Raw genomic sequence first — 57671 nt, 5'->3', positions numbered from 1 at the left:
GTCACAGCCCCTGCTTTTTTGATACTTCTCACACCCTGACATCCTTTCACTTTTTTTTAACACAGAAATCGCTAAAGTTAACTCATCAGACCACTTCCCTGAGCGTGATGATGACTGAGCGCAACGCAGCTTACCCGGCATTATTTACCCCGCTAGATTTGGGTTTCACCCGGCTGAAAAATCGTTTCCTGATGGGCTCAATGCATACCGGACTGGAAGAACACACTGACGGGGCGGATCGGTTGACCACGTTTTACGCCGAGCGTGCACGCGAAGGCGTAGCACTGATTGTGACCGGGGGTGTTTCTCCTAACGCGCAAGGTGTGGCGATGGCACATGGCGCAATGCTTACTCATGAAAATCAATGCGGCTGGCACCGTCAAATCACCGAGGCCGTGCACCAACATGACGGCAAAATCGCGTTACAAATATTGCATACGGGCCGCTACAGCTATCAAAACGATCTGGTTGCGCCCTCCGCTCTTCAGGCGCCTGTTAATCCTTTTCCCCCCAAAGCGATGAGTGAGGCAGAAATTGAGCAGACCATCGCTGATTTCGCGCGTTGCGCCCGACTAGCTCAGCAAGCGGGTTACGATGGTGTTGAGATCATGGGATCGGAAGGCTATCTGATAAATCAGTTTCTGGTTAAGCACACTAACCAGCGAGACGATCGCTGGGGCGGCGATTTCAGTCAGCGTATGCAATTTGCGCTGGCTGTTACTCGTGCGGTTCGTGCCTCGACAGGCGCAAAATTTATTATTATTTTTCGCTTATCCATGCTCGACTTGATCAACCAGGGCAGCACCCTGCAAGAGACGCTAACCCTGGCGCGCGAGCTGGAACAGTGTGGCGTAACGCTATTCAATACCGGCATTGGCTGGCATGAGGCCCGCATTCCTACTATCGCCACCTGCGTGCCGCGCGCGGCTTTTGCCTGGGTTACGAAGCGTCTGCGCGCGCATGTTTCTGTGCCGGTCATTGCCACAAACCGGATCAACCATCCTGACGTAGCGGAACGGCTGTTACAGGAAGGCTACGCGGATATGGTTTCTATGGCGCGTCCTTTTCTCGCCGACGCGGCTTTTGTCAGCAAAGCACAGCGCGGCGCGCCTGAACGTATCAATACCTGTATCGCCTGTAATCAGGCCTGTCTTGACCAGATTTTTGTCGGCAAAGTGACGTCCTGCCTGGTAAATCCACGAGCCTGTCATGAGACGCTGATGCCGATAACGACCAGTACGACGCCTAAAAACCTGGCGGTGGTGGGCGCAGGCCCGGCAGGAATGGCGTTCGCCTTACAAGCAGCGCAACGGGGTCACCAGGTTACGCTTTACGAAGCTGCGCCTGATATTGGCGGGCAGTTCACTATCGCCTGCCAGATTCCTGGCAAAGCCGAATTCAGCGAAACGTTACGTTACTACCGCCATCAGCTGGCCGCAGCGGGTGTGACGATAAAAACGGCCTGTCGGGTAAAGGCTGATCAATTAGACGAGGCTGATGAAGTGATCCTGGCGACCGGTATTCAACCGCGCATCCCTACTATTCCGGGCATTGAGCATCCAAAAGTGCTTAGCTATCTCGATGTGCTACGTGATAAAAAGCCGGTCGGCGAGCGCGTTGCAATCATTGGCGCAGGCGGCGTTGGTTTTGATACCGCTGCGTATTTATCGCAACCGCTGCATGAAGAGACGCTGGACACCTTTTATGCTGAATGGGGAATTGATTACAGCCTGACGCAACGTGGCGGATTGACCCGCTCGCAACCGCCTCAGTCCGCCCGGCGCATTTGGTTGCTACAGCGTAAAGCAGGCAAGCCCGGCGCCACGCTGGCAAAAACTACCGGCTGGATTCATCGTACCACTCTGCAAGCACGCGGCGTGCAGCTGTGGGGCGGCATTGAATATTTGTTAATTGACGATAAAGGACTGCATATCCGACGAGAAGGCGACATTTTAGTGTTGCCGGTGGATAACGTGATTATCTGTGTCGGTCAAGAGCCGCAACGCGAGCTGGCCGCTGCGCTGCGTGAAAGCGGAAAAACAGTCCGGTTAATTGGCGGTGCCGACGTCGCGCTGGAATTAGATGCTCGTCGTGCTATCGCGCAGGCAACACAGCTGGCGCTGACGGTATAATGCTTAACGCATTTTCACCGCACGCAATATGACAAATTTTTGATTTGACGCCACCAGCGTGCAGTTTCCAAATAATTTTTTCAGCTTGTGGTGATAATCGAGATGACGATTGCCAACAATGCGCAGCTCGCCGCCATATTGCAGGCAGCGCTTAGCGTCACGGAGCATCTGCCACGCCAGATGATCGGTGATGGCATGCTGCTGATGAAACGGCGGATTACACAGCACCGCATGCAATCGGTCAGAAGGATAGCCGCTCAACACGTTGTTCACGCGAAACTGGCAGCGCGTCAGATCCTCTGGACGGTTGATCTCGACATTCAGACGACTGGATTCCACCGCCATGTAGGACTCATCAAGAAAATGCACTTCAGCCAGGGGATTACGCGCCAGCGCCATCAGGCCAATAACGCCATTTCCGCAGCCCAGATCGATAATCTCGCCTTCAATGTTTTCTGGCAAATGCTGCATAAACAAACGAGCGCCAATATCCAGTGCAGATCGGGAAAAGACGTTGGCATGATTATGAATTTGATAAGAGGTGCCATCCAGCGGCCAGACGAGAGTGGGTGACTGCTCAGGCAGAACCGGTTGGGTAAACTGGCTGTAAATCAGTCGTGCTTTTTTCCAGGCCAGCGAGGTTTTGGTTTCGCCAATGATTTGCCCGAACAGTTGCAGCGTCGAATTGTGGATTTCTTTGGCACGCGCAGCGGCCAGTATTACCGTTTCCGGTGTGATCGCCTGTCGAATTGAACGCAGCTGCTGCTCCAGCAACGCCAGCGTTTTCGGCACCTTAATCAGCACGGCGGCGGGCGCAGCCGGTAATGCCGCCAGACTGTCGAGGAAATGTACCTCGCCATCATCAAGCGCATTGAGGCGAAGATTTTGACGCGTAGCCTGCTGGCTCAGCCATGAATCGCTGATATGCCAAACCGGGCGTGGATTTAACGCACAGGTCAACGCACCAAAGCTGTCGTTAAATACCCATACCGGCCCTTCAGGCAGCGCCTGTTGTAACAGATATTCATCAGCCGCATCCCAGGCTTGTAATGGACTTTCGTCACGCATCTGCGGAAAACGATGCAGGATCAGTGTGCGATCGTTCAGTTCAAGTTGGCTCATGGTTTCTCCGGCATGGTACACTTTGGTTGGTTTTCGCCCCAAAAAGGGGCGCAGTATACTGTCTTTCACCGGGAATCCCTAATGTCCTCACTTATCTATCTTCAGGGTTATCCTGAGCCTATTCTTGAGCAGGTAAACACGTTGATCGAGCATCAGCGTTTGGGGGCATTTTTACAGGAACGGTATCCCGACACGCATAACGTCATCAGCGATAAAGCGCTGTATGACTTCACGCAGGGGCTAAAAAACCGCTTTATGCGTAACGCGCCACCTGTCAGCAAAGTTATTTGGGATAACAAAATCAAAGTGATGAAGCACGCACTGGGTTTACATACGGCGGTGTCTCGCGTGCAGGGTGGTAATTTAAAAGCCAAGGCCGAAATCCGTATTTCCACCTTCTTTCGCCTGGCGCCAGAGCCGTTTTTACGTATGATCGTGGTTCACGAACTGGCGCATCTTAAAGAAAAAGAACACGACAAAGCGTTCTATCAGCTTTGCTGTCATATGGAGCCGGATTACCACCAGCTCGAATTTGACGCACGCCTGTGGATGACCGATCAGGCGATGCGCGGTAATGCCGCTTAAAGAAACTCTTGTGCTTTTTGAATCAGGCTGGTTTTGGTTAATGCGCCGAGAAAATGGCGATCCTGCGGGTTATTCAATACCGGCAGGCGTTCCAGCGTAACCATTGCGAACGCTTCCCAGCCTTCCCGCATACTTTGATACTGGTAAACGCAGGGGAAATTATTATCCATCACCAGCTGCACTGGCGAATCCAGGGTGATCTCCTGCGCCAGTACTTTGCGTGCGATGTCGTGTATCGATACGACTCCCAGAAACGCGCCTTGATTATTAATGACATAGACGTAGCGTTCGCGCTTAAGTGAACTCACCGCCAATGCCTGGCCCACCGACTCTTCTGGTTTCAGGGCCGCGCCGGGAATGATCAGTTCCGCTACCCGCATATTATCGAAATCATATTTCGCTTCTGAGCGATTAAAGTGATTACTCACCACCGGATAAGTGCTGGCGGATTGCAGGCGATACACCACCACTGATGCCAGCACCGCCGCAATCATCAGCGGGAACAGCAGGCTGCTATTGAGCGTCATTTCCAGCACCATCAAAATTGCCATTAGCGGTGCCTGGCTGACTGCCGCTAACACCGCCGCCATGCCAATTGCCGCATACAGCAAAATATGGCTAAGCGGCAAATGAAGCGCTGTACCGCCCATCGCCAGCACTACCCCTAACAGCGCGCCAATTAACAGCGATGGCGTAAATAAACCACCGACAGCATTCGATCCCACCGACAGACTGGTTGCCAGCGTTTTCAGTAACAGCAGCAATAACAATCCCGGCAACAGGTAATGCCCTGCCATGATTTTTACGATGACTTCGTAACCGTTGCCTAAAATATCGGTTGAAATCAGCGCCAGTAACCCTACCGCAAAGCCGCCTGCTCCCAGTCGCAGCGGCAGCGAGCGCACCCGGCTAAACAGCATCCTGCTACGTGCAATCAGTTTGATCAGTAACCAACCTGCCAGCCCGGCGCATAAGCCAATGATCACCGTCATCAATAAGCTGCTGACATTCATCTGGAAATTCGTTTCGGCCAGCGGATAAAGCACACTGCGAAAGCCAAAAGACCACATTGTCATGACCGCCACGGCAGAAGCGATGATGAGCGGGATCAAACGCTGTAGCGCCGAAATGCCAAAGGCAATTTCAGCGACAAAAATCGCGGAGGCCAGCGGTGCATGATAAACAGAAGAGAGCCCGGCTGCGGCGGCCATCGCTACCACATCACTGTTTTTAAGCTTAAGGGAAGCGGGAAGAAACTTGCCCATCAGGCTGCCGCACAAGGCAGAAAGCTGCACCATCGGCCCCTCTTTACCAATCGATGCACCGCTGCCAATACTGGCAATAGAAGACAGTGCGCGGAATAGCGAGGTTTTGGTTGGCACTTCATCAAGCCGGGCATTAATAACTTCGAGATAATCGTTTTTACCCGTTTGCTGTTGTTCAATGGTAACGGCATACCGCAAAAAATATCCCGCCAGTAAACCGCCCGCGCCAACCAGCACTGGCCAGAGAAACCACGGCCAGATGTGCATCGCCTCGGTTATTTCATTGCTACTCCTAAACAGCAGATGATTGATCAGTTCAATAACGCCGCGAAAAGCCAGTGTAACCAGCGATGCAACGAAACCAACCGGAATAGCAATTAACAACGTGGTCCAGTTCAGTGCGTGTTTACTTCCTTTCACCTGCGCTCCTTCTTTCTGCCAAATGCCGTTGCGTCATCATAATATTGGAATGCGGATCGCAGGATCAAATTCGCCTTTAGCGCCTGCGTTGCGCGTGACGTTGGACATGCTACTCTGCCGTTTTAAAAAGCAGGAGTAACGTCGTGATTCGTTTTGCCATTGTGGGAACCAACTGGATTACCTGCCAGTTCATTGATGCTGCGCACGAGACTGGCAACATGAAACTGAGCGCGGTCTATTCGCGTAGCCAGCAACAGGCAGATACATTCATCAAAGAGTATCCCTGCAATCAAGTATTTACCTCACTAGAGGCGCTGGCCAGTTGTGCAGAGATTGACGCGGTATATATCGCCAGCCCAAATGCGCTGCACTGCGAACAGGCGCTGATGTTTTTGTCGCACGGCAAACACGTCATTTGCGAAAAACCGCTGGCCTCTCATCTCAAAGAGGTTGAAGCCATGATTGCCTGCGCGCGTGAACATCAGGTGGTTTTGTTTGAAGCCTTTAAAACTGCCAGCTTACCTAACTTCTTACGGCTGCAACAGGCGTTGCCGCAGGTGGGTAAACTGCGCAAAGCCGTGTTTAACTATTGTCAGTATTCATCGCGCTATCCACGCTATCTCAACGGAGAAAATCCCAATACCTTTAATCCACGCTGGTCTAACGGTTCCATTATGGACATTGGCTATTACTGTTTAGCCAGCGCCGTCATGCTGTGGGGCGAGCCGCAAAAAGTTCAGGCGCAGGCAACATTGCTGGATTCCGGCGTTGACGCACACGGGACAGTCGTGCTGGGTTACGGTGACTTTGATGTGGCGATTTTGCATTCCAAAGTCAGCGATTCCACGCTTCCCAGTGAAATCCAGGGTGAAGCGGGTGCGCTGGTGATACAAAAAATCCCGGAATGTCAGCAAGTCAGCTTTATTCCACGCGGCGGAGATAAACAAGACCTCAGCCAACCGCAGCACATTAATACCATGCTGTATGAAGCTGAAACTTTCGTGCGTTTGGTTGAGCAGCGTCAGATTGATCATCCCGCGCTGGAGGTTTCACGCATTACCGCCAGGCTACTTACGGAGATACGCCGTCAAACTGGCGTCATATTTCCTGCCGATCAACGTTAAGTGTAAATATTTCTAAATATTACTGACAGCGATTGCTTCCTGGTTACGAAGCCCGTAATTTACCCACCTGCAAAGGGGAGTAACTTATAAGCTGATCGATCGTCATTACGATGCATTCGCATCCGGTCATCAGGCAACCTGGACCTGTTTCTGTGTTGTAAGTGAGACCTTGCCGGAAGGCGAGGCTTGCTTACAACAAAATAAGCGGCTGACGTTTTCTGACTTCAGCCGCTTATTTATTTCAGACAGGACAAAATCATGCAAACTGTAGGAACGCCATTACTTTGGGGCAGTTTTGCGGTGGTAGTACTTATCATGCTGGCGATCGACCTTTTTCTACAGGGGCGGCGCGGCGCGCAAACCATGTCATTCAAACAAGCCGCCGTCTGGTCGCTAATCTGGATTTCCGTCTCGCTGCTGTTTAGTGCTGCTTTTTGGTGGTATCTCGACAACCATGCAAGCCGTGAGGTCGCCACTGCTCAAACGCTCTCTTTTCTGACCGGTTATGTGCTTGAAAAAGCGCTAGCGGTAGACAATGTTTTCGTCTGGCTGATGCTGTTCAGCTACTTCTCCATTCCGGCTAATTTACAACGGCGCGTACTCATTTATGGCGTATTAGGCGCCATTATCCTGCGTACTCTCATGATTTTTGCAGGCAGCTGGCTGGTTACTCAATTCAGCTGGATTCTTTACGTATTTGGCGCATTTTTGCTGTTTACTGGCTTGAAAATGGCGTTTGCTAAAGAGGACGACGAGAAGGCTGTCGGGGAAAAACCGCTGGTGCGCTGGTTGCGTAACCATCTGCGCATAACCGATTTTCTAGAAGGCGAAAAATTTTTCACTCGCAAAAATGGCGTCCTGTTTGCCACACCGTTGCTGCTGGTACTGATCATGGTGGAACTGAGCGACGTCATTTTTGCAGTTGACAGTATTCCGGCCATTTTCGCCGTGACCACCGATCCTTTTATCGTATTAACCTCAAACCTGTTTGCGATTCTTGGTTTGCGCGCCATGTATTTCCTGCTGGCAAACGTAGCAGAACGCTTTTCGATGCTGAAATATGGTCTGGCGATCGTGCTGGTATTCATAGGCGGTAAGATGCTGATTGCTCATCTTTACCCTATTCCCGTGGGGGCCTCGCTGGGCGTGGTCGGTACGATTCTTGCCTCAACCCTGCTGATTAATGCCTGGGTTAACCACAGAAATGACCAGAAGAATATCTCATAATAATTCTCTACAGGGGCAGCATCTGCCCCTGCTTTATTTTGTATCAGCCGCTTCAGTCATTTATTATCTCTGTTATCGTCCCGTTATCCAGCATAATAAAAATTCGATATTAGCCGCCTTAACAGAATTATCTCTTTTCTCGTCCATTCTTTTCCTTATACTCCGCTGGGCAAACCGCTTTGGCTGTGTGATTTATCGCAACCAATGCTACATCCCGCTAAAAATACAGAAAAATCTATGCTTAAAAATGTCTCCGCACGTCTGGGTACCCTGTTCGCAGGAAGCCTGGTGAAACAAATTATGATCGGGCTGGTCGCTGGCATTATGCTAGCCTGGCTGTCTCGCGATGCGGCGCTAGCCGTAGGACTGTTAGGTGAACTGTTTGTCAACGCGTTAAAAGCCGTGGCGCCATTACTGGTTCTGGTGTTGGTCATTTCCTCTATCGCTAATCATCAGCAAGGCCAGAAAAGCAATATCAGGCCGATCGTTATGCTTTATCTGCTCAGCACTTTCTTTGCCGCCGTTGTGGCGGTGATTTTTAGTTACCTGACGCCACAAGCCTTGACACTAACGGTAGGCGCCACTGAAATAACGCCGCCATCCGGCATTACCGAAGTGCTGCGCGGTTTGCTGATGAGTATGGTTGCTAACCCGATTACTGCGTTAATGAACGCTAACTACATCGGTATTCTGGTGTGGGCGATTGGATTAGGGCTGGCGTTTCGGCACAGCCAACCGAGTACCCGCGCGTTTCTGACTGACGCATCAAACGCAGCGACCTGGCTGGTGCGCTGTGTCATTCGCTGTGCGCCCATAGGTATTTTTGGCTTAGTTGCGTCTATTCTGGCCTCGACCGGTTTTGGTGCTCTGTGGCAATATGCTCACCTACTGTCGTTACTGATCGGTTGTATGGCGCTGATGGCGCTGGTTGTCAATCCGCTGTTGGTTTTCAGTAAAATCCGCCGTAACCCTTATCCGCTGGTGTTTACCTGCCTGCGAGAAAGCGGTATGACCGCCTTCTTTACCCGCAGCTCTGCCGCTAACATTCCGGTGAATATGGCGATTGCAAAACGTCTAAATCTGGATGAAGACACCTATTCAATATCCATCCCGCTGGGTGCGACTATCAGTATGGCGGGCGCCCCGATCACCCTTACTGTGCTGACGCTGGCGGCAGTACATACTTTAGGCATTAGTGTGGATCTGCCCACTGCTATTTTACTCAGCCTGGTCGCATCATTATGTGCCTGTGGCGCATCGGGCGTGGCGGGGGGTTCGCTGCTGCTGATCCCGGTGGCATGTAATATGTTCGGCATTCCCAATGATTTGGCAATGCAGGTGGTCGCCGTAGGTTTTATCATCGGCGTGCTGCAGGATTCGGCTGAAACGGCGTTGAATTCCTCAACGGATATTTTATTCACCGCAGCCGTTTGTCAGGCTGAAGCGGACCGCATACCGAGCCGCATTTAAAAAATTATGGCGACCAACGGAGGTCGCCATTTTTTTTGATAATTACAGGGTTACGCCGCTTTTGAAAATTGCCAGCTCCCGGAAATCATTCTTTTCGTTATTTGTCGCCCGGCCATTTGCAATCGCGACGATGGTATCGACGAAATCGGCCAGCATATCGTCCATGCTCATGCCATGAATCAACCGTCCGGCGTCGAAATCAATCCAGTGTGGTTTTTTCTCCGCCAGCGGCGTATTGGTCGCCAGTTTCACCGTCGGTACAAATCCGCCATAAGGCGTACCGCGACCGGTGCTAAACAGCACCATATGGCAGCCCGCACCCGCCAGCGCGCTGGTGGCGACCGCATCGTTACCCGGTGCGCTCAGTAAATTCAGGCCTGGCGTTTTTAACCGCTCGCCATATTTCAATACGTCCACGACCTGACTTTGTCCAGCTTTCTGTGTGCAGCCAAGCGACTTCTCTTCCAGCGTGGTGATACCACCCGCTTTGTTGCCCGGCGAGGGATTTTCGTAAATCGGTTGCTGATGATCGATAAAGTACTGTTTGAAGTCATTTATCATTGCCACGGTTTTATCAAAGGTCGCTTCATCACGGCAGCGGCTCATCAAAATACGCTCAGCGCCAAACATTTCTGGCACTTCGGTCAAGACGGTCGTGCCGCCATTAGCAATCATCTGGTCGGAGAAACGGCCCAGCAGAGGATTCGCGGTAATACCTGAAAAACCGTCCGAACCGCCGCATTCCAGCCCGAACTTCAGCTCGCTGAGTTTGCCCGGTACGCGTTGATCGTGGCGCATCTTTTCATACAGTGCATGTAGGCGAACTAAACCTGCTTCAACTTCATCGTCATGCTGCTGGCAAACCATAAACTCTACACGGTCGCTCTCAAACATGCCCAACGTTTCGCGGAAAGCATCAACCTGATTGTTCTCACAGCCAAGGCCAATCACCAGCACCGCGCCCGCATTTGGATGACGTACCATGTTTTGCAGCATGGTTCGCGTATTGTCATGATCCTGCCCCAGCTGCGAACAGCCAAAGGTGTGACTAAACAGAAACGCTCCATCGGTTCCGGCGGCATCCTGCGTTTCTTTCAAAAAACGTTGTAGGATCTGACGGGCAATGCCATTCACGCAGCCTACCGTAGGCAATATCCAGAGTTCGTTACGAATGCCCACTTCGCCATTTGCACGCCGATAAATTTGTACTTCGCGATCGCCCGGCTGCGGCGGCACAGTCATAAGTTCGGGCTGATAGGTATACTCATCCAGATCGCTAAGGTTAGTGCGCGAATTCTGAGAATGAATAACCTCACCCTGGGCAATTGGCTGAGTGGCGTGACCAATCGGCAGGCCATATTTGATCACCAGTTCGCCTTGCGCGATGGATTGCAGCGCAAACTTATGGCCACCTCCTACGTCCTGTTGCAGTTTCACTCCCTGCCCCGACAGCTCAACGGTGGCACCGGCGGCTAAGTCGCGCAACGCTACGGCAACGTTGTCGCGAGAATGTATTTTAATGGCGTCTTGCATAGCGTTATCTCAGTTGACTCAGCGCCTTACGCATTCCGTGGGCGATGATGTTTTGCAGGTGATGAGTAACCGCTGCCACTAATCCCGGTTGCAGGGTTAAATCTTCTCCCCAGTGTTGCGCGTCGCTTAACACGCTACTTACCAGCTGTTCGGGAGTAATCTGGCCAGCTTTCAATGCCGACCAGCCTTCGGCGTAGCGCTGTAACCATTGCGCTTCATCTTGCAGCGGCCAGCTTTTTTTATCTGACTCGCCACGATAAAAAGCGATTAAGGCGGCAAAGGCGAAGGTCAGGCGCTGCGGCCATTTGCCGGACTGCTGATGCGATGCCAGCAGCGGCGCGAGTAACCGCGTGCGAAACTTGGTCATGCCATTCAGGGCGATCGACAATAAGGCGTGATGGATAAAAGGATTACGGAAGCGGCGCTGTACCGCATCGGCAAAGGCATGGAGCTCATGACGCGGCAGATCCAGCGTTGGGATCACCTCTTGACGCAACAAATCATCAATAAAGCCAGCAATCGCTGTATCATCCATCGCTTCGCCCACGCTTTCCAGCCCGGCAAGACAGGCCACCGGAACCATCGCGGTATGCGCACCATTCAGGATCGCAACTTTCTGTGCTTTATAGGGCGTGATGTCTTCCACCATTCGCACCTGGGGAGCCAGTGCATCCAGTCTGAGTTCATCAGCCAGAATGGCTGGCCCCTGGATCACAAACTGGTAATAAACTTCACCCGCTACCAGATAGCGATCTTCGTAGCCCAGCTGCGCTGCAAGCTGCGCGCTTTCCGGGGGAAAGCCAGTCACAATGCGATCCACCAGCGTGTTGTAGAACGCGCAATGCTGGTTGACCCACGCTTTAAATTCCTGCGTAAGCTGCCAGCGATCCGCATACCGCAGTACCATTTCGCGCAGCGTATCACCATTATGATCGATCAATTCACACGGCAGGATCAGCCAGCCTTTATCGCTTGCGCCCTTAAAATGGTTGAAGCGCGCCCACAGCAGTTGCGTCAGCTTGCCAGGAAAGCTGGCGGCGGGTTGATCGGCTAATGTGTCCGTTTCGACCAAAGCGATACCGGCTTCGGTCGTATTGGAAAATACGAAACGTATCTGTGCATTTCTGGCAAGCGCCAGAAAATCATCGAACTGTTTATAAGGCTGAATTTCACGGTTCAGACTGCGGATCAACCGCTTTTCACTGACCTGCTCGCCCTGGTCATTGAGTCCCCGAATCAGCGTGGTGTACAGGCCATCCTGCTGATTCAGGCTGTCGCTGACTTCACGATTACGCGGCCGCACGACCACAATCCCGGCATCAATACCCTGGTGTTCATTTAGCCAGTCGATTTGCCAGTCGATAAACGCACGTAAAAAGTTACCTTCACCGAACTGAATGACGCGTTCGCTATAATGGGCGCCGGGAAAGTCGTGACGATTTAGCCGCTGCATGATCAGACTCCCAGCTCAATGCCGAAGTAATCGCGGGCGTTATTGAAGCAGATGTTCTGTACCATCTGACCCAACAAGGCTTCGTCAGCGGGCGCTTCGCCTCGTTCAACCCAGTGTCCCATCATCTGACACAACAGCCGACGAAAATATTCATGGCGCGTATAAGACAGAAAACTGCGGCTGTCGGTCAGCATACCAACGAAGCGGCTTAGCAAACCAATCTGCGCCAGTTGCGTCATCTGTCGCTGCATACCATCGAGCTGATCGTTAAACCACCAGGCCGAACCAAACTGCATTTTCCCCGCTTCGCCTTCGCCCTGAAAATTGCCCGCCATGGTAGCAATCACTTCGTTGTCACGCGGATTCAGGCAATAAAGAATGGTTTTTGGCAATGCGTTATGCAGATTCTGTGCGCCAAGTAAACGTGCCAGCGGTTCCGCTACCGGCTGATCGTTGATGGAGTCAAAGCCGACATCCGGGCCGAGCAATTCATATTGACGGCGGTTGGTATTACGCAACGCACCAATATGATATTGCTGAACCCAGCCGCGACGGGCATATTCGCTACCCAGCCAGACCAGAACGGCGGTTTTAAACTGTGCAGTTTCCTGTGGATTCGGTGCCGTACCGCCCAGGCGACGCGACAGAATAGCATCAAGCGTGGCGTTATCCGCCTCGGCGTAACACACCACATCCAGCGCGTGATCGGACACTTTACAGCCATGCGCTGCGAAGTAATCCAGACGTTGACTCAACGCTCGCAGCAAGTCATCGAAGCGCTGCACGCTGATGTCAGCAATACGCTCCAGGTTCTGGACCCACGGTAAAAAGGTTTCGGCTTCAATATTGAAGGCTTTATCCGGACGCCAGCTCGGCAGCACTTTGACATCAAAATGGGTGTCATCCGCCAGTGCGCGATGATGTGACAGATCGTCGAGCGGATCGTCAGTAGTGCCCACCATTTTTACGTTCATCTGCTTCATGATGCCGCGCGTCGTAAATTCATCCTGCGCCAGCAGATCATTACAGCGATCCCAGATGTTATCGGCGGTTTTTTCAGACAACAGCGTGTCGGAGATGCCGAAAGGACGGCGCAGTTCGAGATGCGTCCAGTGATAAAGTGGGTTGCCAATGGTATGCGGCACCGTGCGCGCCCAGGCGTTAAATTTTTCCCGATCGCTGGCATCACCTGTACAAAATGCTTCCGGCACACCGTTGGCACGCATTGCACGCCATTTGTAGTGATCGCCTTTCAGCCAAATGTCATAAAGATTGGCGAAACGATAATTTTCGGCAATCTGCTGCGGTGGCAGATGGCAGTGATAATCGAAAATCGGCTGATCTTTCGCGTAGTCGTGATAAAGACGACGGGAAAACTCGGTATCCAGCAAAAAATCTTCGGTCATAAAACGCGGCATGCTCACTTCCTCTCAGGCTGAACCTCTAGATCCAAAGTTATCATACCAATTTTAGCCAGCAGAAGAATTCTTTGCGATCTCGCTCACATAATGCGCAGTAAAACTTTACGTTTATGGACACTTTTGCCGCCTGCTGAGGGCTAAATGGCTGTCGTAACATGGGATTAAAGTATCCCATAAGGCAGTGAGGGTTTTTGTGATGGCTCTCAACTTTTAAAGTTGTATAACAAGTTAGGCTCTCGCTCCATCGTGTGCATCGTAAAGGCACACCTAAAGACAAGGTAAAAAAAGGTCGCTTTACAGGACCTGCGGGCGTGAGCAGAGCTATATCACGAGTTGTCCCGCTCCAGATAACAACAGCGGCAAGTCCGCATACAGAACTGGAAGAGGTAGAGGATGCGTAAGATCAAAGGGCTACGATGGTATATGATCGGCCTGGTCACACTCGGCACAGTGCTGGGGTATCTGACAAGAAACACCATCGCGGTGGCAGCACCCACGTTGCAAACAGAGCTGCATATCACCACGCAGCAATATTCCTACATCATCGCCGCCTATTCGGCCTGTTATACCCTGATGCAGCCAGTCGCCGGTTATGTGCTGGACCTGCTTGGAACCAAAATTGGCTACGCCGTTTTCGCTGTACTGTGGGCCCTGTTCTGCGCCGCGACTGCGATGGCAGGCAGCTGGGGAGGATTTGCCTTAGCGCGTGGCGCGGTAGGCGCAGCCGAAGCCGCTATGATCCCGGCTGGTCTGAAGGCCAGCAGCGAATGGTTCCCTGCCAAAGAGCGTTCAGTAGCGGTAGGCTATTTCAACGTGGGTTCATCAATTGGCGCCATGCTGGCACCGCCTTTAGTCGTCTGGGCGATAATGGCGCACAGCTGGCAAATGGCCTTTATCATCACGGGTGTGTTAAGCATGGTCTGGGCACTGTGCTGGCTGGTTTTCTATAAACATCCTAAACAACAAACCAAACTGAGCGAAGAAGAGCGCCACTATATCCTTGCCGGTCAGGAGGCGCAGCATCAAACCGGCAATACGCGCAAAATGTCGGTCCGACAGATCCTGCGGAATCGACAGTTCTGGGGCATTGCACTGCCGCGCTTTCTCGCCGAACCGGCATGGGGAACCTTTAACGCGTGGATTCCGCTGTTTATGTTTAAGGTTTATGGTTTTAATCTGAAGGAAATCGCCCTGTTCGCCTGGATGCCGATGCTGTTTGCCGATATTGGCTGCATATTGGGTGGATATTTGCCTCCGCTGTTTCAGCGCTGGTTTGGCGTAAATCTGATCGTGTCACGTAAACTGGTGGTCACAATAGGTGCGGTGCTGATGATTGGTCCTGGCACCATCGGATTGTTCACCAGTCCTTATGTGGCTATCGCTCTGCTGTGTGTCGGCGGTTTCGCGCATCAGGCATTATCCGGCGCGCTAATCACCCTCTCTTCCGACGTGTTTGGTCGCAATGAAGTCGCTACCGCGAACGGTTTAACCGGCATGGCAGCCTGGACCGCCAGCACCCTGTTTGCACTGGTCGTGGGTGCGTTAGCTGATACGCTTGGCTTTAGCCCGCTGTTTGCCGCACTGGCCGTGTTTGACTTACTGGGCGCGATTGTTATCTGGACCGTTTTGAAAAACAAACCGATCTCTGAACTGGAGCAGGAAGTGCAGGCACCGCAAGGCGCAGCTATTAGCAGTTAATCTATCGGGCTGGTTGCTGCCAGCCCTTTTCCTCTCTCACTGCAAGGTGGTATAACAACTTACCCGTTTGCCATTCTGGATCGCGCCATGGAAATCACCGAACCCCGTCGACTTTATCAACAGCTGGCTAGCGCATTAAAAAGCCGCATTGAGAGTGGCGGTTATTCCATTGGCGATAAGTTACCGGCTGAACGGTTGATTGCTGAAGAGATGGAAGTGAGCCGTACCGTGGTGCGTGAAGCCATCATTATGCTGGAAGTGGAAGGCTACGTTGAGGTGCGTAAAGGCTCAGGTATTCACGTCATCGCCAGTCAGCAACAAAATCGTGTTGCAACATTCAACCAGTTAGAATTCGCCTCTTTTGGTCCCTTTGAGCTGCTTCAGGCACGGCAGCTTATCGAAAGTAATGTCGCCGAGTTTGCGGCCACGCAAGTCACCCGCCAGGACATCATCGAATTAATGGCAATCCAGGAGAAAGCCCGCCAGGAAGACCATTTTCGCGATTCAGAATGGGACATGCAGTTCCATGTACGTATTGCGCAGTCCACACAAAACAGCGCATTAGCCGCCATTGTCGAAAAAATGTGGCTGCATCGCCTGCATAATCCTTACTGGATTAAACTCCACGAACATATCGACCAGCGCAGCATTCTGAGCTGGTGCGACGATCACGATCAAATCCTGAAAGCACTGATGCGCAAAGATCCCGCCGCCAGTAAACTGGCGATGTGGCATCATTTGGAAAATACTAAGCAGATGCTGTTTAACGCCACTGCCGATGATTTTGAATTTAATGTGGACCGTTACATGTTTGGTGAGAATCCGGTCATCCTGCCAGATGGTTCGAATACGCCACGTTGATCCCGTTGAAAATGCGCCCTTTCTGGTCAGTTAAACTGCAATAGTGTCAGGTCATGTAAAGCTCCTTTTTACATGCCGGCTCACAGGGTAAAACTCCCCTTCGCCGGGCAGTTTCCCCTGTCTCGATCGCATGATTTTTGTTACAGTTATCGCCCTTTCCTTACCCTTTGCGACAGGGCTTTATAAAGTCGCTGATTTAACAATCAATTTCGGATGGATCCGGAAAAATCTGCTCAGGCTGCGCTCCTAAAATCGATAACCAAATGTCGGCCTGCGCTTAAGTCCCTCGGGACATGTTTAACAATGATGTTCAGGAATGATTGATGGATATTTTGCAAGCGTTGCTGCATGCCTTGTGGCAACAGGATTATGAAACTCTTTCCGATCCAACGCTGGTATGGGCAATTTACGATGTATTGTTCATGATTTTGTTCCTGGAAAACGGTTTATTACCCGCTGCTTTCCTGCCTGGTGATAGTCTGCTGATTTTAGTAGGCGTGCTAATTGCCAAAGGAACCATGAGTTTTCCGCTGACTATCTTAGTTCTCACTACTGGCGCAAGTCTGGGCTGCTGGGTAAGTTACATTCAGGGCCGCTGGCTGGGTAATACGCCCACAGTACAAAAATGGTTGTCTCATCTTCCCGCCCAGTATCACCAACGCGCGCACAGTCTGTTTCATCGCCACGGCTTATCAGCCCTGCTAATTGGCCGCTTTATTGCTTTTGTGCGCACCTTGCTGCCTACCATTGCTGGCCTTTCCGGCTTGAATACCGCCCGCTTTCAATTTTTCAACTGGGTAAGCGCCTTCTTATGGGTCGTCATTCTTACAGTGCTGGGCTTCGCGTTAGGCAAAACGCCAATTTTCCGCCGCTATGAAGATGAACTGATGTTCTTTCTGATGATGCTGCCGCTGGTGCTGTTGGTGATTGGTTTGGTGGGTTCTTTAATTGTGTTGTGGCGTAAACGTCAGGCCAGCCAAAACGGGAAAGCTGAGTAATGTTCATGCTGAAAGGTTTTCAAAAGCGTTGGCTACCCTGGATAACTGGCGGCGTGTTCGTGCTGATCGCACTGAGTCTGGCACCCACGTTGATGCGTCATGAAACGGTGGTACAAATCCGTGTTTCGCATGCTGGTACGCCCTTACCTGATGGTTTCTATCTTTACCAACAGCTCACCGCACAGGGTATTCGTATCAAAAGCATTACGCCTTCTGGTAATGCGCTGGTGATCCATTTCGACAGCGAAGAGCAAAGTCTGGCGGCACAAAAAGTCCTACGCCGCCTGCTGCCGCAAGGTTTTATTGTGGCGCAACACGATCAAGCTGACCGCCTGTCACTGGCGTAGCCACTTCTTTTTCCTCGTAAGGATCCCGGCTACAGCGCACAAAGCGTTGTGGCCTGGAACTTTCTGTATCTCCTCGTGTTCTTTGAACTTTTACCTGCTGGTGTCTATGCTTTAGGAATAAGTAAAGTAAAGGCTCATCCGGATTACACTTTATCCGGTCAGTCACAGGTTAAGTCACAATGGAAGGTAATCAGCCTGATGAAACATAAATTATTGCTGGGATTCACACTCTTTTCTCTTTCAGGCTCGCTGATGGCAGGAGAGTCGCTCTGTCAGCAAAAAGAAGAGAATATTATGCAAGAAATTGACATGGCGCAGAAGCATAACAATCAGCGCCGCGTTAACGGTTTGGAGCGCGCCTTAACCGAAGTTCGCGCCAACTGTACCGATAAAAAACTTGAAGCGGCGCATCTGGAAAGAATCAATACGCAGAAACAGAAAGTTGCCGAGCGCGAACGCGAACTTAAAGCAGAGCGCCAGGACGGTAAAGACAAGGATAAGATTGCTAAACGTGAACAAAAACTGGAAGAAGCACGCCGCGAACTGAAAAAGTTACAGGCGGAGCCTTATTAATCGTATCCAATCTACTGAGGTTAAAGGAGTAATTCATGTCTAAAGATGCATCGTCTGAACATCTGCGTGCTGAGCTAAAAAATCTGGCTGATACCCTGGAAGAGGTGTTAAGCAGCAGTACAGACAAATCAAAAGGTGAACTGGACAAACTGCGCAACAAAGCGCGCGTGGCGTTAGAGAGTTCGCGTGAGCGTCTGGGTGAGTCAGGCGAACGCCTGGCAGCGACCACCCGTGAAGCCGCACAGAAAGCCGAAGGCTACGTGCGTGAAAACCCCTGGCATGGTGTTGGTATCGGTGCAGCCATTGGCGTCGCGCTGGGTATCCTCATCTCGCGGCGCTAATTATGGCTGAATCACAACAGAACCAGGGCCCGGGCAAAGGGGTCATTAATATTGGCCAGCGTATCGTTACTACGCTGGTTGGCATGGTTGAAACGCGTGTACGTCTGGCCGTCGCGGAGCTGGAAGAAGAAAAAGCGAATCTGATTCAGTTATTAATCATGGTTGGCTTGACGATGTTATTCACCGCATTTGGTTTGATGAGCCTGATGGTGCTGATTATCTGGGCGGTGGATGCGCAATATCGTTTGATGGCGATTGGCATCACGACCGCTGTTCTGTTCGCGCTGGCGTTGATCCTCGGACTCTGGACGTTACATAAGACACGTCAATCTACGCTGCTACGTCATACGCGAAAAGAACTGGAAACCGATCGTGCATTGCTTGAAGAGGAACGCTAATGAGTCGCCGCGAACGTGAAGAACGCATCCATGAGCTGCTTAACCAGGTGCAGCAACAGCGACTGGACTTAAGCGCCGCGCGCCGTGACTGGCTTTATGGCACAGCGCATTACGATCGTGGCTGGCTGACTTTTCTCAGCATACGACGTTATCTGGCTATTGGTAGTAGCGCCCTGGCTATCTGGTCCGTCCGCAGCCCGAATAAGCTGATGCGATGGGCAAAACGCGGCTTTGGTCTGTGGAGCACCTGGCGTATGTTTAAAGCCGCACTTCCTCAGCGTTAACCTCCTGTTAAAGCTGGCCCCTACTGGGCTGGCTTTCTACTGTCAGTTTTTCTGAAAAAGTTCGACAATATATCTCGCTTACAACCTTTTCAGCACGCGACTATCATCTCCAGCTATCAACCCAATGACTGGCAAAGCTGCTATCAATGGGGTTAACCGGCACGGTCTCTTTGTCCTGCCAGACTTTTAGTCCTGGAGATAATGATGAAAAAATTCGAAGATGCTGGGTTGTTACTGGCTCGTATCCTGATGCCAGTCCTGTTTATTACCGCTGGCTGGGGCAAAATCACCGGCTATGCTGGGACGCAGCAATATATGGAAGTGATGGGCGTGCCGGGCTTTATGCTGCCTCTGGTGATACTGCTGGAACTGGGTGGTGGTTTGGCTATTCTGTTCGGTTTTCTGACCCGTTTTACTGCCCTGTTTACTGCCGGTTTCACTATTCTGACAGCGTTGCTGTTTCACAGTAACTTTGCAGAAGGCGTCAACCAGTTGATGTTTATAAAGAATCTGACGATTGCCGGTGGTTTTCTGATATTAGGTCTGGTAGGGCCAGGCGCTTACAGTATTGATCGGCTGATCAGCAAAAAGCCCCAGGCTGCGTTAGCGCACTAATCTCTCATCAGACAAAAAGCTACATATACTTAGCAGGGCGGGGACTTTTCCTCGCCCTGTTGACATTGGAGGCGTTATGGGCCAATTAATTGAAGGTGTCTGGCATGATACCTGGTACGATACAAAATCAACCGGTGGACGCTTTAAACGTTCAGAATCGGCGTGGCGTAACTGGATCACGGCAGATGGCAGCGCTGGCCCCAGCGGGAAGGCTGGCTTCATCGCTGAACGCGATCGTTATCATCTGTATGTTTCTCTGGCCTGTCCGTGGGCGCATCGCACGCTGCTGATGCGTAAGCTCAAAGGGCTGGAAAGCATGATTGATGTCTCAGTGGTGCACCCGTTGATGCTGGAAAATGGCTGGACCTTTGATGACGACTTCCCTGCGACAACCGGCGACAGCCTGTACCAAAACGAATTTCTCTATCAGCTCTATTTGCATGCCGATTCTCATTATACCGGTCGTGTCACTGTTCCGGTGCTGTGGGATAAGCAGCAAAACACCATTGTCAGTAACGAATCTGCCGATATTGTCCGCATGTTTAACAGCGCCTTCGACGCAGTTGGCGCTCGGGCAGGCGACTATTATCCGCCTGCATTGCGGGAACAGATTGATGAGCTGAATGGCTGGATATACGACACGGTTAATAATGGTGTCTATAAAACGGGCTTCTCGACAACCCAGCAAGCCTATGATGAAGCAGTCACCGCGCTGTTCCATTCACTGTCGCGTCTTGAACAGATTTTGGGCCAACATCGCTATTTAACTGGCAACCAGTTAACAGAAGCGGACCTGCGCTTGTGGACTACATTAGTACGATTTGATCCGGTTTATGTCACGCATTTTAAGTGCGATCGCCACCGTATTAGTGATTATCTTAATCTGAGCGGTTTTTTACGGGATATTTACCAAATGCCGGGCATTGCCGAAACGGTCAATCTGCCGCATATTCGCCATCACTATTATTGCAGTCATAAAACCATCAATCCGAACGGGGTGATCTCTCTGGGTCCTGCATTTAACTGGGATGAGCCGCACGGGCGGGGATAATTCACAAAACAAAACGCCCCGCAATTTTTATCATGCGGAGCGTTGTCTGAATAAGCCGAAGCTGACCGATAAGCCGCTTTCTTTTCATGGAGAGCGTCGTGGACACTCCATCGCCGCACAAAACAAAACGCCCCGCTGATCATGCGGGGCGTTGTCTGAATAAGTTGAAGCTGACCGTTAAGCCGGGTTCTGTCGTGGACAGTCATTCATCTAGGCCAGTAATCGCTCACTGGCTCAAGCAGCCTACCCGGGTTCAGTACGGGCCGTACCTTGTGAACCCCTATTTGGCCTTGCTCCGGGTGGAGTTTACCGTGCCACGAACTGTTGCCAGCCGCGCGGTGCGCTCTTACCGCACCCTTTCACCCTTACCTGATCCCAATTCTGGGCCATCGGCGGTTTGCTCTCTGTTGCACTGGTCGTAGGCTTGCGCCTCCCAGGCGTTACCTGGCACCCTGCCCTATGGAGCCCGGACTTTCCTCCCCTTCGCCCGTCTCCCCACAAGTGAGGACGACGACAAAGCGGCGACTGTCTGGTCAGCTTCGGCGGCGGATGATAGGGCATTCGCCCGCATTTGTCACGCTTCCTGATGCTCCAGAGCGTACTTATAAAGTGCGTTTTTCTTCACGCCATGAATCTCAGCGGTCAATGCCGCCGCTTTCTTTAACGGTAACTCTTTTTGCAATAGTGTTAAGGTGCGCAGCGCATCAGCCGGCAACGCCTCTTCATCCGCTTTATGCCCTTCCACAATCAATACCATTTCGCCTTTGCGACGATTCTCGTCCTCTTTTACCCACGCCAGTAATTCTCCCACTGGCGCACCGTAAATAGACTCCCAGGTTTTAGTCAGTTCCCGCGCCAGCACCACGTAGCGATCTGCACCGAATTCGGTAACCATATCCTGCAAACTATCCAGCAAGCGATGCGTCGATTCATAGAAAATCAGGGTTCGCGGCTCCTGGAGCACGGACCGCAGAGCATCGCAGCGCCCTTTAGATTTGGCAGGCAGAAACCCTTCGTAACAGAAACGATCGGACGGTAATCCCGCGGCGCTTAATGCTGCTATTGCGGCGCAAGCCCCTGGCAATGGCACAATGCGAATTCCCGCTTCGCGACAGCGGCGCACCAGATGATAGCCGGGATCGTTGATCAATGGCGTACCGGCATCAGAGACCAGTGCTATGCTTTGCCCTTCCTGCAGCTTCGTCAGCAACAGCTCCGCTTTTTGCTGCTCGTTGTGATCGTGAAGTGCGAAGAGCCGCGCATTGATGGCGAAATGTTGTAGCAACAGTCCGGTATGACGTGTATCTTCCGCAGCGACCAGATCGACGCTCGAAAGCACCGTCAGCGCCCGCTGGGTGATGTCACCCAAATTACCAATCGGGGTTGGAACGATGTAGAGCGTGCTGGCAGAAATATCTGCCCGATCGTGTTGTTTCATTGTTTCATCCGAATTGCCGATTTAATATTGAGCATCTTGAAAAAAACATCACTGGATACAGTATGCTTCCTTCAAAAGTCGTTCGTCATAAAGCAGGACGCTTTGTGCCTGTCCTTCTTGCAGCGCTGATTTTAGCCGCATGTAGCGGTCAAGGGCCGCAAACCCCAACCGTCAATGTTCAGGGTCCCGCTACGGGTGGATCTGCTTACTACCTACAGCAAGTGCAGCAAAGCAGCGATGATAGCAAGACCGACTGGCAATTACTTGCAATCCGCGCCTTGTTGAAGGAAGGAAAATACCCGCAAGCTAATCAACAGCTCAATCAGCTGCCTGCCCAACTTTCTGAGATACAGCAACAAGAGATGCTGCTGCTGAAAGCGCAATATCAGATCGCGCAACAGCACATGAATGACGCACTCTCGCTGCTGGGTCAGGTGAAAACCGGTTCATTATCAAAAGATGAGCTGGCACGCTATTACGGCTTGCAGATTGCCGCTTCACAGGGTCGCCCTTCACTTTCGCTGTTGCGTAATTATATTGCGCAAGAACCGCTGCTGTCGGGAGCCGATCATCAAGGCAATATTGATGCAACCTGGCAGGCACTGACGCAGATGCCACCGCAGCAGGTTAATAATCTGGTTATCAATGCAGACGAAAACGTTCTGCAGGGGTGGCTTGATTTGCTGGCTGTCTGGCGGGCTAATGCACAAGATGCCGAGATGCTAAAAGCGGGTATCAAAGACTGGCAGACACGCTATCCGCAAAATCCAGGCGCGAAAACCCTGCCGACACAGCTCAGTCAGGCACAAAACTTTTCCAGTGCTTCCACCAGCATTATTGCGCTGCTACTGCCGCTGAACGGCCAGGCGCAAATTTTTGCCAACGCGATTCAGAAAGGGTTTAACGATGCGAAGAATGGCGTCCTGACCCCATCACCGCAGCCGACGCCAGCGCAACCGGCACCAGACGATCCCAATACCGCTACCCAGCCTGCAACCGACCCAAATGCTGTCGTCAGCCCGGCTGCGGCTGAAGTAACGCCTCCTGAACAACCGCAAACGGCGGCAACGCAGCCCGCCGTGGCCTCTGCTCCTCCCACTGAGCCTGCCAGTAATGCGCAAGTAAAAGTGTATGACACCAGCAGCCAGCCGATTCAGCAGGTGATGCAGCAAGCGCAGCAGGAGGGAGCCACCATTGTGGTCGGCCCGCTGCTGAAAAGTAATGTTGAAGCGGTCGCCAACAGTCAAACACCTTTAAACGTGCTGGCGCTTAACGAGCCTGAACAGATCCAGAACCATCCGAATATCTGTTATTTTGCGCTTTCTCCTGAAGACGAAGCACGTGATGCCGCGCACCATATATGGAATCAAGGTAAACGTCAGCCGTTGCTTCTGGCGCCGCGTAATAGTTTTGGCGATCGCGTCACCAAAGCCTTTGCGCAAGAGTGGCAATCGCTGGGAGGTAACACCGCGTTGCAACAGCGTTTCGGCTCAACTTCCGAGTTGAAACAGGGCATTAACAGCGGTGCTGGCATCGCCTTAAGCGGAACGCCGATAAATGTGACGCCTGAGCAGCCACAAGGGGTGGCTATCGCGGGTTTAACCATTCCGGCCCCTCAGTCTGGCTCGCCGGATGTCGCCAGTGCCAGCGCTGGCGGCAATATTGATTCGGTGTACATCGTCTCAACTCAGGATGAATTGCAGCTGATTAAGCCAATGATTTCCATGCGCACCGGCAGCCGCAGTAACGTCGCTCTGTATGCCAGCTCGCGTAGCTTCCAGGCAGGGGCTGGACCGGATTTCCGTCTTGAAATGGATGGCTTACAGTTCAGCGATATTCCGCTGCTTTCTGGCGTCAACCCGGCCCTGATGCAGCAGACGGCGAAATCGTTTAATAACGATTATTCGCTGGTTCGCCTTTATGCAATGGGAATTGATGCCTGGAAACTGGCCAATCACTTTAACCAAATGCGTCAGGTGCCAGGCTTTTCCCTGATGGGCAATACCGGCGAACTCAGCGCCGACACGGATTGTGTGATCAACAGGAAGTTGTCATGGAACCAGTATCGTCAGGGCGAAATCAGACCGGTCAATTAAACCGCCGACAGATTGGTGCCGAGCATGAACAGCGCGCCCGTCATCATCTTGAGCGTGCTGGCCTGAAATGGGTAGCCAGCAATGTTTACAGTCGCGGCGGTGAACTTGATCTGATAATGCGCGACGGGCATTGCTGGGTATTTGTCGAGGTGCGCTATCGACGCGATGCGCGTTTTGGTGGCGCGCTTGCCAGCGTTACCCGACAGAAACAACATAAGCTGCTGCGTGCTGCTGCATTTTGGCTGGCACAACGCGGCGGCAGTTTTGAAACAGTGAATTGCCGTTTCGACATCATTGCCATTACCGGCACGGCGCTTGAATGGTTGCCCAATGCCTTTAATACCGACGTTTAGAGCCAGGTGGTCGTGTGCAGGACAGAATAAAAGCATGTTTTACAGAGAGTATCCAAACCCAGATTGCCGCAGCGGAAGCGCTGCCTGATGCAATTTCCCGTGCGGCAATGACGTTGGTGCAGTCATTGCTGACCGGCACAAAAATCCTCAGCTGTGGTAATGGCGCATCCGCCGCTAACGCGCAGCATTTCGCAGCCAGCATGATCAATCGCTTTGAAGCCGAGCGTCCCAGCCTGCCTGTGCTGGCGTTAAGTGCGGATAACGTTATGCTGACGGCAATCGCTAACGATCGACTTCACGATGAAATTTATGCCAAGCAGGTTCGTGCGCTAGGCCAGGCGGGCGACGTCCTGTTAGCCATCTCGACTCGCGGTAACACCCGTGACATTGTTAAAGCGGTAGAAGCAGCCGTAACGCGCGATATGACTATCGTTGCGCTTACCGGTTATGATGGCGGTGAACTCGCTGGATTGCTGGGACCGCATGACGTGGAAATTCGTATTCCCTCACACCGTAGCGCACGCATCCAGGAGATGCATATGTTGACGCTCAACTGCTTGTGCGATCTTATCGACAATACTCTGTTCCCACACCAGGAATGACTGAAGGAGCAATAATGAAAGCATTGAATGCTGTAGCCATTCTTTTAACCGCCATGATGTTACAGGGCTGTGTCGCTGTGGTTGCCGGCAGCGCCGCCGTTGCGACTAAAACCGCGACCGATCCACGCTCGGTAGGCACACAGGTTGATGACGGGACCCTGGAATTACGCGTATCTAATGCACTGGCAAAAGATCAGCAAATCAAAACGGATGCACGCGTAATTGCGACGGCTTATCAGGGCAAAGTCCTGCTGACTGGCCAGGCTCCTACGCAGGAGATCGCCAATCGCGCCAGGCAAATCACTCTGGGCGTAGACGGTGCAACTGAAGTCTATAACGAGATCCGTATTGGACAGAAAGTGAGTCTCGGCACTTCATCATCCGATACCTGGATCACGACAAAAATCCGCTCGCAGCTGTTAGGCAGCGATCAGGTGAAATCATCCAATGTGAAAGTGACAACAGAAAACGGCGAAGTGTTCTTATTAGGTCTGGTGACACCTCAGGAAGGCCAGGCTGCAGCCGATGTTGCCAGCCGCGTAAGTGGTGTGAAACACGTGACCACCGCTTTCACTATGCTGAAATAAGTCAGGGCCGCACGAAAGCCCGAAAGGTAGAGCGTCCCACCGCCATGGACGGCGTGGGTTAAGTAGTCATCCAGGCCGGACGTCCGGCCTGGATGACTTGCGTTGACGAGCTGTTACTCTCTTCAGGACAAGCTGACTGTCTGTTTTATACCGGAATATCAACCACTAATAGCCGGGTTGGCGTTTTCGCCATCAGCCTGATTTGCCGTTCTTCCTGTAAGAAAGCCCCATCACCACAACCCAAATTTTCCTGTTGATCTGCGCCCGCGAAAGCAGCCAGCGAGCCATGAATCGATTGCAGATAAGCGCGTGGACCGTGCAGCAGCAACAGATGCTCTTCGCCCGGCGCAAGCGCGACCTGATGGATCCATACCCGCTGTCGTAGCTGCAGGCTGCCTTCCGTACCGTCTGGCGATGCCAGTAGCTGTGAAGTCTGACCTTCTGGTAACTCTATTCTTTGCATCCGCGGATTTTCATGTTCCGGACACGCTGCGAGCCATAACTGCATCCGCGTTAATGGCCGCTCTTTACTGAGATTGATTTCGCTGTAGCTGACGCCCTGCTGCGTAGAAAACAACGCAGCTTCACCTTCATTCACGATAATGTGGTTGCCTTCACTGTCGCGATATTCTGCTTCGCCCTGCAACACAATATTCAACACATCAACCTGCGGGTAGGTACGCGGCTGGAACGAAGCGCCAGGAGCCAGCACTTCCTGATTCAATACGCGTAGCGAGGCATAACCCATTAATTTGGGATCGAAATAGTGACCAAAAGAGAAACTGTAGCGCGCCTGCAACCAACCGAAATCGGCTTGTCCACAAGCGGACGCACTGCGTGTCGTAATCATTGTTTGCCTCCCACGCCCGGCGGCAAAAGGCTGCCGCGGACTCTATACGCTTATGGTAAAAGGCTGGACGCCGGATTGTTAGCCAGTTAATCTGCCGGGAATGTTCAAATTTCCTGAAAGAGACCGGGATGGCTAAAGACCGCGCGTTAACCCTTGAAGCTTTACGTGTGATGGATGCAATTGATCGGCGGGGAAGTTTTGCTGCAGCAGCGGATGAACTGGGTCGCGTTCCCTCTGCCCTCAGCTATACCATGCAAAAGCTGGAAGAGGAGCTGGATGTCGTCTTGTTCGACCGTTCCGGCCACCGTACTAAGTTCACCAATGTCGGAAGAATGCTGCTTGAGCGGGGTCGTGTGTTATTAGAAGCCGCCGACAAGCTGACAACGGATGCGGAAGCATTAGCACGCGGCTGGGAAACCCATTTAACTATCGTCACAGAAGCCCTGGTGCCAACAGAGGCGCTCTTTCCGCTGGTGACCCGGCTGGCAGACAAAGCTAACACGCAGATCGCGTTAATCACAGAAGTGTTGGCAGGTGCATGGGAAAGACTGGAACAAGGCCGTGCCGATATTGTCGTTGCACCAGATATGCACTTTCGCGCCTCGACCGAAATCAACACCCGCAAGCTGTACACGATGATGAGCGTTTACGTCGCCAGCGCAGATCATCCGATTCACCGCGAGCCCGAGCCCCTGTCAGAAGTGACGCGCGTAAAATATCGCGGCATTGCAGTAGCAGACACCGCACGCGAGCGTCCGGTATTGACCGTACAACTGCTGGATAAACAACAGCGTCTGACGGTAAGCAGCATGGACGATAAACGCCGCGCGTTACTGGCAGGACTCGGCGTCGCCACCATGCCCTATTCGCTGATAGAACAGGATATTGCTGAAGGTCGTCTACGCGTAGTCAGCCCGGAATATACCCGCGAAGTGGATATTATTATGGCATGGCGTCGCGGCAGCATGGGTGAAGCCAAGGCATGGTGTTTACGCGAGATCCCGCGACTGTTGGCCAGGAAAAATAGTGCTTCATAGGCATATTCCGCGTTTTTCTACAACCGGCTCAGGCAATCTATGGCCACCGCTTTGAAACTGGAAAAATCACTGCTGTCACGCAATCTTGTCATTGCTCGCTCGCGCATAAAGGTCACGAATAAATCATAAATTGCCATTGCCTCTTCATATTCGCTTTTGCTGATCGCCAGCAAGAAAATGACATAGGCCGTATCATCGCCCCAGGCAATACCCTGCGGAGCCAGCACGGTATAGACCACCGTTTTCTTCGCCAGCAATCCCAGCGAGTGCGGCAAGGCAATACCTTCGCCCAGCATAGTGCTGACAATGGCTTCACGCTCTACTACCGACTGATAAAATGCACCATCAACGCATCCTTCTGTTTCAAGCTGCTCGCAAAGCTGACTGAAAAGTTGCAACTGCGTTATCGGGCGATCGACAATCAGAAAATGCTGAGCATCAAAAAATTTCTCCAGCATATAAGGCCGCGTGTGATCCACCAGCACCAGCTTGCCAATCTGCTCTAACTGAAAACCGGTAGGAAATGGCGACATCACTACCACTGGTTTTTCCTTTTCAGAGAGGCGGATAGTAGAGATGACAAAATCCTCATCAATGCGGTTGCGCGCTTCGTATTCACGCTGCGACAAACGTGCCGTGACTTGTAACTGCGGATATTTACGCATCAGCATCGCTTCGATCATGCGCAGCGTTGAATTGCCGCTATCGCACACCAGCAGCACGCGCGGGTGGCGCTGATAGCCAACGTCGTAATGACGCTCAAGCCCCACGCCAACATGCAGCACCAGAAAGCCGATTTCATTTTCGCTGATAACATAAGGCGTGTATTTCCCCCAGCTGGTTACCGCTGCCAGCGTCACGTCATATGCCATCGGATAATGCTGTTTGATATTGCTTAACAATGGGTTAGGTATGTCAATTTGATAGCGCACCCGCGTGATCATGGTTTTAATATGAGTGAGCAAGTCGGCGCGCAGCTGTTCATCGTTTTGCAGATTGAAATTGTAATGGGCGTTAATATAGCTGAGCAGGTAATCCACCAGCGCATCGGCGTCGTCGGCATTAATGGCGCTGGGTGCCACATCCTGAATGCGCCGTGCCGCGATATTAACGCGCAGCCAGTTCTCTTCTGCCAGCGAAATCGGTTTACTGACTAAGGGACGCATTTGATTAATCAGATTGTGCGCCGCTTCACGCACTTCATCACCGATGTCTTCCGCGCCGGGATCGTTCAGCGGATAGCCTTCACTGATGCGGCGCACCGCTACCGCGCAGTAAATCCGCAAGTAACGTTCACCTTCATCGCTAAGACGAATATTGTGGCAGGCAAAACAGAGCTGCAACATGGGCTGCAACGTTTCCAGCATACCGCTGTTTAACGCTTCAATCGTCATCAGCGGACTGTCCGGTTGTTCCTGATCGATTTGCCACAGCAGATCAGTTAAACAGGTGCGGATCGCGACTTCACTGCCAAACAGCTTCATACCGTAATGTGGCTTACTTTCGATAGTGAGATGATACCGGCCCAGCCATTCACGCACTTCGGCCATATCATTCTGTAGCGTAGCGCGGCTGACAAACCACTCTTCTGCCAGATCTTCCAGCTTGAGCGAATAGGCTGCGGTAAGAAATCGGGTAAGCAAATAGCGAGTGCGTTCCGCCGAGGTACGCGGCACACGCAACGGCGAGCGGGTTTGTTGCTGAAGATGAAGGAAGCGCTGGGCGTCCTCGACCTTGAGTTGATACCCCGCTCCCCGGTTCAGTACAAACTGCGCACCGTGCTGCTCCAGCAGCGCATTAAGTGCGGTGATGTCAGTACGCACCGTGCGGGTAGACACGGCGAAACGCCGGGCCAGTTCATCCTGTGGCAGCGTTTCGTTTTGCAATGCGTCAAACAGTTGCGCAAGACGTTGATTGGGAAATCTCACCATGTCCTACCTGTAGCAGCAGTTGGAAGAAGCCTGCCAAAACGTCAGACTACGAAGTTCCTCGTCCAACGTCCATTAGTACATATTCCCGGCGCACCATCCTGTGCGCGAGGACGTAAGATCGCTTATCAGGCCAGCAGTTTTTTACATATCTTCAGAAGCTGGCGCACATCTTTCACGCGAGTTTCTCCGCTGTCTTTATCAATGATCGAACTGTAAACATGTGGGATCACTTTGCTCACGCCAGCATCCAGCGCAATGCGTACGATCTCTTCGACGTTGTTCAGATCGATGCCACCGGTCGGCTCCAGCCAAAAATCTTGTCTGGTGCAGGCTTCCGCCACCGCACGATACTCATTGATCGCTTGCAGGCCACCCATTGGAAAATATTTCACTGAGCTGCCACCCATATCTTTCAACAGCGCAATGGCTGTTTCGATTGGCACAATACCATCGCTACGTTGCGAACTCAGCGGCCCGGTAGATATTTTCACTTTACCCGGCGTGCCGGTCGGTGAAATCAGGCCATTCACCACAGTTTGCGTTTGTCCCAGCAGTGCGCGACTCATGCCAACGCCGGTAAAAACCTGGTTGATATGCTGTGGTTGTAGCACCGTTGAGATCTCACTCACCATTTTGGATTGATTTGGATCGCCGGCCCCCAGACCAACCGACAGTGCATTGTCGATCAGTGCCGCATACTCGCGCATATCGGCAATCGCCGCCTCATTACTGGCATAGTTTTTGGATAGCACGCCAACCAACACATGCCCTTCAGCAGCCTGCCAAATGGCGCGTGCGTTCTCTTTTGAGCCTGCCAGCACATTCAGGCATAAGCGATCCTGATAAAAATTTGCCGTCAGCGTCATGCGTTTTTTGCTCCGTTTAACAATGCCTGGATTGAGGTGAAGATAATATGAAGTTGATCGGCACTTACGCTGCGGACATCCGCTTCGATAATGCCTTCGTTCGCTTTATAGCCACGGAAGTAAATCGCAATATCGCCATTTTTCAGGGTCTGAACCAGATCGCCCGTGCGTAGATTAATCACCGCTTCATCAAATTTGATTTCAGCGCGGGCAATGTCACGTCCAGCTGCGTCCCAAACCACGCGCGCTGTTACACCGCTTAACGTGTTGAGGTTTTCAATAAATGGCGTCATTTTCTCGACCATCTGCGCACCGCTGGTTTTCTCGTGCGTCAGATAGTTTTCAATCGCCTGAGTCAGACCAAGAATGCCCTCTTTGCCCACTTTCATTGCCCGGCCAATACCGTTGCTCTGGCGTTTTACCCACTCAACGTAACGCTGCTTGCCAGTCACCAGCCCACTGGTGGGGCCTTCGATAGCTTTTGCGCCGCTGTAAATCACCAGGTCTGCACCTGACTGGTAGTAACACTGCAAATCTTCTTCAGCCGCCGCATCGACAATTAACGACACGCCATGTTTGCGCGCAACCACCGCTGCCTGCTCAACGCTCAGGTGACTTTTCTGCACGCAATGATGAGATTTCACGTAAAGGATCGCTGCCGTCTGCGGAGTAATCGCTGCAGCCAGCTGCTCTGGTGAACATTCGTTACTGTATCCTGCCTCGACCAAATGACCGCCGCCAAGCGCGACCATCGTCCCCACCGGCGCGCCGAAGTTCACGTTATGCCCCTTTGGCATCACAATCTCGTGCGGCACGGTAAGCGGCGCGGTATGCAGATTATCCAGCAACCAGTCATTATCTTTGACAATCACCGCCGCCACGCTTTGGGCAATACCCGCTGACGCGCAGGACACCACAACGGCATCTTCAACGCCCAGCAAACCGGCAATATACGCACCCGTTTTATTGATCAGATCTTTTACTTCGAAGTAGTGATCGAGACCATATTTCACCGTGTCGATCACATCTGCTGATGGCGTAGATACGCCCAGGATCGTCATACGGCCGGAAGCGTTAATAACCTGCTTCAGGCCATATTTTTCATAAATTGAAGACATTGGCTTTTCCTTCTTCAGTCACGATCCACTCTCCAGCCACCACAGCCGCTAGCGGAACCAGATGTTTCTCGCCCTCAACCCGCTCGCCTTCAGAATCAACGAACGGGCAAGCTTCCTCTTTCACTGTAAAAATGGTCAGGTCAGCGTCGTAGCCCACCTCAAGGCGTCCTTTATGCGCCAGGCGTAAACCATCCGCCGCTTTCCGCGTTACGCGGTCGATCACCTGCGGCAGCGTCATGCCAACGCTGAAAAATTTCGACATCACGTGTGCCAGGTTATGCACCGGGCCATTCAGGCGGTTGCGACAGTAAATGTCGGAGCTGATGCTGTCAGGCAGAATACCCTGTGCAATGGCGACGCGTGCAACTTCAAAACTGAAGCTGGCGCTACCGTGCCCGACGTCCAGGCGCACGCCGCGCGCGATAGCATTTTTCACCGCCGTTTTGAGTTCGCCCTGCGGGGATAAAATGCGGTTGGGTTTGCCGTTATAGCAATGAGTAATGATGTCGCCGGAACTGAGCAAATCGGCAATATCGTCGAGGTTAGGGGGATTGTTGCCGATGTGCACCATCAGTGGCAGATTACCCACTGCCTTCTGAATCGCTTTGGCTTTTATCAACGGCTGAATGCCGTTTTCGCCCACCACGCTGCTGCTCATACGCGCTTTGAGTCCGACAATAAAATCTGGCAGGCGTGCAACGGCTTGCTCAACCGCAGCGCCATCAATCTGCGCCATATCAGCCAGCTCATTCTGGGTAACAATGCCGGTACGGGCAATGTTAATCAGTGCATACACCTGGGTTAGCGCCGCCCGCGTCAGTTGATAGAAATCGTCAATGTGTTGCGCGCCCGTGCTGCCCGCGTCAATAACCGTAGTCACCCCCTGACTGACGCCAATCGCATCGGCTTCATCATGATAAATCGGGGATTTCGGATAGCAGTGAACGTGAGAATCGATCCACCCGGCGCTGAGATAATAGCGTCCCGCCAGGTTGCGTTCGCTTTTCGCTTCGCCCTGGACACTACCGATGACGGCAATTTTGCCATCCTGCACGGCAACATCGACCAGTCGTTCATCGCTCAGTCGTGCATCACGAATAATCAAGTCGAACATGGTTACTCCTTAACGGCAGCCCACTGATGAGCTGCCTGCCCTGTCAAAGTGCAATCGGGAAAATGGCACCCAGAATCATCGCGCCCAAAATTGCACCGCCCGTAATCGGTTTGTTCCAGAGATAGAACAGCAGCGCTCCCAGCAGCGAGCCGAGGCCAATTGGAATCGAGGCGGCCATCGCCGACAAAATGATTAGCGGCCCCAGAAAGCGACCCGAAGCATTACCGGCGCCCATCATCACATCCGCGCCATAAGTAGAGTCGCTTTTATTGATGGTGAATTTGCGCGCCAGAATAATGACGTAACCAATCGCCACACCAATCACCAGGCCGGTTGCCAGCGAGGCGGCAAAATTCGCCACCGGAAACACAATTCCTGCGCCTAAGAGCAGTGCGGGAACCCCAAGGCCAATACCGGTTTGAATCGCGCCGCCGATGTCGAGAATGCCCACCAGCGATCCTTCAATGATGCGCGCAAACAAGAAGCTGGCACCAAACGCCGCCACCGCCCCGTTCCATACCAGAACGCAACATCGAGACAAATGCCACTTCGTTAAAGGCGCCAATACCGTACAGGTAGTACATGTGCGTACCGGCGAACACGCCAGAGGAAAGCAGGCCAACAAAAATCGGGAACGACCAGTCGGCGTACCAGAAACCTTTATTTTCGTTCATGGAGATCGCCTCTTATTTTCCGCTCATCGAGTTGTGGATCATATCGAGCCAGCCGGGGATACCCAGCTGGAAAGACTGCAACAGCTTCATATCGAAGCCACGGAAAAAGCCGCTGAGTACAAACAACAAAATAATGACCAACATCATTACTTTGGTGACCTTGTTCCAGCCACTCTCCTCAACGCCTTTACCAATCAGGATACCTAATACCAGCCCTGGCACCGCGTTCCCCATGATCAGCTGCGCCAGGCCGCCAAAAATGGTCGCCCAGAAGCCAGATTTCTTACCCGCATCGATAGCTGCAAGCCAGAAAATTACCGGTATCACGGTGTTCACCAGTAAGTTCGCGGCTGGCACCAGGACTTTCACTGCCGTAACCTGCAACGCCGCTGGCACCGCTGAAGCCGTTGAATTGAGAAACGCCACCACAACCATGCCAATAATGCCGCAGGCGATAGCCATTTTTTTCGGATCGTGCAGCGTTTCTGCCACGTTACGGTTTTTCCCCATCAGCGCGGCTGCGCCCCAGTTAGGAATGATGCGATGATCGACATCCTGCGTGAAGGAACCCGCCGCAACGGATGAAGCCCAGGCGTTAAAGAAAAAACCGAGACCAAAGGAAAAATGGGACGCTGGATCGCCCTCGCACGAGTTCAACTCGCCAAGGGTACGAAAAGCGCCCATGCCTTGTGTGGTGGGCGCATGGAACATACGCGCCGCACCTGCACCGACGCCTACCCCAACCAGCCCGCCGATGATCAACGATTTAAACAAAATGATTAAAAACATAAAGTTGTACCTTTTTTTTCGTTTTTGTTTGCCCTAAACAATCCGCATAGCAGAAGAGTAATAAGCTTGTGCGTACCCGGAAGCTTACTGAGTAAGTGGCGGGGCCGGACACACGCAACCACCGCATCTGCAGCCTGAAGTGTGACGGGTAGTTAGGGCGTCGCCGTAAACGCAACCTGTTCGGTATCGATTACGGTAACGCTGACGGTAATCTCCAGCTCAACGCTGTAACTCCGCCGCTGGCGCGCCAAAAAGAAAAAGAGAAACTTTTCGGTTTTGACGCTCTCCTGCGCGCGTAGCACCTGCACATCTTCGGGTTCTATGCGCAACAGCATTTTTTGCGTGGCGCGCAAAACCTGGTTTTGCACGCGACTCAGCGCATCGGCGAACGCTTTTGCTTTGGTGTCGCCCTTGCCCTGCACCGCCACCTGAGTAACGTAATGTTCTTTCATGGTTAGCTGCCGTGCTTCTTGTTCCACGCCTGCACCAGACGCTCTCCTAACTCTTCTTTATCCATAAAGCCAAACCCTAAAACGGTAGCGCCGTCGTTGATGGCGGTGACACCTTCGTCGATTGAGCGCATGCCATGCCTGGCTTTGTAACCATATTTATTCTGTGCCGTGATGGCGCCCGCGCCGCCGCTGCCGCAGAACGAAATGCCAAAGTCGGCATTTTCTGCTTTCATCACGTCGCCAAGCTTCATGTCTGCCGCAACGCCAGGCACCACTACCGCGCGACCGCCAGCTTTCTCAATACCCGCCGCCACTTTCTGTCCTTTACCTAAACGATCGCCAATCACTACTGTTACCATGTTGAACTCCTGAAATGTTTATGGATTTTTACGCTTCATCGCGGCTTCACCGACAGCAGCGAAGCCTGTCCGATGATGGTCAGCACGCAGAAACCGGCGCGCACTGAAGGACATATGAATCCCGATGACTCCCCGACAATCCAGTGGCGAGTCAGCCAGATAAATTAATGCGATCGCGCGACTTCGATATGCACTGACAACAGCCACGCCTCTTCAACCGGTAAATTGCCAAACAGATCCACCACCTGCTGCGCCAGCTGCATGGTTTCTGGTGAAATATCCTCGAACAGTTCAGCTTCTACTTCCGGTAGTGGCTCGCCGCCCAATGAACGCGATGCCATGGCGCGAACGTGTGACACCAGCATTTGCTGCTGAACCGCATTGGGCTGGATACCGTGCTGCTCATATATCACGGCAATTTGCTGCATTATCTTGTCCGCTAACTGCTGGACTCTCTCCGGGGGCGCGTCTTGCACCGGAACGCCGTCATGACTCACCTTACTACTCCTGTTAAAACTGGATAATTCGCATTGAAAATAAATTACGTGAACACTCGCCAGCTGTGGAGACGCAACTTTTCCAGATGAAAGTGGAAATCAACGTGAGTACCGTGCGTCAGATCGCAGGATGCAGGGTTAGTGAGATCGCAGTCGCGTTATGCGTAATATGAAGAGAAAGTGTCAGCGCTATGCGTAAATCATGCGGTGAATAATGAAAGCAGCTTTTTGCCGCGCTGAGAGATAAGCAAAAACGATGATGAAAAAACGCCGGTCAGCTGACCGGCGCAGGCCTTACCGGAATTTTTTATGGTTAGCGGTGCGAATATCATCAAGCTTTTTGGCTTCCGCTTTGGCGCCATCAATATTACTGGATTTTGCCAGCTCATTCACGACGTCAATCTGAGCAATGAGGGAATCCAGTCCGGCGCGGAAATCTTTCATCTGCGCGCTGTCGGCTGGCTGGCCTTCCAGTGACTCCGGCGTCGATTTTTTTGCATCCTGTGCCGCCGAGCGCATTTCATTTAACGCTTTTTGCATCTCCCGCGCATCGTCGGTTTTCTTCACGATTTTCAGGTTGGCATTCAGCGTATCCATATCCTGTTCCAGATCGGCTGCGTACAGACTGGCACTGGTAAACAACAGGGAGAGAGACAGCATTGCAATCACATGCTTACGCATCGTTTGTTCCTTTTTATTGTGGTGAAAAAAAAGCAGCCAGTTGGCTGCTCACAAAAAGCGATGTTTTTATTGTCCGGCGATTTTCATCTCAGGCAGCAAGACCGAGCCGCACTGAATATTGCTACGCGTCTCGGTATCATTGCCGATGGTAACAATATTGCGCCACATCTCTCTAAGGTTACCGGCAATGGTTACCTCACTAACCGGGTATTGAATCTCGCCATTCTCTACCCAGAAACCGGCAGCGCCGCGTGAGTAATCGCCCGTAATGGCGCTCACACCCTGTCCCATCAGTTCAGTGACCACTAAACCGGTGCCCATTTGTCTGAGCAGGTCATCAAAGCTGTGGCCTTGCCCGGCGATACGCCAGTTGTGAATGCCGCCCGCGTGGCCGGTACTGGTCAAACCGAGTTTGCGCGCAGAATAGCTGGTCAACAGCCAGGTTTGGAGAACGCCGTCTTTAATAATGTCACGCGCCTGAGTGCGTACGCCTTCGCTGTCAAATGGCGTAGACGCCAGCCCTTTTTGCAGATGCGGCTGCTCATGAATGTTAAGCCATTCAGGCAGAATTTGCTGGCCCAGCGAATCTAATAAAAAAGTGGATTTGCGATAAACGCTGCTACCACTAATCGCGCCAACCAGATGACCAAACAGACCCGTTGCCACTTCCGGGGCAAAAATCACCGGCGCTTTCATGGTTGACAGCTTACGGGGAGCCAGACGCGACAGCGTGCGGCGCGCGCACTCGGCGCCTACCCATGCCGGGCTTTTCAGATCGTCAAAGGCACGGCCAATGGTATAAGCATAATCGCGTTCCATATTGCCATTTTGCTCAGCAATTACGCAGCTGGAAAGCGAATGGCGGCTTGAGCAATAACTCTGCAACATGCCGTGGCTGTTACCAAACACCTTGATGCCAACGTGACTGTTAAAGCTGCCGCCTTCGGTATTCGTAATGCGTTTGTCAGCCTGTAAAGAGGCTTGTTCTGCCTGCGCCGCCAGGTCAATCGCGCGATCGGCATCGATTTCCCACGGATGATAAAGATCGAGATCCGGCGCGTCGTAGGCCAGCAGATCGGCATCTGCCGGACCAGCAAAGGGATCGGGCGAGGTGTAGCGCGCAATATCAATGGCCGCCTGCACGGTACGCTTGATGGCGTCCGGGCTAAGGTCGGTAGATGAAGCGCTTCCCTTACGATTTTGATGATAAACGGTGATGCCAAGCGCGCCGTCGCTGTTGAATTCGACATTTTCCACTTCGCCGTAGCGGGTACTGACACCGATGCCGGTCGTTTTACTTACCGCCACTTCTGCGCTGTCAGTACTTGCTTTAGCCAGTTCGAGCGCCTGCGCAATCGCCTGTTCCAACACTTTTCGCTGTTCTGCAACCTGAGTAGATACGTTCATCGATCTGCCGTCTAATCTTATGTATGAATATTTTGAGTCTATCAGAGTCAGAGAACAATTTCGCAGTCACCCGATAAACTGGTAGGATTAGCCTCTTTTTTTTGGGAGCCCAGAAATGACCAAACAGCCCGATGAGTGGCTCGACGATGTGCCAGATAATCACGAAGAAGAAGATGAAGAGATTATTTGGGTCAGTAAGAGCGAAATTAAACGCGATGCTGAAGAGCTAAAACGCCTGGGTGCCGAACTGGTCGATCTGGGCAAAAATGCCCTTGATAAGATTCCGTTGGATGAGCGTTTACGTAACGAGATCGAACTGGCACAGCGCATTAAAAAGGAAGGCCGTCGCCGCCAGTTACAGCTGATCGGAAAGATCATGCGCAGCATGGATGTGGAGCCGATTCGTCAGGCGCTGGATAAGCTGAAAAACCGCCACAACCAGCAGGTTGCGCTGTTTCATAAGCTGGAAGCGCTGCGTGACCGCTTGATCGTCCAGGGTGATGAGGCAATGACAGACGTTATTGCGCTCTATCCCCATGCCGATCGCCAGCAGCTGCGTAGCATGATCCGTAATGCGCAGAAAGAGAAAGCGGGTAACAAACCGCCGAAATCCGCGCGTCTGATTTTCCAGTATTTGCGCGAACTGGCTGAAAGTTAAAACATGGCGGGTTAACCCGCCATAAGTTAGTTATCTAAACGTTCCAGCAGCTTTTGATGTATTCCACCGAATCCGCCATTGCTCATCACCAGTATCGAATCGCCTGGCTGAGCCGCTTCGGCCACCATTTCAACCAGCGTATCAATATCTGCCGTCCAGCGTGCGGGTTGCATACAGGCTTCAGCTACCTCCGCAACTTGCCAGGGAATGTGGTGCGGCTGGAATAAAAAGACTTTATCGGCGCGCGCCAGCGAAGGGGCCAGCTCGTCTTTACTCACCCCCATTTTCATGGTGTTAGAGCGCGGTTCCAGCACAGCCAGGATGCGTGCGGTGCCGCCAACTTTGCTGCGTAATGCCGAAAGCGTTGCCAGAATTGCCGTCGGATGATGAGCGAAATCATCATAGACTTTAATGCTATTTACCTCGCCCCGCAGCTCCAGGCGGCGGCGCGCATTGATAAAGCTGTCCAGTGCCCGGCCAGCGTCTTCCGGCTTCACGCCAATATGACGCGCGGCAGCAATCGCCATCAACCCGTTGTGCATGTTGTGCTCGCCGACCAGCGACCAGTTCACTTCAGCGACTTTTGCGCCATCAAGACAGACTTCCCAGTGTGATGCATCTGGTTTCAGCTTCTTCGCCTGCCAGCGGCCATGTTCACCGACGCTTTCCTGTTCACTCCAGCAGCCCATCGCCATCACCTGCTTCAGATGGTGATCGTGCTCCGGTAGCAGGATCTTGCCTTGTCCCGGCACGATACGTACCAGGTGGTGGAACTGCTTCTGGATCGCCTTCAGATCGTCGAAGATGTCAGCGTGATCAAACTCAAGATTATTAAGGATCAGCGTGCGCGGGCAGTAATGAACAAACTTTGATCGCTTGTCGAAAAACGCGCAATCATATTCATCTGCCTCAATCACGAAGAATGGACTTTTTCCTAATTTTGCTGATACATCAAAATTGCCCGGTACACCACCGATAATGAACCCCGGTTCGAGGCCGCAAGCCTCAAGGATCCACGCTGCCATGCCTGCTGTGGTGGTTTTTCCATGGGTTCCGGCAACGGCCAGCACCCAGCGATCGTGCAGCACAAAATCGTGCAGCCATTGCGGGCCTGAGAGGTAAGGAATGTTGCGTTCCAGAACCGCTTCCACACAGGGATTGCCACGTGTCATTGCATTGCCAATGATCACTAAATCCGGTAACGGATCGAGCTGATCGGCATCGTAACCTTCTGTTAGTTCAATGCCTTGCTGCTCAAGCAAAGTGCTCATCGGCGGATAAACATTGGCGTCAGAACCCGTCACATGATGTCCCAACGAACGTGCCAGCATCGCCAGGCCGCCCATAAAAGTGCCACAAATCCCAAGGATGTGAATGCGCATATCAAAGTCCGTTACTCAAAAGTTCGGCGCACAGTGTAACGCCGCTCGCAGACGGAAGAAACGGATTAGGACTATGGTTTTTAAAGTTCAATCGGCTAAACTGCGTACGCATACGTTGGCGGTTTGTTACGCATGCTGCCACTCCATCGAAGATTCAGGGAATGTGTTATGAAAACGTTAGGCGAATTTATCGTCGAGAAGCAACACGACTTTCCGCATGCCACAGGCGAACTGACCGCGTTGATTTCAGCGATCAAGCTCGGGGCTAAAATTATCCACCGCGACATTAACAAAGCCGGATTAGTGGATATTCTGGGCGCCAGTGGCGTTGAAAATGTTCAGGGTGAACAACAGATGAAACTGGATCTGTTCGCCAACGAGAAACTGAAAGCAGCCTTGAAAGCACGTGGCATCGTTGCCGGTATCGCGTCTGAAGAAGAAGATGAGATTGTCATTTTTGAAGGCGTTGAAAACGGTAAATATGTGGTATTGATGGATCCGCTGGATGGCTCCTCTAATATTGACGTTAACGTCTCTGTGGGCACTATCTTCTCCATTTATCGCCGCGTCAGCGAACCGGGTACGCCGGTTACCGAAGCTGATTTCATGCAGCCAGGTAACAAGCAGGTTGCTGCCGGTTACGTAGTTTACGGCTCTTCAACCATGATGGTTTACACCACCGGTTGTGGCGTTCACGCCTTTACTTACGATCCGTCGCTGGGCGTGTTCTGCCTCAGCCACGAACGTATGGCCTTCCCGGAAAAGGGCTACACCTATTCCATCAACGAAGGTAATTACATTCGCTTCCCACAGGGCGTGAAGAAATACCTGAAATTCTGTCAGGAAGAGGATGCCGCGACAAAGCGTCCTTATACCTCACGTTATATCGGTTCACTGGTTGCAGATTTCCACCGTAACCTGCTGAAAGGCGGCATCTATCTTTATCCAAGTACCGCCAGCCATCCGAAAGGGAAATTGCGTTTACTGTATGAGTGCAATCCGATGGCCTTTCTCGCTGAACAAGCGGGCGGTAAAGCCAGCGATGGCGCATCGCGTATCCTCGATATTCCACCCGTTGCATTGCATCAGCGCTGCCCCTTCTTCTGCGGCAACGAAGCAATGGTAAATGATGTTGAACGCTTTATCCGTGAATACCCGGACGCTCACTCCGCGTAATAATCAGGGCATGATTATTGCGCCCTGCTTGCCACCAATGTGTTAATGCAGGTAAGCCAGACCGACGGTAAAGATGCTCATCTTTGACAGCCCGGTCCGTAGTGCGAAGGTTTTATCCTTCAGCCAGCATTTTCTGTGCGTTAGGTTTGTCCGTAGGGCGCGATTATCGCGCCCTTTTTTGTATCAGTCTGTCTGCAAACGGAACTGCGCCATTGTCATCTGTAGCTGTTCAGATTGCGTTTCCAGCGACTGCGTTGCAGCGGTGGCCTGCTCTACCAGCGCAGCGTTTTGTTGCGCTGCAGCATCCATTTGCGTTACGGCCTGATTCACCTGCTCAATGCCGCGGCTTTGTTCTTCTGACGCCACGGAAATCTCCTTCATTAACGCCGTAACGCGTATGACTTCGCTGGAGATTTCATCCATCGTTTCACCCGCTCGCGTTGCCATATCGCTGCCTTCTCTGACACGCGTTTGCGAATCGCTAATCAGTGCGCGGATCTCTTTCGCGGCATTTGCGCTGCGTTGCGCCAGGTTTCGCACCTCGTTTGCGACCACGGCAAAACCACGTCCCTGCTCGCCAGCGCGCGCCGCTTCTACGGCTGCATTCAGCGCCAGAATATTGGTTTGAAAGGCAATACCGTCAATCACGCTAAGAATGTCGCCGATACGATTAGCGCTGTCGGTGATTTCGCGCATTTTCTCTATCACGTAGCATACGACTTCTGCGCCGCGATCGGCGGTATCCGATACGCGGTTAGCTAACTGATGTGCCTGCTGCGCATTGCTGGTATTCAGTCGCACGGTCGCGGTGAGCTGCTCCATGCTGGCGGCGGTTTGCTCCAGCGACGCGGCGGATTCTTCGGTACGTTGTGAAAGATGGATGTTGCCTGCCGCCAGCTCGCGACTGCCCGTATCAATTTGTATGCTGGCTTCGCGCACCTGGTTTACCGACGCACGCAGGGCTTGTTGCATCTCCGCCAGGGCATTATTTAACCGGCCCAGCTCATTATTACCTGACAGCGGTAAGGCTAAAGCTTGTGACAGATCACCCGCTGCAACTTGCTCCAGGTGCTCAATCGCGCTATTTAGCGGCTGTAGCAGCATACGACGCAGAAGTTGCCAGGCAAGGATCAGCAGCAGAATGGATAAAGCCACCGCCACCGCGATCATCACTTTCATCTTAGTTTCGTTATAAGCGGCCTGTTTCAGTTGGGCGGCGCTCACCTGCCCGGCGTATTGACCAAAATCCGCTACCGCTTTGCTGTAGCTGTTTGCCAGGCTTGAAAGTTTGCCTTCTAATAGCTGGTAGTATTCGTCGGTGTACTGTTTATCCAGCGCCGCCATCATGGGCGTAATCCCCTGCTCCAGATACGCCTTAAAGCTCGATGCCACCGCATCTGCCAGTAATTTGCCTTGCGTGGTCACCGTACCCGCATCAATAAACCGTTTTAGATTTTGCTGTGAAGCGGCCACCTCGGCATGCGCCTGCCGGGTCACGGCTGCGCCATCGTCCAGCAGGCCAATTTCAATTTTGCGTACCGCCAGCGCGCCTAAAGTGCGTGCACGCATCATTTCTGCGTTGCTCTGATAAAGACTGTTTAGTTCGACCCCCTGAATGCGATTGATCACATCCAGCGATCGGTTCCCTTTATTGATAGCCACAATTCCCATAAAACTCACCGCCAACAGCAGCAGTGTCATAAATGCCAGCATAGCCAGCAACCCGGTGCGTAGTGATACCTGCTTCATTTTGATAGTTTCCGTGTGTGGAGTAAAAAGCACAAAACCCAACGGCCCTGGAACGGAAAAGGTATCGGCCTTTACACGGATAAACTTTAACGATGAGAAATGGTCAACACATTTATCATCACGGATATATCACCCAGGATGAACTCTGCTCCATCATTTATAGAGGTCATCGTATAAAAAACGGGCGGTTTTTGCTGCGGAGGTTTACAGGCAGCGCGGCGCGATAGCGCAATAAGCCACTGGCGACGATACGCTAAATCACGGGCTGGATACCGTATCTTCTGCCTTTACCGTGTTCCGGTACTGCCGCGATGGCTGGGATAAAGTGGCGGATCGTGAGCACGAAAAACGGATAAAAAAATTAACGCGTGGACGTAAAGACAAACTGTGCGTTGCCCGGCGAAACGGCATGTTCTACCGCAATAGCTGGCTGGACGCATGATTATCGCGATGACAGCAGTCGCGATCGACGCGCAAGGCAGCGGTTTTGTGTGTCATCCGCGCTAATGCTGCAATCTTTTAAGAAAGGCAGTTGCGCTCATCCCATTGATTGTTGATAAATGGAAGCGGTAAAACCGCGTAAGCGCTGGCTCATGTTGGCGCTCCATTTATCTTCAGGGAGAAACCATGGCTGCTTATGCCTCGACCCTCATTCTTATTTGCCTTGCGATCCTCAGTTATTTTGTTCACAACAGCGCCGTGACCATTTCTATTCTGATTTTGTTGGCAATTAAAGTTACCCCGCTGTCACAGTTTTTCCCTTATGTCGAAAAACAGGGCATTACCCTGGGCATTATTATCCTGACCGTTGCGGTAATGGCGCCGCTGGCCAGCGGTTCGCTGCCCCCTTCAAGTCTGCTGAAATCGTTTGCGAACTGGCAATCCATCGTGGCAATTATTGTGGGCGTTTTTGTCGCCTGGCTGGGAGGACGTGGCGTCAGTTTGATGAGCGCCAATCCGACAGTGATTGGTGGATTATTGATCGGCACAGTCATTGGTGTGGCCTTTTTTCGCGGCGTGCCGGTCGGACCACTGATTGCTGCGGGAATTGTCTCGCTGTTCGTCACGCAGAAATAGCGTCGAGAAGCATTCCGAAACGCCAAAAAGGGGGCATACTTTCAGAGTCAGTTGGCTATAATAGCCGTCACTCAACATACGACTACTGAAGGAATGCCCGATGAGTTTGAACCAGGTGCCAGCAGGTAAAGACCTGCCAGAAGATATCTACGTAATCATTGAGATTCCGGCGAATGCCGATCCGATCAAATATGAAGTTGATAAAGAGTCTGGCGCCCTGTTTGTAGACCGCTTTATGTCTACCGCCATGTTCTATCCATGCAACTACGGCTACATCAACCACACTTTGTCACTGGATGGCGATCCGGTTGATGTACTGGTGCCAACCCCGTATCCACTGGAGCCAGGCTCCGTGATCCGCTGCCGCCCAGTTGGCGTGCTGAAAATGACCGACGAGTCTGGCGAAGACGCCAAGCTGGTTGCCGTTCCGCATACCAAACTCTCTAAAGAGTATGATCACATTAAAGATGTGAACGACCTGCCAGAGTTGCTGCGTGCACAGATCACCCACTTCTTTGAGCACTATAAAGATCTGGAAAAAGGCAAATGGGTGAAAGTTGACGGTTGGGATAACGCCGAAGCGGCCAAAGCCGAAATCACCTCTTCTTACGAGCGCGCACAGAAAAAATAATTCTGCTGACGAGCCCTAAAAAAACACCGTCCAGTTGGACGGTGTTTTTGTTCAGACTTCCGGTTCCTCATCGCGCTTTAGCCAGTCTCCACTCATGATTCGTTGGCGCCCTGCCACCGAGCGTTGATAGACGTAAAGCCAGGCGCTGCCAAAAGGCGTCTGGATCAAATGTCGTTTGTACTCGCCCCCCTTCGTGCGGAGCGCGTCCAGCTCCGCAAGGGTTGAGGCATCAATGCGGTAAACTTCACACTGTACCGCTCCATTGCCCTGGATGACCCCAGGATAATGACCAAGACTGTAGAGCTCAAAGCCCTCAATCGGGTAATCACCCAGCCATTGCGCGTTCGTCATCCAGTGACTGTTTCCCTGTTTGCGCCGTAAACTGCCGTAAACAATTATTCGCATTGCTAAAACTCAAACTGATAGAGCAAATCGAGAGCCTGATCCACACCGGATACGGCTTCCAGATAGAGTTTGGGCATCAGGCGGTAACGCAAGGTTAACGTCGCCAGTGAATCAAAAATGCCGACACCATATTTTACTTGTAGACCCGGCAGCACATAGCCGCTGACCTGCACCTGCTGGCTGTCGCCAACGCCAGTGGTATCAAGGGCAAGATTGCTGACACCGAATGTCTCACCGATTTTACCCACAACCTGCCCACTTTGTGCAACCCCCAGGCCAACCAATGCTGAGGTTAACGCATTACTGTCGCCATCGCTGTTGAGTCCCTGACCACGCAGCAAGTAAGAAAGCGCTTCCTGTTGCGACATCGCCGGGTCAGAGAACACTTCAACTTTCGGCTCGTCGGCCAGTCCCGTGACGCGCAGGCCAGCGGTGACATCATCTTCGGTCGCTTCCGGGTTACGGATCGCTTCAAGGTTGATGTAAGGCTGATCCGGTGGTCCGGCAAACTGCAATTCACCTTTACGCACAATCAGGTCCTGACCATATGCATGGAAGCGCCCGGATGGAATATTGATTTGTCCGTTTAAGCCCAGCCCCGATTTATCCTGTACCAGTTTCAGATCACCATTGAGTTTCGCTTTCAGACCAAAGGCCGACAGCCGGACATCATCGCCAACGTGGATCATCAGATTGCTGTTGATCGGAATCGAGGCAGTCTTCGGCTGGATAGGTTTGAGGTTCTGATCCAGCATCACTTCATCCGACGAAACGCCGGTGGCGCTTTCCGGCACTTCCTGTACGATAATTCGCGCCCAGGGAATATCAACGCGACCATCCAGATTGAAGGCTACAGGCGTGGCTTCAAACACCAGATCTGGCGAGACATCCATGCGCACCATCGGCGGCACGGTTACCCGCACTTTGCTGCCCTGGGCGGCAATGCGGGCACGCCAGTTATCAAGCTGGCTCCAGTCTGCGTTACCGTTCAGGTTGATGTTGCCCTGCGCGGTTTGAATCAACCCCTGCAGAGTGGAACTCATACCGTTAAACACCAGATTCAGATTCGCCGCGGTGAGATCAATCGGCATGAAGCTGCCATCCACATCGACATCCTGCAAACCAAGCTGACCAAACACCTGCGGTTGCTGTACGCTGCCGCCAAGACGCAGGCTGCTGTTCAGATTGCCCTTGATCTTTTCGCCTTGCATCAGCGCCGGATTAAGCATCGCCAGCGAGATATTGCGGATGTTGACGTTACCGCCCAGCGTACGGCGATTTTCAGGATCGTTAATCTGGACATTGCCATCCAGCTGACCGTTATTCGCTATGTGGATCAGCCAGTCGAGCTGGGCGCGTCCGTTACGCAGTGCGGCATTCAGATTAAGCGTATCAAAAGCGATGGGCAGCGTGTTGCCCTGCACATCCTGATCAACTTTTACTCCATTGCCTTTTAGCGCGATGGTGCCGGTCGGTAAGCCGCCTTCTGCGGTCCAGTTTACCCGCGCATCGCCACTGAATACGCCGCTCAGTTTTGTCGCTTCGGGCATAAATGGCTTAATTATTGCCAAATCAAAGCGGTTCAGTGCCACATGCGCATGTCCGTTCGGTCCGGCGACTACCGGCTCCGGTACGCAAAGCTGCGCGTTCGGGTTTTGCCAGCAGTGTGGCCCAATGGTTGCGGTTTGTTTGGCGTTGAGATAGTCAATCGCCATCGCCCGCGTCAGATGCCATTCGCCTACTGGCGTGTCGAAGTGGGTATTATTCAGCGAACCTTTCCAGCGCTGTTCCTTGCGGTCAAAGCTGCCATTTAAGGCCAGCTGGCCGGAAACTGGCCTGCCCTGCACGTCCAGTTTAAGCTGATGCTGTTTTTCATTGCCGTCGGCATTAAGGGTCAGCAGGTTGATATTCAGCGCATCCTGCTTCAGTTGCTCAACGCGCAGCTGCAATTTACCGGCGATTTGATCGCTGGAACGCACATCACCATCCAGCGTGACGCGGTTGATTTGTAGCTGCTGCCAGCGCAAACCGGTGCCATTCAGGGCAGCTAAAACCTGCGGTGCCTGCAATGTGCCGCGCGCCTTAATGGTGCCTTTTATCACGCCACCTAAGCCCGGTAAGGCGTTATTTAGCTGCGGTGCATCAATATTCGCGTCAAGGTTAAGCTTATCGCCCAGTTCACCTTTCACCTCTACATGATTGCGTCCTAACGCCAGCTTGATGCCCGGTACCGTCCATTGGTTATAACTGTTACCGCTCAGCGAACCGCCCGCCGTCACTGCGTTCTGCTTCACATTCCCTTTCAGCTGCAACTGCGGCACGCTCAACTGCCAGGTTCCGCCGTATACACTGCCGCGCGTGGTGATTTTGCCATCCAGCTTTGCAGGCCAGTCAGGGTACTGTTTCGCGGTATTGATGCCTGACAGCAATAACTCGCTGCGCCAGCTAATCGCTTTGCTCCAGTCTACCTGCGCGGTGAGATCAATATTGCCCTGCAACGCCGCGACGCGGAGTTTATCAAGGCTGAACTGCTGCACATTACCTTTGCCATCAAGCGCTACAGTGGCAGGCGGCACACCTTCGCCTTTTACCGCCGTTCGCAGCGACATGACGTAATCCGTCGCTTTGCCTTTGAACTGATAATCAAGTTTATCAGCCTGATATTGCACCGGGCCGGTTAATGGCCAGCGTAATTGTGGACTGGTAAGTTTCAGCGACAGCGGCAAGCCCGCTACCGCCGGTTGCGTTGTGGCATCTAGCTGCGCACGTACCGGACCCGATAAATTCAGCGCTAACGTCAGTTCGTCGCGCATCGCACCGTTAAGCTTCAGTTTAATGCTTTCGCCTTTCAGCGGATCGACATTCGCCATGCCGTTGAGCGAGAAATCTACCGGCCAGTTATCGGCTAATGTGGCCTGCCCGCTGCCATTCAGCTGGCCCAGATTCGAATCAACGTCCAGCGTTTGTAGCTGCATCTGGCGATTGGCGGTTTTTGCTTTTACCAACAGCCGATTAACCGATATATCAGTATCGCCGGTAATGCGTAGCTGCTCACCCAAAATTTCTTGCACATCAATATCCAGCGGTAACTGGAAATCTGGCAATTCAGGCAGTAGCGGTTTGGCAAACATTTCCTGCAGCGTTTCGCCCAGCGGTTTTTCATTCGGCTGCGGCTGCTGCACTTTAGGCTGAATCACCTGTTCATCAGCCACTTTTGCCGCTTTTGGCAAGGCAATCAGCAGGCTTTGAATATGCGTTGGGTTGAGCGTCAGTGCACGATCCTGCCATTGCATTCCTGTAGTGAAATCCATCAGCGAAATCGCCGTATCATCCACTTTGACGTTGATGTTATGCAGGCCAAGATGGCGCAACGTGATGGGATACGGCGTGCTGAGACTGGTGCTGCCGCTTTCCTCTTCTGGCGGCGGTGCACTGGCTGGCGTCATTTTCTTGCTATCAACCACGACGCTGATGTCTTTCAGCGTGACATCATTAACGCAGACCGACGAATGCAGCAGACATTTCAAATCTACCGCCAGATGGATGTTGCCAGCGTCAACGCTGACGCCCGGCATTTCATAGCGTAGACCGTTAATCGAAAGGTTACGCCAGCCGCCCTCAACCTGTTTGATCGACAAACCCGGCACCCAGCGTGACGCGCCGTTTAGCACCAGATGCAAGCCTGGCGTCGTACCAATCAGAAATACCACGCCGCCCAATAACAGCACTAAAAAGATGAGAATGCCGATCAGGACCTTTTTCCACAGCTTCATAGTTCAGGCCCCAGTCCTATATAAAATTGCAATCCATGTTCCTCGCTATCACCTATCGGCCGGGCAATATCGAACTTAATCGGTCCAACCGGCGATGACCAGCGCACGCCAACGCCTGCGCCAGTTTTGAAATTACTCTGCTTAATATCGTTAACCGCTTCGCCAGAATCCACGAATACCGCGCCCCACCATTTTCCGGTCACGTTGTATTGATATTCCAGCGATCCGGTAGCCAGTTTCGAGGCGCCGGTCAGCTTGCCGTCACTGTCGCGCGGTGAAATGTCTTTATATTTATAGCCGCGAATACTGCGGTCACCGCCAGCGAAGAAGCGCAGATCCGGCGGCACTTTGTCGAAATCGTTGGTTTCGATCCAGCCAACATTGCCGCGAACGACGAAGCGATGTTTATCGCCCAGGGTGCGGATCCAGACGTTTTGCGCCTGCAGGATCAGGAAATCCACATCCGATCCCCAGGTTGTATCAGACACATCCACTGAATAGCGCTGCGAATCCCCCCAGGTGGGCATCAACCCCCCCCGTGAACGGGTACGGTTCAGGCTGACGCCAGGATAAAGCAGCATCGTGGTGTTCGTCACGTTGCCCTGGGTAAAGTGGTCGAGCCTCCAGCGCAGGTTGATCGCTTTTTGCCAGCCGGAGCTGTTATCCCAGTAACGCGATACCGCAAGGGTGGAAGTATCGGATTCCGTATCGTTGAGATCGGTGCGCTTCAAACCGCCGGAGAAGGTGTAATACTGCTCAAGCGGGCTTTTTAGCAGCGGAACTTTGTAAGTGAAATCGAGTTGCTGCTCTGGTGCAGAAAGGTAGGCGCTCGTCGTCAGACTGTGGCCGCGATCGTTTATCCACGGTTTCTTCCAGGTGCCTTTCAGACGTGGACCGACATCCGTTGAATAGCCGACACCCGTTTCGATGGTGTTTTCAACGCGCGGCGAGACCGCCGCGCTGAGCGGCAGCACTTTGGTTTTTCGCCCTTCTTTAAATTCTGGCGCAACCACCACTGAATTAAACCAGCCAGTGGCCGACAGGCGGCGGTTTAGCTCTGCCAGATCGCGCGAGCTGTAGTAATCGCCCTTTTTAAACGGCACCAGATTGTGCAGATATTCATCACGAATTTGCGAACCTTCAAAGCTGACATCGCCGAAGCGATAGCGCGGGCCGCTGTCGTAATCAATGTCCCAAAAAGCTTCGCGTCGTTCGACCGATACGCCGAGCTGGCTTTTTTTGAAATCGCCGTCGAAATAGCCGTTGCGCAAGGCAAGATTCGAAAAACCGCTTTTGAATTTGTCATACTGGCCGTGATTCAGTTGGGTGCCAACTTTCGGCCGACCTTGTTCTACCCATGCTTTATAATCGGCGTCGTTTTTCGCCTCGCCTTCAATAACAATCGTGCTACCGCCAATTTTTACCGGTTCACCCGGCGTTACGCGGGCAATCAGTAACGGACGCCCACCCTGAGCGGATGCCGGACGTGATTCAAAAGCGATTTCAGGTTCGTAATAACCCAGCGCGCGTAGCCCTTCTTTAACCGCTTCCGACACGCGTGCGCGGAAACGGCCATCATTTGAGACCTCATCGCTGCCGATAGTCGACAGGCGCGCCCTGACGTTTTTTTGTAAATCCCCGGTTAACCCTTCCAACTGCAATCGTACTGTCGCTGCCCCAAGCGCTGGCGCGACAAGCAGCAGGCTGACCATACAATAATTATAAAATTTTGGCACTTGTACTCCTGTTAATCATGCCGGCCCCTTTTCCACAGAGCCCTCATTAATCATTTTTGTCAGGCCAAACCCGATGGCAATAACATCATCATAGCCTTACTTTTTTAAACGACGACTAAAAACATTATCTAAGTCAAATCGACGTCTATTGTCGGCAAATGTCGGGATCGATACAACAACTGCGCGGATGATCCGCTTTCTGACCCGCCTCACTCAGAATAATCCCAAGACTCTAAAACACGTTAAGCCGGATATTTGCCATTAATGCCGCGATTCGCCCTCTGGCGGCGACAATATGGCTGCTGCTATAATCAGCCACCACAGGCATATCGCCTGTTTTCATTTCTGCCCCGACATTTACCCTTCTTGTCGAATTGGCGCAGACATTTTTGGCACGGATAGCCCAGACTGACTGGTAAGTACATGACGTACGCTCTTACCCGCACGCTGCCCAGGCCAAAAATGACAAGTGGATAACCCTTTGGATCTCATATGTTAGATAGCTTGCTTGTCATTCTTTTACTGATTGTAATCAGTGCCTTTTTCTCCCTCTCGGAAATCTCGCTGGCAGCCGCTCGCAAGATCAAACTTAAACTGCTGGCCGATGAAGGCAACGTTAATGCACAACGTGTATTAAAAATGCAGGAAACACCCGGTATGTTCTTTACTGTGGTGCAAATCGGCCTGAATGCGGTCGCCATCCTCGGCGGTATCGTCGGTGATGCGGCTTTTTCTCCTGCTTTCAGCCAGTTATTTCGTCGCTTTGTCGATCCGGTCCTTGCCGATCAACTCAGCTTTATCTGCTCTTTCACCATCGTCACCAGCCTGTTTATTCTGTTTGCCGACCTGACGCCAAAACGCGTTGGTATGATTGCGCCTGAAACTGTCGCCTTGCGCATCATCAATCCGATGCGCTTCTGCCTGATGCTGTTTCGCCCGCTGGTATTTTTGTTTAACGGTCTGGCTAACGTCTTCTTTCGGATCTTCAAGCTGCCAATGGTGCGTAAAGATGACATCACCTCCGATGATATTTACGCGGTAGTGGAAGCGGGTGCGCTCGCCGGTGTGCTGCGTAAGCAAGAGCATGAACTCATTGAAAATGTGTTTGAGCTGGAGTCGCGAACCGTTCCTTCTTCCATGACCTCGCGTGAAAATATTGTCTGGTTCGATCTGAACGAAGAAGAAAACAGCCTTAAAACTAAAATCGCTGAACATCCCCATTCCAAATTTCTGGTATGCAGCGGCGATATTGACCATATCGTTGGCTATGTTGATTCCAAAGAATTGCTGCTGCGCGTACTGGGTAATCAAAGTATGACGTTAAACAGCGGCCTGCAAATCCGTTCTGCGTTGATCGTGCCGGATACGCTGACGCTGTCAGAAGCGCTGGAAAGTTTTAAAACTGCCGGTGAAGACTTTGCGGTGATCATGAATGAATACGCGTTGGTGGTGGGCATTATTACGCTAAATGACGTAATGACCACGCTGATGGGTGATTTAGTGGGTCAGGGCATGGAAGAACAAATTGTGGCGCGTGATGAAAATTCATGGCTGGTAGAAGGCGGTACGCCAATCGATGACGTGATGCGTGTGCTGCATATCGATGAGTTTCCACAGTCCGGCAACTACGAAACTATTGGCGGCTTTATGATGTATATGCTGCGAAAAATTCCGAAACGCACCGACTTTGTAAAGTTTGCCGGATTTAAGTTTGAAGTGGTAGATATTGACAGTTATCGCATTGACCAGCTCTTAGTGACGCGGATTGATGAGCGTCCGCCGGTACTGAACGTCACAAAAAGCAGTGAAGAGTAAAATACTAAGGGCGCCAACGGCGCCCTTCTGTTTGCTTAGTTGAACTCAAGCTTGAGACGCACAACCTGGCGATTGATTTCTGACATTACGCTCAGATGCTGTTTGTCTTTGACGCGCGGAATCAAAACTTTTCCTTTATCAAACTCAAACGCGCCAACATCCTTGATATACAACCTTCCTTTGAATAACGTTTTTACGTATTTCGCTATTTGTAGCGGATTATAGCGTTGGAAGATCTTCATACTGTTTAACTCCTGAACATTTATAAACACGCTTCGCCGTTTCCAAAATCGGTACGAGCCCTTGAAGCGCGAATTGCGGATAAACTATAGAACACTCTGCGTTACGCATGTTCCGAAAATTGAATTTTTTTACTGAGTTTACACACCATTACAGAACACTCTGTTAGCACGTTCATTTAAGCCAGTATAAACCTTCGGTCGTTAAATAATTGTGGCGCCCGTAACAAAGATGAAACATTTTCGCGACAGCCTTATCTTCGCTGCTTACTATTGCAATAAAATGACTAACTGGTCGGATCACCAAAGGAGCTTGTATGCGAATAACGGTAGCGGCAGCGGTTTTTGCGATGTTCATGCCGGTTAGCGTGCTGGCCCATGCTATTAAACAGGGCGAACGTGTTCCTGCGGTGGGCGTTAACGACAAAGGCGAACTGATTTGGCAACAGGATAAGTTTAGTTACAGAAGCTGGAACAGTGTGCAACTGAACGGAAAGGTACGCGTAATTCAGCATATTGCCGGTCGTTCATCAGCAAAAGAAAAGAATGCGGCGCTGATTGAAGCAATTAAATCCGCCAGGTTGCCGCACGATCGCTATCAGACCAACACCGTGGTTAATACGGATGATGCCATCCCCGGCACTGGCATGTTTGTACGCAGCAGCATCCAGACTAACAAGCAGCACTATCCGTGGTCACAATTTATTGTTGATAGCCAGGGCAATGTGCAGAAAGCCTGGCAGCTGGAAGAAGGCAGTTCCGCGATTGTCGTGCTGGATAAAAGCGGGCATGTGCGCTTTGTTAAAGACGGCTCACTGACTCAGGACGAAATAAAACAGGTGATGTCATTATTGCAGGCCTTGCTGAAACAGTAAGCCGCATTGATTAACGGGAGGAAAACCTCCCGTTTTCATCTCAGAACAGTGAAACGCGGAAGCCAGGGTTCAGGAAAGATTCCCGTGGCGCGTAATCCAGTGTTTTTCCCTGCCAGTCATGCACATGTGCCCCGGCCGCCATCGCGACCGCGTGACCTGCGCCCGTATCCCAGATATTGGTCGGTCCAAAACGCGGATACAACTGAGCCTTGCCTTCCGCCACCAGGCAGAACTTCAGCGAGGAACCGGTGGCAACCGTCTGATGCTCGCCCAGCTGTTTCAAATATTCTTTCATCTCATCATCATTACCGTGTGAACGGCTGACTACCACCAGCGGCGGACGCGCCTCCTGCACATGAATTTGTGTGCGCTGACCGCTCTCTTCTTTCCAGGCTTTACCTTCTGCTGCCGCATACATCACGCCTAACGCGGGAGCATAAACCACGCCCAGCACCGGTTTGCCTTGTTCAATCAGCGCGATATTGACAGTGAACTCACCGTTACGCTTCAGGAACTCTTTGGTGCCATCCAGTGGATCCACCAGCCAGTAACGCTGCCAGTGCTGACGAACATCCCAACCGGGTGGATCTTCTTCTGACAGTACCGGAACATCGGGTGACAGCTGCTTTAAGCCGTGGACAATAATATTGTGTGCCGCGATGTCCGCTGCGGTGACAGGCGAATCATCAGACTTGCGAGCAACGTCAAGCGGTGCCGCACCGTTGTAAACTTGCATAATGGCGTCGCCCGCTTCACGCGCCAGTTGGCAGATTTGCTCTAACATTTTTCACCTCGTGTTATGCGAATGCTGCGTATCTATCTCAGCACCCGATCGGTTACATTTAGCCGCTCCGCTATCTGCGCTGTGTGACCACACTACAGCAAAGCATTTCATAGATATATCAATACCATAGTTCAATCCGCATCGCCACACTTGCGCCGCGACGGCAAAATCTGAAATTTGCAAGCCCGCTCCCAAAGCATCAAAGCGTTATATACATCACGTTTTAAAATGACCATCCATCAAGCTTTTACATTATTTTGGGAGCTTAAACCTTTGGGAGCAGGAGATTGCATGTTTAAGCCTGGCATAACGTTACTGGCGTTTGGGATGTCCACCGCATTATCAGCAGCAACCGTAGATTTACGCGTGCTGGAAACGACCGATTTGCACAGCAATATGATGGATTTCGATTATTACAAGGATACGCCAACCGAGAAGTTTGGCCTGGTGCGCACCGCCTCGCTGATCCATGCAGCCCGTCAGGAGGTCAAAAATAGTGTCCTGGTGGATAACGGCGACATCATTCAGGGCAGCCCGCTGGGCGATTATATGGCGGCAAAAGGCATGCAGGCTGGCGAAATTCATCCGGTGTATAAAGCCCTGAATACGCTGGATTACAGCGTGGGTAACCTTGGCAACCATGAATTTAATTACGGCTTGCCTTATCTGAAAAAAGCCCTCTCCGGCGCACGTTTTCCTTATATCAACGCCAACGTCATTGATGTGAAAAGCGGCAAACCGCTGTTTACGCCTTATCTGATTAAACCAACGGAGGTTATTGATCGCGACGGCAAACGCCAAAGCGTGAAGATTGGTTACATCGGTTTTGTTCCACCGCAAATCATGGTGTGGGACAAAGCAAATTTACAGGGAAAAGTACGCGTCGATGACATCACCGAAACCGCTCGCCGCTATATTCCTGAAATGCGCGCCCAGGGGGCTGAGCTGATTATTGCCGTTCCGCATTCTGGCCTGAGCAGCGAGCCTTACCATGCGATGGCCGAAAACTCGGTTTATTACCTCAGTCAGGTTAAAGGTATTGATGCAATTTTGTTTGGTCACGCCCATGCGGTATACCCCAGCCAGGATTTTGCGGCGATCAAAGGCGCAGATATTACTAACGGCACGCTGAATGGTATTCCTGCGGTAATGCCGGGAATGTGGGGCGATCATCTCGGCGTGGTTGACCTCGTACTGAATAATGATAATGGACACTGGCGGGTCAGCAGCGGCAAAGCGCAGGCGCGCCCAATTTATGATACCGCACAGAAGAAGCCACTCGCTGCTGAAGATCCGGCCCTGGTAAAAATATTGGCTGATGATCATCGTGCTACGCGAGAATTTGTTGCCCAGCCGATCGGTAAATCCGCAGATGTGATGTACAGCTATTTATCGCTGGTGCAGGACGATCCGACGGTACAGATTGTTAACAATGCCCAGCGAGCCTACGTTGAACATTTTATTCAGGGCGATCCTGATTTAGGACGTTTACCGGTACTTTCAGCTGCCGCCCCCTTTAAAGCCGGTGAACGTAAAAACGATCCCGCCAGCTACGTAGAGGTTGAGAAAGGCCCGCTGACCTTCCGTAACGCTGCTGACCTGTATCTCTATCCCAATACTCTGGTGGTGATGAAAATCAGCGGTGCGCAGGTGAAAGAGTGGCTGGAATGCTCAGCAGGTCAGTTTAATCAAATTGATCCCACCAGCAGCCAGCCGCAATCACTGATTAACTGGGATTTTCGTACCTACAATTTTGATGTGATTGATGGTGTGAAATATCAGATCGACGTAACGCAACCTGCTCGTTATGACGCGGAATGCCAGCTCATCCATCCCGCGGCTTCGCGCATTAAACAGCTTAGCTGGCAAGGCAAGCCGATAGATCCGGCGGCCATTTTCCTCGTCGCGACGAACAATTACCGCGCTTACGGCGGCAAATTTGCCGGGACGGGCGACAGGTATATTGCGTTTGCTTCGCCGGATGAGAATCGCTCGGTAGTGGCGGCTTATATTAGTACAGAAACCAAAAAGCACGATGAAGTGCAGCCGCAAGCGGATAATAACTGGCGTCTGGCCCCGATCACAGCCGCGATCCCGCTGGATATTCGTTTTGAAACCGCCCCAGGAAATAAAGCCAATGGCTTTATTAAGCAGCACGCGCAATATCCGATGCAGCCGAAAGGTAGCGATGAGCGCGGTTTTGCGATTTGGCAGGCAGATTTGCAAAAGCAGGCCGATTAAGTGGCCAGCCTTTCTACGCCAGTCAGGCACGGTTAGCAGCATGATGCGCCAGCGCTCCATGCTGGTGCATAACGGCCCGTTGAGGGGACTTGTGGCTAAAACATCCCATACCCGGCGCGCAATCCGTTTGATTCACACGGTTTAACCATTGCATAAAAAAACCAGCCCAAAGGCTGGTTTTTTTATGACGTTGCCAGAAGCGTTACAGAATTTCCAGCAGTTCTACTTCAAATACCAGCGTGCTGAATGGCGGGATAGAGGCGCCCGCGCCACGTTCGCCGTATGCGAGATTATGCGGGATCACTAATTCCCATTTTGAGCCAACAGGCATCAGCGTCAGCGCTTCAATCCAGCCAGCAATAACACCGCTAACCGGGAATTCTGCTGGCTCGCCACGTGCGACCGAGCTGTCAAACACCGTGCCGTCGATCAGCTTGCCGGTGTAATGAACGCGAACGCGATCCTGACGAGACGGGATAGGGCCGTCGCCCTGGGTGATTACGCTGAACTGCAAGCCAGATTCCGTACTGCTCACGCCTTCACGCTGTGCATATTCAGTCAGAAATACCTGGCCCTGAGCAGCCATCGCTTCGGTACGTTCACGGCGTACGCCTTCAGCACGTTCGTGCACTTCACGCAGCGCACGATGCACAACATCAACCGGCACCGCCGGTGAGTTCCCTTCCAGCGCGTCGCGCAGGCCCGCGAGCAGTGCTTCTGGTTGCAGACCTTGCAGACCAGATTCCAGCAGCTGCTGGCCAACCTGTAAACCAATACCGTAACTTGCTTGTGCTTCGACGCTGTCGAAAGAAGGGGTTGTCATCTTCGTTCCTTTCACTCTGGGAAAAATTCGAACGGGCAGCATAACAGCGCAGGCTGCTGGCGTAAAATGCCCTGCGTCGCAGATGACTTTTCCCGGCGAAAGAGAAACAATACACAGGTCAAATTTATCAATGCTGGCGGGCACTGCGCGCCCACATTGCCCATACTATAACAATCGACAAGGTTATCCTTGTCGGTGGCACAAATTGAAGAGAGAGAACATGGGCCAGATTGCCCCACGACGCCGCAGGACGCGCGCACCGCGTATTTTATCCCGGCTGCAAGCCTGGCTGCCCTCGCGCAAGCCGCAGCAATCCGCCGGAGAGGAGGAATTACGAATGGCTTCAGACGCGTCATCCCGCTTACCTGCCTGGCTTCAGCGTATCTGGCATTTCACCGACACGATTCGCTGGATGGATCCGCTACCTGCTCCGCATCGCCGTGGCATTGTCCTCGCGCTGCTGGTTGTCAATACCGATCGAATTCTGACCCACCCTGCCAAAGTAAAACTGACCCACCCCCTTTGAATCATTCGAGCG

The 57671-nt window shown here is 52.2% G+C and carries 54 protein-coding genes, 1 other RNA gene and 1 pseudogene; 29 read left to right on the top strand and 27 right to left on the bottom strand.

Annotation, left to right across the window (positions count from 1 at the left end; genetic code table 11):
• The first annotated feature begins 110 nt into the window (after positions 1–110).
• Positions 111–2132 (top strand): NADPH-dependent 2,4-dienoyl-CoA reductase, encoded by a 2022-nt coding sequence (locus H2P46_RS19470; protein ID WP_193406545.1) that lies wholly within the window; start codon positions 111–113, stop codon positions 2130–2132.
• Positions 2133–2135: 3 nt separating this feature from the next.
• Here the strand turns inward: H2P46_RS19470 and rlmG are convergent, their stop codons facing one another.
• Positions 2136–3254: a 23S rRNA (guanine(1835)-N(2))-methyltransferase RlmG gene (gene rlmG, locus H2P46_RS19465; RefSeq protein WP_193406497.1), complete on the bottom strand. Its 1119-nt coding sequence runs from the start codon at positions 3252–3254 to the stop codon at positions 2136–2138.
• 81 nt (positions 3255–3335) lie between these two features.
• Between rlmG and H2P46_RS19460 the strand changes: the two genes are divergently transcribed.
• On the top strand, positions 3336–3839 hold the full coding sequence (locus H2P46_RS19460) for a M48 metallopeptidase family protein (RefSeq protein WP_193406496.1): 504 nt from the start codon (positions 3336–3338) through the stop codon (positions 3837–3839).
• On the opposite strand, the gene H2P46_RS19455 is transcribed toward H2P46_RS19460, so the two are convergent.
• The gene (locus tag H2P46_RS19455; protein ID WP_193406495.1) at positions 3836–5524 is read right to left on the bottom strand and encodes a chloride channel protein; all 1689 of its coding nucleotides are present in this window, start codon (positions 5522–5524) and stop codon (positions 3836–3838) included. The genes H2P46_RS19460 and H2P46_RS19455 overlap by 4 nt on opposite strands.
• A gap of 143 nt (positions 5525–5667) precedes the next feature.
• On the opposite strand from H2P46_RS19455, the gene H2P46_RS19450 reads away from it, so the two are divergent.
• The 3 genes from H2P46_RS19450 (at position 5668) to sstT (ending at position 9345) form a co-directional block, all read left to right on the top strand.
• A complete protein-coding gene (locus tag H2P46_RS19450) occupies positions 5668–6648 on the top strand; it encodes a Gfo/Idh/MocA family protein (RefSeq protein WP_193406494.1) in 981 nt (326 codons plus the stop codon).
• Positions 6649–6906: 258 nt separating this feature from the next.
• Positions 6907–7875: a TerC family protein gene (locus tag H2P46_RS19445; RefSeq protein ID WP_193406493.1), complete on the top strand. Its 969-nt coding sequence runs from the start codon at positions 6907–6909 to the stop codon at positions 7873–7875.
• 237 nt (positions 7876–8112) lie between these two features.
• The gene (gene sstT, locus H2P46_RS19440; protein WP_193406492.1) at positions 8113–9345 is read left to right on the top strand and encodes a serine/threonine transporter SstT; all 1233 of its coding nucleotides are present in this window, start codon (positions 8113–8115) and stop codon (positions 9343–9345) included.
• A gap of 42 nt (positions 9346–9387) precedes the next feature.
• On the opposite strand, the gene H2P46_RS19435 is transcribed toward sstT, so the two are convergent.
• The 3 genes from H2P46_RS19435 to uxaC are packed head-to-tail and all read right to left on the bottom strand — an operon-like array spanning position 9388 to position 13749.
• On the bottom strand, positions 9388–10878 hold the full coding sequence (locus H2P46_RS19435; protein WP_193406491.1) for a UxaA family hydrolase: 1491 nt from the start codon (positions 10876–10878) through the stop codon (positions 9388–9390).
• Between the two features lie 4 nt (positions 10879–10882).
• A complete protein-coding gene (locus H2P46_RS19430; RefSeq protein WP_193406490.1) occupies positions 10883–12331 on the bottom strand; it encodes a tagaturonate reductase in 1449 nt (482 codons plus the stop codon).
• A gap of 2 nt (positions 12332–12333) precedes the next feature.
• A complete protein-coding gene (uxaC, locus tag H2P46_RS19425) occupies positions 12334–13749 on the bottom strand; it encodes a glucuronate isomerase (RefSeq protein ID WP_193406489.1) in 1416 nt (471 codons plus the stop codon).
• Between the two features lie 396 nt (positions 13750–14145).
• Between uxaC and H2P46_RS19420 the strand changes: the two genes are divergently transcribed.
• The 10 genes from H2P46_RS19420 to H2P46_RS19375 all read left to right on the top strand — a co-directional run bounded on the left by H2P46_RS19420 (position 14146) and on the right by H2P46_RS19375 (position 20918).
• A complete protein-coding gene (locus tag H2P46_RS19420; RefSeq protein ID WP_193406488.1) occupies positions 14146–15450 on the top strand; it encodes an MFS transporter in 1305 nt (434 codons plus the stop codon).
• Positions 15451–15537: 87 nt separating this feature from the next.
• The gene (gene exuR / locus H2P46_RS19415; protein WP_193406487.1) at positions 15538–16311 is read left to right on the top strand and encodes a transcriptional regulator ExuR; all 774 of its coding nucleotides are present in this window, start codon (positions 15538–15540) and stop codon (positions 16309–16311) included.
• A 323-nt stretch (positions 16312–16634) separates the two neighbouring features.
• Positions 16635–17309, top strand: coding sequence for a DedA family protein (locus H2P46_RS19410; protein WP_193406486.1), 675 nt, complete (start codon positions 16635–16637; stop codon positions 17307–17309).
• Positions 17309–17656, top strand: coding sequence for an EnvZ/OmpR regulon moderator MzrA (mzrA, locus tag H2P46_RS19405; RefSeq protein ID WP_193406485.1), 348 nt, complete (start codon positions 17309–17311; stop codon positions 17654–17656). The genes H2P46_RS19410 and mzrA overlap by 1 nt, the downstream gene beginning before the upstream one ends.
• A gap of 198 nt (positions 17657–17854) precedes the next feature.
• The gene (locus H2P46_RS19400) at positions 17855–18229 is read left to right on the top strand and encodes a DUF1090 domain-containing protein (protein ID WP_193406544.1); all 375 of its coding nucleotides are present in this window, start codon (positions 17855–17857) and stop codon (positions 18227–18229) included.
• Positions 18230–18264: 35 nt separating this feature from the next.
• Complete coding sequence (locus H2P46_RS19395) at positions 18265–18570, top strand: ElaB/YgaM/YqjD family protein (RefSeq protein WP_193406484.1); 306 nt, start codon at positions 18265–18267, stop codon at positions 18568–18570.
• Between the two features lie 2 nt (positions 18571–18572).
• Positions 18573–18968, top strand: a complete 396-nt coding sequence (locus H2P46_RS19390; RefSeq protein WP_193406483.1) for a phage holin family protein — start codon at positions 18573–18575, stop codon at positions 18966–18968.
• Complete coding sequence (locus H2P46_RS19385; protein WP_193406482.1) at positions 18968–19252, top strand: YqjK-like family protein; 285 nt, start codon at positions 18968–18970, stop codon at positions 19250–19252. Before H2P46_RS19390 ends, H2P46_RS19385 begins: the two co-directional genes overlap by 1 nt.
• Positions 19253–19456: 204 nt before the next feature.
• Positions 19457–19867, top strand: a complete 411-nt coding sequence (locus H2P46_RS19380) for a DoxX family protein (RefSeq protein WP_193406543.1) — start codon at positions 19457–19459, stop codon at positions 19865–19867.
• Between the two features lie 76 nt (positions 19868–19943).
• On the top strand, positions 19944–20918 hold the full coding sequence (locus H2P46_RS19375) for a glutathione S-transferase family protein (protein ID WP_193406481.1): 975 nt from the start codon (positions 19944–19946) through the stop codon (positions 20916–20918).
• A 162-nt stretch (positions 20919–21080) separates the two neighbouring features.
• On the opposite strand, the gene rnpB is transcribed toward H2P46_RS19375, so the two are convergent.
• An RNA gene (gene rnpB / locus H2P46_RS19370) (RNase P RNA component class A) lies at positions 21081–21459 on the bottom strand.
• A 33-nt stretch (positions 21460–21492) separates the two neighbouring features.
• The gene (gene rsmI, locus H2P46_RS19365; protein WP_193406480.1) at positions 21493–22356 is read right to left on the bottom strand and encodes a 16S rRNA (cytidine(1402)-2'-O)-methyltransferase; all 864 of its coding nucleotides are present in this window, start codon (positions 22354–22356) and stop codon (positions 21493–21495) included.
• A 62-nt stretch (positions 22357–22418) separates the two neighbouring features.
• Between rsmI and H2P46_RS19360 the strand changes: the two genes are divergently transcribed.
• Genes H2P46_RS19360 through dolP form a run of 4 tightly spaced genes read left to right on the top strand, consistent with a single transcriptional unit; the run spans position 22419 to position 25994 of the window.
• Complete coding sequence (locus H2P46_RS19360; RefSeq protein ID WP_193406479.1) at positions 22419–24452, top strand: penicillin-binding protein activator; 2034 nt, start codon at positions 22419–22421, stop codon at positions 24450–24452.
• A complete protein-coding gene (locus H2P46_RS19355) occupies positions 24410–24805 on the top strand; it encodes a YraN family protein (protein WP_193406478.1) in 396 nt (131 codons plus the stop codon). The genes H2P46_RS19360 and H2P46_RS19355 overlap by 43 nt, the downstream gene beginning before the upstream one ends.
• 14 nt (positions 24806–24819) lie before the next feature.
• On the top strand, positions 24820–25407 hold the full coding sequence (gene diaA, locus H2P46_RS19350; RefSeq protein ID WP_193406477.1) for a DnaA initiator-associating protein DiaA: 588 nt from the start codon (positions 24820–24822) through the stop codon (positions 25405–25407).
• A gap of 14 nt (positions 25408–25421) precedes the next feature.
• On the top strand, positions 25422–25994 hold the full coding sequence (gene dolP / locus H2P46_RS19345) for a division/outer membrane stress-associated lipid-binding lipoprotein (RefSeq protein WP_193406476.1): 573 nt from the start codon (positions 25422–25424) through the stop codon (positions 25992–25994).
• A 145-nt stretch (positions 25995–26139) separates the two neighbouring features.
• On the opposite strand, the gene H2P46_RS19340 is transcribed toward dolP, so the two are convergent.
• A complete protein-coding gene (locus H2P46_RS19340; protein WP_193406475.1) occupies positions 26140–26844 on the bottom strand; it encodes a pirin family protein in 705 nt (234 codons plus the stop codon).
• Positions 26845–26972: 128 nt separating this feature from the next.
• On the opposite strand from H2P46_RS19340, the gene H2P46_RS19335 reads away from it, so the two are divergent.
• A complete protein-coding gene (locus H2P46_RS19335; protein ID WP_193406474.1) occupies positions 26973–27881 on the top strand; it encodes a LysR family transcriptional regulator in 909 nt (302 codons plus the stop codon).
• Positions 27882–27898: 17 nt separating this feature from the next.
• Here H2P46_RS19335 and H2P46_RS19330 read toward each other — a convergent pair whose 3' ends face one another.
• From H2P46_RS19330 to pmbA, 11 genes and pseudogenes are all read right to left on the bottom strand, one after another.
• Positions 27899–29809, bottom strand: coding sequence for a PRD domain-containing protein (locus H2P46_RS19330; RefSeq protein WP_193406542.1), 1911 nt, complete (start codon positions 29807–29809; stop codon positions 27899–27901).
• Positions 29810–29937: 128 nt separating this feature from the next.
• Positions 29938–30678, bottom strand: coding sequence for a 2-dehydro-3-deoxy-phosphogluconate aldolase (gene dagF, locus H2P46_RS19325; RefSeq protein WP_193406473.1), 741 nt, complete (start codon positions 30676–30678; stop codon positions 29938–29940).
• On the bottom strand, positions 30675–31796 hold the full coding sequence (locus H2P46_RS19320) for a DgaE family pyridoxal phosphate-dependent ammonia lyase (RefSeq protein ID WP_193406472.1): 1122 nt from the start codon (positions 31794–31796) through the stop codon (positions 30675–30677). The genes dagF and H2P46_RS19320 overlap by 4 nt, the downstream gene beginning before the upstream one ends.
• Positions 31780–32910, bottom strand: coding sequence for an amidohydrolase/deacetylase family metallohydrolase (locus H2P46_RS19315; RefSeq protein WP_193406471.1), 1131 nt, complete (start codon positions 32908–32910; stop codon positions 31780–31782). Before H2P46_RS19315 ends, H2P46_RS19320 begins: the two co-directional genes overlap by 17 nt.
• 43 nt (positions 32911–32953) lie before the next feature.
• Positions 32954–33584: pseudogene (locus tag H2P46_RS19310) on the bottom strand (DUF4310 family protein).
• Between the two features lie 12 nt (positions 33585–33596).
• The gene (locus tag H2P46_RS19305) at positions 33597–34373 is read right to left on the bottom strand and encodes a DUF4311 domain-containing protein (protein WP_193406470.1); all 777 of its coding nucleotides are present in this window, start codon (positions 34371–34373) and stop codon (positions 33597–33599) included.
• Positions 34374–34525: 152 nt separating this feature from the next.
• A complete protein-coding gene (locus H2P46_RS19300; RefSeq protein WP_193406469.1) occupies positions 34526–34825 on the bottom strand; it encodes a DUF4312 family protein in 300 nt (99 codons plus the stop codon).
• Between the two features lie 2 nt (positions 34826–34827).
• A complete protein-coding gene (locus tag H2P46_RS19295) occupies positions 34828–35184 on the bottom strand; it encodes an SFCGS family glycine-rich protein (RefSeq protein WP_193406468.1) in 357 nt (118 codons plus the stop codon).
• 164 nt (positions 35185–35348) lie between these two features.
• Positions 35349–35681 (bottom strand): glycine dehydrogenase, encoded by a 333-nt coding sequence (locus tag H2P46_RS19290; protein ID WP_193406467.1) that lies wholly within the window; start codon positions 35679–35681, stop codon positions 35349–35351.
• Between the two features lie 294 nt (positions 35682–35975).
• A complete protein-coding gene (cybC, locus tag H2P46_RS19285; protein WP_193406466.1) occupies positions 35976–36362 on the bottom strand; it encodes a cytochrome b562 in 387 nt (128 codons plus the stop codon).
• 66 nt (positions 36363–36428) lie between these two features.
• Entirely contained in the window at positions 36429–37769 is a 1341-nt protein-coding gene (pmbA, locus tag H2P46_RS19280) for a metalloprotease PmbA (protein ID WP_193406465.1), read from the bottom strand.
• Between the two features lie 115 nt (positions 37770–37884).
• Here pmbA and yjgA point away from each other — a divergent pair, with 115 nt between their 5' ends.
• Entirely contained in the window at positions 37885–38427 is a 543-nt protein-coding gene (gene yjgA / locus H2P46_RS19275) for a ribosome biogenesis factor YjgA (RefSeq protein WP_193406464.1), read from the top strand.
• A 26-nt stretch (positions 38428–38453) separates the two neighbouring features.
• Here yjgA and mpl read toward each other — a convergent pair whose 3' ends face one another.
• Positions 38454–39809, bottom strand: coding sequence for a UDP-N-acetylmuramate:L-alanyl-gamma-D-glutamyl-meso-diaminopimelate ligase (gene mpl, locus H2P46_RS19270; protein WP_193406463.1), 1356 nt, complete (start codon positions 39807–39809; stop codon positions 38454–38456).
• A 168-nt stretch (positions 39810–39977) separates the two neighbouring features.
• Here mpl and fbp point away from each other — a divergent pair, with 168 nt between their 5' ends.
• Complete coding sequence (gene fbp, locus H2P46_RS19265) at positions 39978–40985, top strand: class 1 fructose-bisphosphatase (RefSeq protein ID WP_193406462.1); 1008 nt, start codon at positions 39978–39980, stop codon at positions 40983–40985.
• Between the two features lie 183 nt (positions 40986–41168).
• Here fbp and H2P46_RS19260 read toward each other — a convergent pair whose 3' ends face one another.
• Positions 41169–42734: a methyl-accepting chemotaxis protein gene (locus tag H2P46_RS19260; protein ID WP_193406461.1), complete on the bottom strand. Its 1566-nt coding sequence runs from the start codon at positions 42732–42734 to the stop codon at positions 41169–41171.
• A gap of 292 nt (positions 42735–43026) precedes the next feature.
• Between H2P46_RS19260 and H2P46_RS23095 the strand changes: the two genes are divergently transcribed.
• From H2P46_RS23095 to ppa, 3 genes are all read left to right on the top strand, one after another.
• A complete protein-coding gene (locus H2P46_RS23095; RefSeq protein WP_238939039.1) occupies positions 43027–43176 on the top strand; it encodes a hypothetical protein in 150 nt (49 codons plus the stop codon).
• Between the two features lie 185 nt (positions 43177–43361).
• Entirely contained in the window at positions 43362–43811 is a 450-nt protein-coding gene (locus H2P46_RS19255; RefSeq protein ID WP_193406460.1) for a DUF441 domain-containing protein, read from the top strand.
• A 100-nt stretch (positions 43812–43911) separates the two neighbouring features.
• Positions 43912–44442, top strand: coding sequence for an inorganic diphosphatase (gene ppa, locus H2P46_RS19250; protein WP_193406459.1), 531 nt, complete (start codon positions 43912–43914; stop codon positions 44440–44442).
• 51 nt (positions 44443–44493) lie between these two features.
• On the opposite strand, the gene H2P46_RS19245 is transcribed toward ppa, so the two are convergent.
• From H2P46_RS19245 to tamA, 3 genes are read right to left on the bottom strand one after another with little or no spacing between them, the layout of a single operon-like run.
• Positions 44494–44847, bottom strand: a complete 354-nt coding sequence (locus H2P46_RS19245; RefSeq protein ID WP_193406458.1) for a gamma-glutamylcyclotransferase family protein — start codon at positions 44845–44847, stop codon at positions 44494–44496.
• Positions 44848–44849: 2 nt separating this feature from the next.
• Entirely contained in the window at positions 44850–48620 is a 3771-nt protein-coding gene (gene tamB / locus H2P46_RS19240; RefSeq protein ID WP_193406457.1) for an autotransporter assembly complex protein TamB, read from the bottom strand.
• Positions 48617–50332, bottom strand: coding sequence for an autotransporter assembly complex protein TamA (gene tamA, locus H2P46_RS19235; protein ID WP_193406541.1), 1716 nt, complete (start codon positions 50330–50332; stop codon positions 48617–48619). The genes tamB and tamA overlap by 4 nt, the downstream gene beginning before the upstream one ends.
• 516 nt (positions 50333–50848) lie before the next feature.
• Between tamA and paeA the strand changes: the two genes are divergently transcribed.
• Positions 50849–52171: a polyamine export protein PaeA gene (gene paeA / locus H2P46_RS19230; RefSeq protein ID WP_193406456.1), complete on the top strand. Its 1323-nt coding sequence runs from the start codon at positions 50849–50851 to the stop codon at positions 52169–52171.
• A 35-nt stretch (positions 52172–52206) separates the two neighbouring features.
• Here paeA and H2P46_RS19225 read toward each other — a convergent pair whose 3' ends face one another.
• Positions 52207–52413: a DUF1107 domain-containing protein gene (locus tag H2P46_RS19225; RefSeq protein WP_003855513.1), complete on the bottom strand. Its 207-nt coding sequence runs from the start codon at positions 52411–52413 to the stop codon at positions 52207–52209.
• Between the two features lie 314 nt (positions 52414–52727).
• Between H2P46_RS19225 and H2P46_RS19220 the strand changes: the two genes are divergently transcribed.
• Positions 52728–53285, top strand: a complete 558-nt coding sequence (locus tag H2P46_RS19220; protein WP_193406455.1) for a YtfJ family protein — start codon at positions 52728–52730, stop codon at positions 53283–53285.
• Between the two features lie 40 nt (positions 53286–53325).
• On the opposite strand, the gene cysQ is transcribed toward H2P46_RS19220, so the two are convergent.
• Positions 53326–54069 carry a 3'(2'),5'-bisphosphate nucleotidase CysQ gene (gene cysQ, locus H2P46_RS19215; protein ID WP_193406454.1) on the bottom strand — a complete coding sequence of 248 codons (744 nt, stop codon included), beginning with the start codon at positions 54067–54069 and terminating at the stop codon, positions 53326–53328.
• 291 nt (positions 54070–54360) lie between these two features.
• On the opposite strand from cysQ, the gene H2P46_RS19210 reads away from it, so the two are divergent.
• Positions 54361–56310 carry a bifunctional 2',3'-cyclic-nucleotide 2'-phosphodiesterase/3'-nucleotidase gene (locus H2P46_RS19210; RefSeq protein ID WP_193406453.1) on the top strand — a complete coding sequence of 650 codons (1950 nt, stop codon included), beginning with the start codon at positions 54361–54363 and terminating at the stop codon, positions 56308–56310.
• Positions 56311–56512: 202 nt separating this feature from the next.
• Here H2P46_RS19210 and fklB read toward each other — a convergent pair whose 3' ends face one another.
• The gene (gene fklB, locus H2P46_RS19205; protein ID WP_193406452.1) at positions 56513–57133 is read right to left on the bottom strand and encodes a BamJ family beta-barrel-assembly machinery protein; all 621 of its coding nucleotides are present in this window, start codon (positions 57131–57133) and stop codon (positions 56513–56515) included.
• A gap of 220 nt (positions 57134–57353) precedes the next feature.
• On the opposite strand from fklB, the gene H2P46_RS19200 reads away from it, so the two are divergent.
• A complete protein-coding gene (locus H2P46_RS19200; protein ID WP_202987525.1) occupies positions 57354–57659 on the top strand; it encodes an OapA N-terminal domain-containing protein in 306 nt (101 codons plus the stop codon).
• The last annotated feature ends 12 nt before the right edge of the window (positions 57660–57671 follow it).

This window comes from Mixta mediterraneensis, from assembly GCF_014946725.1.
In the GTDB taxonomy this organism is placed as follows: domain Bacteria; phylum Pseudomonadota; class Gammaproteobacteria; order Enterobacterales; family Enterobacteriaceae; genus Pantoea; species Pantoea mediterraneensis.
The sequence above is the reverse complement of the archived record's forward strand: the minus strand, read 5'-3'. Positions and strand labels throughout refer to the sequence as shown.

What these genes read in the sequence shown, in the direction of transcription:
- uxaC (WP_193406489.1), bottom strand. Translation starts at nt 13,749, where the DNA reads ATGCCGCGTTTTATGACCGAAGATTTTTTGCTGGATACCGAGTTTTCC.
- tamA (WP_193406541.1), bottom strand. Translation starts at nt 50,332, where the DNA reads ATGGTCAGCCTGCTGCTTGTCGCGCCAGCGCTTGGGGCAGCGACAGTA.
- H2P46_RS19245 (WP_193406458.1), bottom strand. Translation starts at nt 44,847, where the DNA reads ATGCGAATAATTGTTTACGGCAGTTTACGGCGCAAACAGGGAAACAGT.
- H2P46_RS19430 (WP_193406490.1), bottom strand. Translation starts at nt 12,331, where the DNA reads ATGCAGCGGCTAAATCGTCACGACTTTCCCGGCGCCCATTATAGCGAA.
- H2P46_RS19260 (WP_193406461.1), bottom strand. Translation starts at nt 42,734, where the DNA reads ATGAAGCAGGTATCACTACGCACCGGGTTGCTGGCTATGCTGGCATTT.
- H2P46_RS19435 (WP_193406491.1), bottom strand. Translation starts at nt 10,878, where the DNA reads ATGCAAGACGCCATTAAAATACATTCTCGCGACAACGTTGCCGTAGCG.
- sstT (WP_193406492.1), top strand. Translation starts at nt 8,113, where the DNA reads ATGCTTAAAAATGTCTCCGCACGTCTGGGTACCCTGTTCGCAGGAAGC.
- yjgA (WP_193406464.1), top strand. Translation starts at nt 37,885, where the DNA reads ATGACCAAACAGCCCGATGAGTGGCTCGACGATGTGCCAGATAATCAC.
- mzrA (WP_193406485.1), top strand. Translation starts at nt 17,309, where the DNA reads ATGTTCATGCTGAAAGGTTTTCAAAAGCGTTGGCTACCCTGGATAACT.
- H2P46_RS19300 (WP_193406469.1), bottom strand. Translation starts at nt 34,825, where the DNA reads ATGAAAGAACATTACGTTACTCAGGTGGCGGTGCAGGGCAAGGGCGAC.
- H2P46_RS19390 (WP_193406483.1), top strand. Translation starts at nt 18,573, where the DNA reads ATGGCTGAATCACAACAGAACCAGGGCCCGGGCAAAGGGGTCATTAAT.
- H2P46_RS19360 (WP_193406479.1), top strand. Translation starts at nt 22,419, where the DNA reads ATGCTTCCTTCAAAAGTCGTTCGTCATAAAGCAGGACGCTTTGTGCCT.
- H2P46_RS19295 (WP_193406468.1), bottom strand. Translation starts at nt 35,184, where the DNA reads ATGGTAACAGTAGTGATTGGCGATCGTTTAGGTAAAGGACAGAAAGTG.
- H2P46_RS19395 (WP_193406484.1), top strand. Translation starts at nt 18,265, where the DNA reads ATGTCTAAAGATGCATCGTCTGAACATCTGCGTGCTGAGCTAAAAAAT.
- cysQ (WP_193406454.1), bottom strand. Translation starts at nt 54,069, where the DNA reads ATGTTAGAGCAAATCTGCCAACTGGCGCGTGAAGCGGGCGACGCCATT.
- pmbA (WP_193406465.1), bottom strand. Translation starts at nt 37,769, where the DNA reads ATGAACGTATCTACTCAGGTTGCAGAACAGCGAAAAGTGTTGGAACAG.
- dolP (WP_193406476.1), top strand. Translation starts at nt 25,422, where the DNA reads ATGAAAGCATTGAATGCTGTAGCCATTCTTTTAACCGCCATGATGTTA.
- fbp (WP_193406462.1), top strand. Translation starts at nt 39,978, where the DNA reads ATGAAAACGTTAGGCGAATTTATCGTCGAGAAGCAACACGACTTTCCG.
- H2P46_RS19225 (WP_003855513.1), bottom strand. Translation starts at nt 52,413, where the DNA reads ATGAAGATCTTCCAACGCTATAATCCGCTACAAATAGCGAAATACGTA.
- H2P46_RS19255 (WP_193406460.1), top strand. Translation starts at nt 43,362, where the DNA reads ATGGCTGCTTATGCCTCGACCCTCATTCTTATTTGCCTTGCGATCCTC.
- H2P46_RS19340 (WP_193406475.1), bottom strand. Translation starts at nt 26,844, where the DNA reads ATGATTACGACACGCAGTGCGTCCGCTTGTGGACAAGCCGATTTCGGT.
- H2P46_RS19220 (WP_193406455.1), top strand. Translation starts at nt 52,728, where the DNA reads ATGCGAATAACGGTAGCGGCAGCGGTTTTTGCGATGTTCATGCCGGTT.
- rlmG (WP_193406497.1), bottom strand. Translation starts at nt 3,254, where the DNA reads ATGAGCCAACTTGAACTGAACGATCGCACACTGATCCTGCATCGTTTT.
- H2P46_RS19320 (WP_193406472.1), bottom strand. Translation starts at nt 31,796, where the DNA reads ATGTCTTCAATTTATGAAAAATATGGCCTGAAGCAGGTTATTAACGCT.
- ppa (WP_193406459.1), top strand. Translation starts at nt 43,912, where the DNA reads ATGAGTTTGAACCAGGTGCCAGCAGGTAAAGACCTGCCAGAAGATATC.
- rsmI (WP_193406480.1), bottom strand. Translation starts at nt 22,356, where the DNA reads ATGAAACAACACGATCGGGCAGATATTTCTGCCAGCACGCTCTACATC.
- cybC (WP_193406466.1), bottom strand. Translation starts at nt 36,362, where the DNA reads ATGCGTAAGCATGTGATTGCAATGCTGTCTCTCTCCCTGTTGTTTACC.
- H2P46_RS19210 (WP_193406453.1), top strand. Translation starts at nt 54,361, where the DNA reads ATGTTTAAGCCTGGCATAACGTTACTGGCGTTTGGGATGTCCACCGCA.
- H2P46_RS19410 (WP_193406486.1), top strand. Translation starts at nt 16,635, where the DNA reads ATGGATATTTTGCAAGCGTTGCTGCATGCCTTGTGGCAACAGGATTAT.
- fklB (WP_193406452.1), bottom strand. Translation starts at nt 57,133, where the DNA reads ATGACAACCCCTTCTTTCGACAGCGTCGAAGCACAAGCAAGTTACGGT.
- tamB (WP_193406457.1), bottom strand. Translation starts at nt 48,620, where the DNA reads ATGAAGCTGTGGAAAAAGGTCCTGATCGGCATTCTCATCTTTTTAGTG.
- dagF (WP_193406473.1), bottom strand. Translation starts at nt 30,678, where the DNA reads ATGACGCTGACGGCAAATTTTTATCAGGATCGCTTATGCCTGAATGTG.
- paeA (WP_193406456.1), top strand. Translation starts at nt 50,849, where the DNA reads ATGTTAGATAGCTTGCTTGTCATTCTTTTACTGATTGTAATCAGTGCC.
- mpl (WP_193406463.1), bottom strand. Translation starts at nt 39,809, where the DNA reads ATGCGCATTCACATCCTTGGGATTTGTGGCACTTTTATGGGCGGCCTG.
- H2P46_RS19375 (WP_193406481.1), top strand. Translation starts at nt 19,944, where the DNA reads ATGGGCCAATTAATTGAAGGTGTCTGGCATGATACCTGGTACGATACA.
- H2P46_RS19400 (WP_193406544.1), top strand. Translation starts at nt 17,855, where the DNA reads ATGAAACATAAATTATTGCTGGGATTCACACTCTTTTCTCTTTCAGGC.
- H2P46_RS19335 (WP_193406474.1), top strand. Translation starts at nt 26,973, where the DNA reads ATGGCTAAAGACCGCGCGTTAACCCTTGAAGCTTTACGTGTGATGGAT.
- H2P46_RS19200 (WP_202987525.1), top strand. Translation starts at nt 57,354, where the DNA reads ATGGGCCAGATTGCCCCACGACGCCGCAGGACGCGCGCACCGCGTATT.
- H2P46_RS19420 (WP_193406488.1), top strand. Translation starts at nt 14,146, where the DNA reads ATGCGTAAGATCAAAGGGCTACGATGGTATATGATCGGCCTGGTCACA.
- H2P46_RS19385 (WP_193406482.1), top strand. Translation starts at nt 18,968, where the DNA reads ATGAGTCGCCGCGAACGTGAAGAACGCATCCATGAGCTGCTTAACCAG.
- H2P46_RS19355 (WP_193406478.1), top strand. Translation starts at nt 24,410, where the DNA reads ATGGAACCAGTATCGTCAGGGCGAAATCAGACCGGTCAATTAAACCGC.
- H2P46_RS19315 (WP_193406471.1), bottom strand. Translation starts at nt 32,910, where the DNA reads ATGTTCGACTTGATTATTCGTGATGCACGACTGAGCGATGAACGACTG.
- exuR (WP_193406487.1), top strand. Translation starts at nt 15,538, where the DNA reads ATGGAAATCACCGAACCCCGTCGACTTTATCAACAGCTGGCTAGCGCA.
- H2P46_RS19460 (WP_193406496.1), top strand. Translation starts at nt 3,336, where the DNA reads ATGTCCTCACTTATCTATCTTCAGGGTTATCCTGAGCCTATTCTTGAG.
- H2P46_RS19470 (WP_193406545.1), top strand. Translation starts at nt 111, where the DNA reads ATGACTGAGCGCAACGCAGCTTACCCGGCATTATTTACCCCGCTAGAT.
- H2P46_RS19305 (WP_193406470.1), bottom strand. Translation starts at nt 34,373, where the DNA reads ATGTTTTTAATCATTTTGTTTAAATCGTTGATCATCGGCGGGCTGGTT.
- H2P46_RS19445 (WP_193406493.1), top strand. Translation starts at nt 6,907, where the DNA reads ATGCAAACTGTAGGAACGCCATTACTTTGGGGCAGTTTTGCGGTGGTA.
- H2P46_RS19380 (WP_193406543.1), top strand. Translation starts at nt 19,457, where the DNA reads ATGAAAAAATTCGAAGATGCTGGGTTGTTACTGGCTCGTATCCTGATG.